We start from the raw sequence: 52581 nt of genomic DNA, 5'->3' as shown, positions 1-52581 counted from the left end.
CCTAGGGGACCCCTTAGGTGGCGCGTGAGCCGATGGGCGGCGTTGCGACTCGACGGCACAGAGCGCGTGGGTGGTGTTGCGACTCGACGGCACCGAGCGCGTGGGCGGGGAGGGTCCGGTCAGCGAAGCCGGAGGGGGACGCCCTCGCGCAGGTGATCGCGGACGTCGTCCGAGACGAGGAGGTATCCCATCGCGAAGAGCGCGAGCAGCGACAGCACCGTCCCGACCACCGAGATGAACGTGATGCTGTCCACGACCATCCGGGACAGCGAGCTCAACGCGAGCAGGGCCACTCCCACCCCGATCACCACGCGGGCGGCCCGGTGGGCGCGCCACAGCAGCACCGCACCCACGACGAGCAGGATGCCCACGACGAACGATCCGGCCGCGCTGGCCAGCAGCGGGCCGAAACCCGTCGTGTCGCCGCCACCGCCGGCCGTGGCGGTGACCCCCAGAAAGGTGGCGAAGCCGATCGCGACGCCGATGATGCCGAATCCCGCCGACAGGCCCGCGAGACCCATGACGGCGGGGCGGGGAGTCTGGTCCCGCTCGGCGTCGTGATGCGGGTGATCGTTGCGGTCCGGGCCCGTCACGCGTGCCCCCGCGTCTTCTCGGCGGTCCCCTGCTCGGCGAGTTCCAGGGTGCGTTCGAGCATCGGGCCGACCACGTCCGCCTCGGTGAGGAACCCGTCGTGCCCGGCGGGACTGTCGATGACGACCAGTGGGTCCGCCCCGGGGAGGAGAGCGGCGAGCTCCTCCTGCTGACGCAGCGGATAGAGCCGGTCGGTGGTGACGCCGCCGATGACGCACGGCACCGGGCACGACCGCAGGGCCTCCTCGACGCCGCCGCGGCCGAGGCCCACATCGTGGCGGTTCAGGGCGTCGGTGAGAAGGACGTAGGTGCAGGCGTCGAAGCGGGAGACGAGCTTGCCGGCCTGATGATCGAGGTACGACTGCACCGCGAACCGGCCCGACATGGACAGGTCCTCGCCGCGGGGATCCTCGCCCGGCTGCGGACGGTTGGCGAACCGTTCGTCCAGTTCCACTTCACCCCGGTAGGACAGGTGGGCGATGCGGCGGGCGATGCCCAGCCCGGTCACAGGGGTGCGGCCGGTGCCGTGGTATCCGCCCTGTTGCCAGTGCGGGTCCGAGGTGACGGCCATGATCTGCGCGGTCTGGATGCCGATCTGGTCCGCCGACGCCCGGGCTCCGACCGCCAGGACGCACGCCGCGCGGACGCGGTCCGGGTGGGAGACCATCCACTCGAGGGTGCGGGCGCCGCCCATGGACCCGCCGATCACGGCGGCCCAGCGCTCGATGCCCAGGAGATCGGCCAGAACACGCTCGGATTCGACCATGTCCCGCACCGAGACGGCAGGGAACCGGGCTCCCCAGTAGTGGCCGTCGGGATGCAGCGAACTGGGACCGGTCGAGCCCCGGCAGCCGCCCAGGACGTTGACCGACAGCACGCAGTAGCGGTCGGTGTCCAGTGGCAGACCGGGCCCCACGAGCCCGTTCCACCAGCCCGGGGTGGGATGCAGGGAGTCGACCGGCCCCACGACGTGCGAGTCACCCGTGAGCGCGTGCTCGACCAGCACGACGTTCGACCGGTCCTCCGCGATCCGCCCCCACCGCTGGACGGCGAGCGTCACCCCCGGGAGGACGACACCCGTGACCAGGGTGATGTCGCCGATGGCGACGTGGCCGAGGGTGCCGTCGCCCGGGGGCAACAGCGCGAGCGGATCGGTAGAGCTGACCATGGGATCGGGTCAGGAGATCGCGGCGAAACCGAGCTCGAGGTCGGCGATCAGGTCGTCGACGGACTCGATGCCCACCGAGAGGCGGATGGTCGCCCACGTGACGCCCGCGATCGCGTTGGCCTCGGGGGTGCCCTGCGAGTGGGTGGTCGTGGCGGGGTGGGACACGAGCGACCGCACGTCTCCGATGTTCACCAGGCACGAGTGCAGCTTGAGGGCGTCGATGAACGTCCACGCCCGCTGCTTGACGTCCTCGTCCGACGCGCCGTCGGGGACGGCGATGTCGAACGTCACGATCGCGCCGGCGCCCTTGGGGGAGATCCTCTTCTGCAGCTCGTTGTATGGCGAGGACGCCAGACCCGCGTACTGCACCTTGGCGACGTCCTCGCGGGCCTCCAGCCACTCGGCGATGCGCTGCGCGTTGGACACGTGGCGCTCGATGCGCAGGCTCAGGGTGTCGATGCCCTGCGCGAGGGTCCACGCGTTGAACGGGGACGCGGCCGCACCGGTGTCCCGCAGGAGGGTGACGCGGGCCTTGAGCGCGAGAGCGGGCGCGCCGAGGTCGGCGTAGACGAGGCCGTGGTAGGCCGGGTCGGGGGTCGTGAAGGACGGGAAGACGTCCTCACCGTCGCGCTGCACGCGCCAGTCGAACTTGCCGCCGTCCACCAGGACGCCGCCCAGGGAGGAGCCGTGTCCACCGAGGTACTTGGTCGCCGAGGCCACCACGACGTCGGCTCCCAGCTCGAGGGGACGGATCAGGTAGGGGGTCGCCACGGTGTTGTCGATGACCAGCGGCACCTGGTTGTTATGTGCGACCTCGGCGATCGACGGGATGTCGAGGATGTCGTTGAGCGGGTTGGAGATGGACTCCGCGAAGAACAGCTTGGTGTTGGGGCGGACCGCCGCCTGCCACGAGGCGGGGTCGTCGGGGTTCTCGACGAACGTGGTCTCGATGCCGTACTTGGGCAGGGTGTGCCGCAGCAGGGTGTCCGTGCCGCCGTAGAGGCGCGGCGAGGACACCACGTGTCCACCGGACTGGGCGATGGCCTGGATGGCGGCGGTCTCGGCCGCCTGACCGGAGGCGAACAGCAGACCCGCGACGCCGCCCTCGAGCGAGGCGATGCGGTCCTCGACCGCCGCCACCGTCGGGTTGGTGATACGGGTGTAGATGGGGCCCATCTCCGCGAGGGCGAACCGGTCGGCCGCCTGCTTGGCGTCGGCGAAGACGTACGAGGTGGTCTGGTAGATCGGCAGGTTCCGGGCACCGGTGTCGGAGTCGACGGGCTGTCCGGCGTGGATCTGACGGGTCTCGAACGCCCAGTCGGGGTTGCTGTTGTCGTAGGTCATAGGGGCGGAGCCCCTCCTTTCCTCAGAAGGGTCCGGCCGCTTCTCGAGACAGCGGACCCGCGCTTGCCTGTCACCCGGTCGGGTGGTGGCCAGGTCGTCTCCCGGGGCACCCCACCGCGGTGGAGGGTTGCCGTCCAGCGAGCCGGGGCTTCGCGCTGGAACTCATGACCTGGGGTCAGGCTAGCCTAAGCCTCTCCGCGGCTGCAACGAGGGGCCACCTCGCTCTGCGGACCCTCCGGGTGTCCCGGATCAGTAACATGAGACGCACGTCACGATGTTCACCGACAGCGCCGGTCTCACGAGGTCCGGGCGGGGAAAGAGGGGACCGATGTCGAAGATCAAGGTCGAGGGGACGGTCGTCGAACTCGACGGCGACGAGATGACGCGCATCATCTGGAAGTTCATCAAAGACGAACTGATCCATCCCTACCTGGATGTGAACCTCGAGTACTACGACCTCGGGATCTCCAGTCGTGACGCCACCGACGACCAGATCACCGTCGACGCGGCCAACGCGATCAAGAAGCACGGCGTCGGCGTCAAGTGCGCGACCATCACGCCCGACGAGGCCCGCGTGGAGGAGTTCGGGCTCAAGCGCATGTACCGCTCGCCGAACGGCACGATCCGCAACATCCTCGGCGGGACCATCTTCCGCGCCCCGATCATCATCTCCAACGTCCCCCGTCTCGTGCCGGGCTGGACCAAACCGATCATCGTCGGCCGTCACGCCTTCGGGGACCAGTACCGCGCCACCGACTTCAAGGCCCCGGGGGCGGGCAAGGTCACCATCACCTTCACGCCGGCCGACGGGTCCGAGCCGATCGAGCACGAGGTGGTGGACCTGCCCGAGGAGGGCGGCGTGGTCATGGGTATGTACAACTTCAACAAGTCCATCGAGGACTTCGCGCGCGCCTCGTTCAACTACGGCCTGGACCGCGGCTACCCGGTGTACCTGTCCACCAAGAACACCATCCTCAAGGCCTACGACGGCGCCTTCAAGGACATCTTCCAGGACGTCTTCGACCGCGAGTTCAAGGAGAAGTTCGAGGAGGCGGGCCTGACCTACGCGCACCGGCTCATCGACGACATGGTGGCGTCCTCGCTGAAGTGGGAGGGCGGCTACGTATGGGCGTGTAAGAACTACGACGGCGACGTGCAGTCCGACACCGTGGCACAGGGCTTCGGCTCACTCGGCCTGATGACCTCGGTCCTGCTCACCCCGGACGGGAAGACCTGCGAGGCCGAGGCCGCCCACGGCACCGTGACCCGCCACTTCCGCCGGCATCAACAGGGCGAGCCGACCTCCACCAATCCGATCGCCTCGATCTTCGCGTGGACCCGCGGCCTCGAGCACCGCGGCAAGCTCGACAACACCCCCGAGGTGATCGAGTTCGCCCACCAGCTCGAGGACGTCGTCATCAACACCGTCGAGGGCGGTCAGATGACCAAGGACCTCGCACTGCTCGTCGGGGACGACCAGGAGTACCTCAACACCGAGGACTTCCTCGCCGCGCTGGACGAGAACCTCAAGCGCACCCGCGCCGGCTCCTGATCCAGGCTGAATCGACGCGCGGGTCCACCGCCCGCGGCGGGATGGGCTACGGTCAATCGGACAGTGGTCCACTTCACAGTGTGGCCGTCCCTGCCCCTTGACCCCAGGAGTTTCCGTGGACCAGAGCCCCCTGATCGACGTCGGTCTGCCGATCGCCCTGGCCATCATCATGGTCGGGATCGGTCTGAGTCTGACGCGGGAGGACTTCGCGGTCCAGGCTCGATCGCCGCGGGCCACGATCGTCGGCCTGGTCGGCCAACTCGTCCTGGTGCCGCTGGTGGGCGTCGGGGTCGCCCTCCTCTTCGACCTCACGCCGATGCTCGCGCTCGGGGTGGTCTTGGTGGCGGCGACGCCCGGCGGGGCCACGTCCAACCTCATCACCTACCTGGCCCGCGGGAACGTGGCACTATCGGTGATCCTCACCGCGATCACGTCCGTGGCGGTCATCTTCACCCTGCCGCTGTGGTTCGACCTCGGCGTCCGGTTCATCCCGGGCGCGGCGGACTCGGAGGTCAACGTCCCGCTCGGTCAGACCTTCGGGTTGCTGCTGGGCGTCATCCTCATCCCTGTGACGATTGGCATGGTGCTGCGGGCGAAGGCGCCGTCGCTGGCCGCGCGCATCGAGCGGTTCGTCGGGGTGGTGGGGCTTATCGTGCTGGTGGCGCTGATCGTGGGCATCGTGCTGGGGGAGCGGGACCGGATCGTCGACCTGGTCGCGACCGTGGGCCCGGCGGTGATCGTCCTCAACATCGCGTTCATCGTCCTCGGCGGGCTCCTCGCGTGGGTGTGCCGACTGGGCCGCGCCGAGCAGATCGCCGTCGCGGTGGAGTTCGGCATCAAGAACACGACCCTGACGATGCTCATCGCCTTCACGGTCATCGGTGACGAAGAGGTCGGTCTCGCCGCCGCCGTCTACAGCATCGTCATGTATGTCACCTCGTTCCTCGTGGTCTACGGCGGACGGCGCCTCATGCGTACCGCCCCCTGAGAGGGTTGCGCGGCGGGACCACCTGGTCGGTCGGCGTAGCCTGCTCCGGTGACCACGCGCCCCGACCCCGCCGCCGATCCGGCCGCCGCCCCCACCGTTTCCGCCACCGCGGCGTCCGCGTCCGCCACCGCGGCGCCCGCGCCCACCCGCCGGAGGGTGACGGCGGCGATTCTCGCGCTCGCGCTGGGCGGGTTCGGCATCGGCGTCACCGAGTTCGCCGCGATGGGTCTGCTGCGCTCGATCGCGGACGGGTTCGGCCTCACCGAGCCACAGGCCGGCAACGTCATCACCGCCTACGCGCTCGGCGTGGTGGTGGGTGCGCCGCTGCTCACCGTGTGGACGTCGCGGTGGCGCCGTCGCACCCTGTTGCTGGTGCTCATGGCCCTGTTCACCGTGGGCAACGTGGCGGCGGCCTTCGCGCCGACCGCGGAACTGCTGGTGGTCGCCCGCTTCGTCGCGGGCATCCCGCACGGCGCGTACTTCGGTGTCGCCTCGCTGGTCGCGGCGTCCCTCGCGGGACCGGGCAGGCAGGCGCGCGCGGTCTCCCAGGTGTTGCTGGGCCTGTCGGTCGCGAACGTGATCGGTGTCCCGGCCGCGACCTGGCTCGGGGAGTCGGTCGGGTGGCAGTCGGCCTTCCTCGCCGTCGGGGTGATCGGCGCACTGACCGTGGCGGCCATCCTCGTCGTCGTCCCCGAACCGGCCGGCACGGTGGTCGTGCGCGCCCGCGAGGAGCTGGCCGCCCTGGCGCGGCCACAGATCCTCGCCACCCTCGCGGTGGGCGCGGTGGGTTTCGGCGGCATGTTCGCGATCTACACCTACATCCAGTGGACGATGGTCGACGTCGCCGGCATCGATCGCGCCTGGATGCCCGCTGTGCTGGCGATGTACGGGCTCGGCATGGTCGCGGGCAACGTGGTGGGCGGCATCATCGCCGACCGCGATCTCGACCGGGGCCTCGTCGGCATCGCCGCCGTGATGACGCTCGTGCTGGCGGGGTTCGCGCTCGCCGCGCATCACCCCGTGACCGCGGTGATCGGTCTGTTCCTCGTGGGGACCACGGGCTCGGCGCTCGTGCCCGGGCTGCAGTCGCGGCTCATGCGGCACGCCGGCCGCGGGCAGACGCTGGCCGCCGCGCTCAACCACTCGGCACTCAATGCCGCCAACGCGCTCGGCGCCTGGCTCGGCGGGGTCGTGATCGCGTTCGGGTGGGGTTACACCTCGCCCGCCCTCGCCGGTGCCGCGCTGGCGGCGCTCGGGCTGGCGATCCTCGTCGTGGCCGTGCGGTCGGTGCGCAAGGGAGAAACCGCGGCGCCCTGAAATGTCGTAGCCGTCTGAGAAGGTGCGGGCACGCGGCCGGGACAACCGGCTTTCGTCACCACACCGAGAGGCTGACCATGGGGAATGCAGCGCAAGCCACGCCCGGGCGTCCGGCGTCGAAGGAGATCCTCGGACGCCTGGGAATCTCGGAGCGAGCTGTAGTCGAGGCGGTTCGAGACGGTCTCGCCGAAGGGCTCGCCCTCGATCCCGCGGCGCCGAAGATCGCTCCGGGTTTCTACGCTTGGGCAGGGACGGTCGCGTCGATCCGGCGCCACCTGGCGACCGACGGCTGGAAGCTGGCGGACAAGCAGAATCTGCCCACGATCGTGTCGCCGAACGGGCGTGTGCGCCTCATCGTGGCGAGCGGCGACTCGGGTACCGGTGACCCCGAGGCGATTCCGTCGACGTCCAACCCGAAGGGGCGTGCTGTGGAAGAACACGTCCGATCGAACGATCCCGGGCGGCATCAGCAGATCCAACTGGCTCTGGACATAGACGTGGAGTCGAACCGAGACGGAGCGGGTGCGTGTCAGACGTGGATGCTTCTGTACCGGCACGACATCGGGACGCAGGCGAGCGTTGCTGAGGTGTCGCTCCCGCTGGATATCGAGGGTGGCAAGGTGACCCGGTGGGGCGACCGTGCAATCATCGATACCCCCATGCAGTTCTCGGCCATGGAAGTGAGGGCGACCGATGTCTCCGCGTTCGACGACGTCGACTTCGAGATCCACGCCGCAGGAGAAGGCTGATGGATCCAGGCTGGCCCTCGCCCGGGTACGCGCCGGTCTGACCCGGCGAGAACTGGCGGACGTGGTGGGAGTCGCGGGGTCGACGGTTCGGACATGGGAGGCCACGGGCGTTCCGGTGGGGCGATTGGGCGCCCTTTCGGCAGCGACAGGGGTATCGCGGGCCTTTCTCGAGCTGGACGAGCCGGACGTGCTTGAGCCGGATTTGATTTACTTTCGATCGCGTCGGTCGGCGTCGTCGTCGACGCGAGCTGCGGCAGCGGGGGACGGGCTCGTCGGAATCGAGTTCTACAGCGCGCTCGCGAGGCGCCTGACATTGCCCCGGGTTGATGTGCCGGTGTTGTCCGAGGTGGGCGATCCGGAAGAGGCCGCACGAGTGCTGCGGTCGGCATGGACGTTGGGTCCGGGACCCCTGCCGAATCTGGTGCAGCTCGCGGAGGCGCACGGGGTGCGAGTGATGGGCCTGCAGGGACGGTCCGCCGACGTCGATGCCTTCAGCCTGTGGCGTGACGGCCGTCCATACGTCTTCCTCTCCCGCCTGAAAACCCCGGAGCGATCGCGATTCGACCTCGCCCACGAACTCGGCCATCTCGTTCTCCACGCACATGAGCCATATCCCACGGCCGAGTGCGAAAAAGAGGCCGATGCGTTCGCGTCCGAGCTTCTCCTCCCGACGCTCACGCTGCAGAGCGAGGGACTGCCAGAGGTGGGACTGGACCCGCTCATCGCCGGGAAGCTCAGATGGGGTGTGTCCGCGATGGCGTACGTCTCGGGCCTTCGGCGGGCCGGGGTGGTGGGGGATTCCTCGATCACCAAGATGTTCCGCGATCTCTCGGCGAGGGGCTTCCGACGTGCGGAACCGGGCTCGTCGATGCCGTGGCCCCGATCCAAGGTGTTCGACGCCGCCAGGGAGATCCTGGGGCGGTCGATCGTGGAGGATCTCGCAGCCGAGACCGGACTCTCGCCTGACGACATAAACACCCTCACCTTCGGCCAACTCCTTGCCGTGGCTCGACCTGGTGCTCCCTCCACTCCGGGCACGGAGCCGGATGAGGGCGATCGTCACGCGAGTGGGCTCCGGTTGGTCGTCGGGGGCGCTTAGCCCCGGTTTCCAGTGGGACGACGTCCGACACTGCCGCTGCACCGGTGCCCCGGGTTGGGTCCGGCGGTCGGAGGCGGCCTGATCCCGGCCCGGCCGTGTTGGAGGGGGTGGCTACGATGGCGGCCGTGAGTCTCACGGTCAGCACTGTCAACGTCAACGGGATCCGCGCCGCCGTGAAGCAGCGGTCGGAGACCAACCTCGGGTTCCTGCCGTGGTTGGAGAGCAGCGGGGCGGACGTCGTCGCCCTCCAGGAGGTGCGCGCGGACGAGGAGCAGACCCGCAAGGCGCTCGCGCCCGCGCTCGACGCGGGGTGGCATCTCATCGGATCGGCGTCTTCGATGAAGGGCCGCGCCGGGGTGGCGTTGCTGTCCCGCCAGGAGCCGTCGGACGTGTGCGTCGGTTACGGCGATCCGGAGTTCGCCGAGTCCGGCCGCTACATCGAGGCCGTCTACCCCGGCGCGGTCGACGGCGAGACCGTCACCGTGGCCAGCCTGTACCTGCCGTCGGGCTCGGCCAACACGCCCAAGCAGGATGAGAAGGACCGGTTCCTGAAGACGTTCCGGGGGTACCTCGCCGAGCGCGCCGCCGAGCTGAAGAGTCGCGACGGTCACGAGATGATCATCTGCGGGGATTGGAACATCGCCCACCGTGAAGAGGACCTGAAGAACCACAAGGGCAACCACAAGAGCTCCGGTTTCCTGCCGCACGAGCGGGAGTGGATGACCGACGTGTTCGCCGACGGCAGCGGGTGGACCGACATCGTGCGGCACCGCCGCCCCGACGAGGTGGGCCCGTACTCGTGGTGGAGCCAGCGTGGCAAGGCCTTCGACAACGACGCGGGCTGGCGCATCGACTACCAGGTGGTCTCCGACGGCCTCGTCGACCGCGCCGTCAAGGACTGGGTCGATCGCGCCGAGGCCTATGACATGCGGTGGTCCGACCACGCGCCGGTGACCGTCGTCTACGAGTGACGGCGCCGGGGCGACGAGGGTGACGACGACGAGGGCGTCCGCGCCGGGGCGGCCCGCGGTCGCGGATGCCGCGTGGCGGGTGGGCCCGTAGCCTCGGTCCCATGCCGAAGTACGCGACCGCTGAGCACCCTGATCGTGCGGGCCTCGAGGAGTTCCTGCGCTCGCGGCACCGCGCGATCTTCATCACCCGCAAGTCGTCGGGGGGCCTGCAGTCCTCACCGGTCACGTGCGGCGTGGACGCCGAGGGGCGGCTCACCGTGGCGACCTATCCGCAGCGGGCGAAGGTGCTCAACATCCGCCGGGACCCGGCGGTGAGCGTGTGCGTGCTCTCCGACGAGTTCAACGGCCCGTACGTCCACCTCGACGGCCGCGGGGAGATCATCGACCTGCCCGAGGCGGTCGAGCCGCTGGTCGACTACTTCCGCAGCGTCGCCGGCGAGCACGACGACTGGGAAGAGTATCGCGCCGCGATGGTGCGCCAGGGCAAGTGCCTCATCCGCGTGACGATCGACGACTGGGGCCCGATCGCGACCGGCGGTTTCCCGCCGGAAATGGCATCACGCTCGGTCGACTGACCCGTCCCATCGGCGGGCCGAGGGCGTCAACGGAGAGAACCCGGCAGCGTGGGATGATGATGGCCATGTCTGAGCCGTCCTCCTCCGCAACCCCCACGCCCGCCGCCGGGTCGGCAGAGGCGCAGGCGCCCGCCAAGCGCCAGCGTGTCCTGTCCGGCATCCAGCCCACCGCCGACTCGTACCACCTCGGCAACTACCTGGGCGCCGTGCGGCAGTGGGTCGAGCTGCAGGACGACTACGACGCCTACTACTTCATCCCGGACCTGCACGCGATCACCGTCAAGCAGGACCCCAAGGAGCTGCGCGAGCGGGTCTTCCGCGGCTGCGCGCAGCTGCTCGCGCTGGGCGTGGACCCCGCCCGTTCGGTGCTGTTCGTGCAGTCGCACGTGCCCGAGCATGCCGAGCTGTCGTGGGTGCTGAGCTGCATCACCGGCTACGGCGAGGCCGCGCGGATGACGCAGTTCAAGGACAAGGCCGCCAAGCAGGGCACGGACGGCACCACCGTGGGGCTGTTCACCTACCCGGTGCTCATGGCCGCCGACATCCTGCTCTACCGCCCGCACCTGGTGCCGGTGGGCGAGGACCAGCGCCAGCACCTCGAGCTGACCCGCGACCTGGCGATGCGGTTCAACTCCCGCTACAAGAAGACGTTCGTGGTGCCGGAGGGCAAGATCCTCGAGGGTTCGGCCAAGATCTACGACCTGCAGGACCCCACCGCCAAGATGAGCAAGTCCGGCGAGAACCCCAAGGGCGTCGTCAACCTGCTCGACGATCCCAAGGTTTCCGCCAAGCGCATCCGGAGCGCGGTCACCGACTCCGACGGGAACATCCGCTACGACCGCGAGATGAAGCCCGGCGTGTCCAACCTGCTGGCCATCCAGTCCGCCTTCACCGGGCGCGCGATCGCCGACATCGTCGCCGACTACCAGACCGCCGGAGCAGGCTACGGCGCGCTGAAGACCGACACGGCCGACGCCCTCGAGGCGTTCGTGACGCCGCTGCGTGGCCGGTTCGACGAGTTCATGTCCGACCGCGCCGAGCTCGAGCGGATTCTGGCGGACGGCGCGGAGAAGGCCCGCGCGGTCGCCGGCCCCGTCCTGTCGCAGGTCTATCAGGCCGTCGGATTCACCGCGCCCCGTCGGGGCTGAACCGGGCGTCGGCGCGGCCGCCGACCATACAACACCTGTAGCGCGGTCGACACGCCGACGCCGCCTCAGGCCTCGCGGGTGGCCTGCTGGTAGACCTGCTTCCAGTCACCGCCGAACCGCTGCCACAGCGAGCTGCCCAGCGAGACCTCGCCCCCGGGAGCGGTGGCGCGCCACAGCACGAGAACCGCGTCGTCGCCGAGGCGTCGGGTCTCGACCACCTCGAGTTCGACGTCCTCGACGGACCCGTCCGTGTCGCCGAGCTGGCGGCGGGTCCGGGTGCGGCCCGCGGCGTCCACCTGCCGCCACCGCACGTCGAGCAGTCGCGTGAGAGTGCGGCGGTCCCGGCGGACGGCGTCGGTCAGCAGGGAGCGTTCCAGGTCGACGACGAGGTCCTCGATCCCCGGGCCGGCGGCGGAGGGAGAACTCCCTTCCTCGTCCGCGGGACCGGCCGGGGTGTTCGCGTCCAGGGAGAACAGGTCGGGCTCGGACTCGGCCGCTGACCTCGTCGTCGTCCCGCTCGTCCCCGATCCTCCCGCGGACGGCGATCGCCGGGCGGCGCCCCCCGCGGCGGGCGGGGGAACGGCCGGGTCCTCGCCCGCGCCCACAGCCGTCGCACCCGGGAAGCCCGGCCCGGGCTCAGGCTCCTTGCGCGACGAGTGCGCCTTGGCGGCGCCGTTGGCCAGGGCGTCGGCCTTCTCGTTGAGCTCGTGGCCCGCGTGCCCCTTGACCCACTCGAACGTCACCTCGCGGCCCTGCATCGCCTCGTCGAGGGCCTTCATCACCTCGACGTTGAGCACGGGCTTGCCGTCGGCCTTCTTCCAGCCCTTGCGCTTCCAGCCCTTCATCCATTTGGTGACCGAGTTGATGACGTACTGCGAGTCGCACAGGATGTGCAGCGGCTCATCGGTGTGCGCGGTCTGGCGCAGCAGGTCCAGCACGGCGGTGAGCTCGCCCTGGTTGTTGGTGCCGCGCTTCCAGCCACCGCAGCGCCAGGTCGAGTCGTCGATATACCAGGCCCATCCGGCAGGACCGGGGTTTCCGAGAGCGGAGCCGTCCGCGGCGGCGATGATCGTCACGACATGGGATCCTGCCACCGTGGCCGGCGCCACTTCGCACCGGCCACGGGGGGCCACGGGGGCCGACCGGCCGCCTCTCCCCGGGAAGCGGCCGGTCGCCGGTCAGCCCTGCAGGTCGCCGTCCTCGATGCCGTCGAGGTTGATCAGCGGCTCGTCCGCGGTGCGCTGCCGCTCCTCGCGGCGGGAGATTCGGGCGGCCTCACGCATTTCGATGCCCTCGGTGACGAAGTCGCCGATCTCCTTGGCGATCGACCCGACCGCGTCGGTGACGATGACCGCGATCCGACCCACCAGCGACGCCCCCGCCTGGACGCCCGCCTGGACCTGGTCCTTGTTGCGTTCGAAGTCGCTCACGGACCGCTCCCCTCGTCGATGGTGGCCTTTGACGGTACCCGCGACTCAGGCGGCGGAGGGAGCCTTCCTGCGCTCGATGATCACCGCGGGCGCGTCCTCCGGCTTCGGCGGCAGCGGCAGGGCGAGGCGGAACATCTTGACCCACACCGAGCCGACCTGCTTCCACAGCGGCCCGGTGTTGTATGGCAGCCCGTGCTCCTCACAGATCCGGCGCACCTCGACCGCGATCTCCGGGTACCGGTGCGCGGGCAGGTCCGGGAACAGGTGGTGCTCGATCTGGTGGGAGAGGTTGCCGGTGGCGAGGTGCATCAGCGGGCTGCCGGAGATGTTGGCCGAGCCCAGCATCTGGCGCACATACCACTCGCCGCGCGTCTCCTCGGCCGTCTCCTCCTGTGTGAAGACCTGCGCGCCGGACGGGAAGTGGCCGCAGAAGATCACCGAGAACGCCCACACGTTTCGCACGAGGTTGGCGGTGAGATTGCCGGCGAACGTCAGCGGGAACAGGGGGCCGGTCAGCGCCGGGTGGACGATGTAGTCCTTCGCTACCTGGCCGCGCACCTTGCGCCACCAGCCGGCGACGAGGCCCTTGACGTCGGACCACTTGCGCTTGCCCTTGAGCACGTTGTCGTACTCCAGGTCGTGGAGCATCACGCCCCACTCGAAGAGCATCATCAGCGCGAACGCGTACACCGGGTTGCCCAGACGCAGCGGGGTCCACTTCTGCTCGTACTCCATACGCAGCAGGCCGTAGCCGATGTCCCGGTCCAGGTCGAGGATGTTGGTGTACGTGTGGTGCATGTAGTTGTGCGAGTGTCGCCACTGGTCGGAGGGGCACACGTTGTCCCACTCGAAGCTGGACGAGTGGAGCATGTCGTCGCGCATCCAGTCGTATTGGCCGTGCATGACGTTGTGGCCGATCTCCATGTTGTCGAGGATCTTGGACGCGCTCAGCGCCGCGACACCGGCCAGCCACGCGGGCGGCAGAAAGCCGAGGAACATCAGGCCGCGGCCTGTCAGTTCGAGACGACGTTGGGTGCGGACGACGCGCAGGATGTAGTCACGGTCGGCGGTGCCGAGGTCGGCGACGACCCGGTCGCGGATCGCGTCGAGCTCGCGGCCGATGATCTCCACCGACTCGGCGGACAGGACGATCGGTTCGGGCGCGAGAGCGGACTTCTTCGCGGACATCTTCGCGGCCTTCTTCGGCGCCGCGGGCTTTCTGGGACGCAGGGTGGGGAGTTGCAGGAGAGCCATGATGCGGTTCCTTTCCGGGTCGGGATCCGGTTGGTGGTGTCTACAGTTCGATCTCGACGTCGCCGACGGGCGCGTTGACGCAGATCTGGACGTGGCAGCCGGGCGTGGCGTCGACCTCGCCGGTCCGCAGGTCGCGCGTGGCGCCGGAGCGACGCACGGCCGTGCAGGTGTGACAGATGCCCATGCGGCACCCGTGCTGCGGTCTCAACCCCGCGGCCTCCGCGCCCTCGAGCAGCGTGGTGCCCTCGTTGCGGGCGGTGATTCCGCTGCGCAGGTGGGTCACCGTGCCGCCGTCGCCGTCCGGGACCGGCCCGTTCGAAGCGGTGAAGCGCTCGCGGAGAACGCCGGAGAAGCGCTCCGCGCCGAGCGTCTCCGCGAGCCCGCCGGCCAGGGGATCGGGGCCGCAGAGGAACACCGTCGCGTCGCGGTGCCACGGGGCGATCGCCTCGAGGTGCCCGGCGCTGAGGTGGCCGGCCAGGCCGTCGGGCGTGGACCCTCCGGCGGTGGGCACCACGCGGACGTCGATGCCCGCGCGCGACAGCTGGCGGAGCCGGTCGCGGAAGGGCACGTCCTGCACACGCCGGGCATAGTGCAGCCAGGCCACGCGGCCGGCGCCGGAGCAGTGCTGCTCTGCGGCCAGGGTCGAGGCGATCGCCAGCATCGGCGTGATGCCGCTACCGCCGCTGACCAGGAGCACGTCGGCCGGGCGGACCTCGGGCAACGCCATCTCCCCGGCCGGGTTGCCGAGCAGCAGTCGCGTCCCGGCCGCCGCGTCGGCCCACAGGTACTCGGAGACCGTGCCGCCGGGATGGCGACGGACGGCGATGGTCGCGAGCCCGTCGGCGCGGGACGCCGGGTCGACGGGGGAGTAGTGGCGGCGGTGGACGACGCCGTCGATCACCACGCCGATCTCGAGCGCGCCGCCGGGGGCGGGCCTCGGGACGCCGGTGGGCAGTCGCAGGGTGAGCACGGTGACGTCGGGGACGGGCCGGTCGACGGCCACGACCGTCGCGCCGGTGGGGTCGTCCGACCAGGCCACGCCCAGCGAGCGGACGTAGTGCTCGACCGGATGCGGCGTCAGCAGGGTGCGGGTGAGGCGTCGGGAGAAGAGTCGGCGAAGGGGCGGGGCGGTCATGGGGACCTCCGTGGAAAGTGTGGGTCGGTGTGGTCGTGCACCGTCGGCCGCGCTCGCCCCTGTGTGGTCCTCGCGCCTCACACCCCCGGGGGCGTGGTCGCGTCCCGGGGGGCGCGTCCGCCCGGTTCGACCACCGGACGAGTGTGAGTGTACAGGTGTTCTCTGAAATGAAAAGACCCCCGCGGCGGTGGCCTGTGCGACGATCTGGCGACGTGGCCGGTCTGAGCGGTCCCAGCAGATAGTCGATAGGATCGGACCCGTGACGACCCCCAGGACGCGAGCGGAGCAGAAGCGGCACACGCGTGCACTCATCGTGGAGGCGGGCCGGAACGCGGTGGCGTCCCGCGGATTCACCGGGCTCGTCGTCCGCGAGCTCGCCCGCGAGGTGGGCATCGTGCCCACCGCGTTCTACCGGCACTTCGAATCGGTCGACGACCTGGCTTCCGAGCTCGCGGCCGGCGCGGCGGACGTGCTCGGCGCGTTCGTCGACGAGCTGGTCTCCACCCCGACCGAGGACCCGGCGACCGACTGGCCGGGCCGCGCCGCCGACGCCGCGACCCGGGATCCGCAGACCTGGGGGATGTTCGCCCGCGGGCTGGCAGACACCGCTCACCCCGATCATCGCGTCCTCACGACGGCCGTCGATTCCGCGCGTCGTCGGCTGGGGATAACCCTGGGCCGACTCGAGACGCTCTCCGGAGCGGACGGCACCGCCGTGGACATCGCGGCCGACCTCGTCGTCGTCGTCCTACTCCGTCTCCTCGTGGAGGTCTCCGTCGGCTACGCGGCGCGGACGGCGCGCGACGAGTGCGCGGCGCGGTTGCGGGTCATTCTCACCGGCGCCGCCGTCTCCTGATCGCGGCCGGTGTCCCCTACGCCATCCGGCCCGCGTCCCCGGCCGCGCCACCCGCTCAACGTCGCGAGCGGAGCGCCAGCACCGCGCCTGCCAGTACCACGAGTCCGGCTGCACCGAGCCCCAGCCACGGCCCGTAGCGCCCCAGCAGCGAGCCGCCGACGTCCGCCGTGTCCGCCGCGCCCGGGCGCCCCGCCCTGCCGACCGGCCCGGAGGCGAGATGAGCCGTCGCGTCGTCGGACGGGTTCTGTTCGCCGGCCCCGAGCGACCCCACCGAGCCGCCGGTGGCGAACGCGGTATCGAGCAGGGACGCCGCCTGCTGCCACGGGGCCGCGGGCACGCGGGTGCCGTCGAGCAGCACCACTGCCAGCCGCCTCCCGTCGCGCTCGGCCGCGCCGATGTACGTGTGGCGGGCGTCGTCCGTGAAGCCGGTCTTGCCGCCGATCGCGCCCGGGTAGTTGTAGAGGAGCAGGTTGTCGTTGCCCACCACGAACCCGGGATTGACGGTGACCCCGTCCGGGCGGATGACCGGGCCGGTGTTCGGCGGCGCCTCGGCGGGGTCGGGCGGGCCCGCGCCCTCGCCGGCGGGATACCCGGGGAATCCGGTGGACTGCGTGGCGACGATCTCGGCGAACGTCGGCCGGGTCATCGCGTCGCGGAAGATCAGAGTCATGTCGTAGGCGCTGGACATCATGCCGGGCCCGTCGAGCCCGTTGACCGTGGCCGCATAGGTGCTGCGCGCCCCGATCCCGGCGGCGTGGGCGTTCATCGCCTCGAGCGTCGCCTCGATCCCGCCCATCTGGTGCGCGAGCACCACGGCCGCGTCGTTGCCCGACGACATGAGCAGTCCGGTGAGCAACCGTTTGACGGAGTACGCACCGCCCGGGCCGACGCCCACGAGGCTGCCCTCGGCCCCCTCGAGGTCGGCGTCGGTGACGTGGACGATCCGATCCGGGTCGAGAGTGTCGAGCGCGACGGTCGCGAGCAGCGTCTTGATGAGACTGGCGGGGCGATAGCGACCGTGAGGGTCGCGGGCGGCCACGATCTCGCCGCTGTCGAGGTCGGAGATCATCCACGCGCTCGCCGTCACGTCGCGGGGCGTCTCGAAACCGTCAGGGGCTACGACGTCGCAGCCGGCCAGCGCGTCGCCGCCCGGCGGGATCTCGGGGACGGGGGGAGGGGTGGGCGCGGTCTGGCCGGGCAGCGGGACCTCGGACTCGTCGACCGGTGCGGGCGGGGTCGTGCGGTGGGGACAGCCGGTGATGTCGCGTGGGGTGTCGAAGTACGACGACGAGGTGGTCGACGGCAACACGGCCGCCGGCGGCGCCTCCGTGAGCGGGAGGTCCGGCGCGGGTTCGACGGCCGTAGCGGGGTCCGCGGCGGCGAGGGGTGTCAGCGCGACGAGGGCCGCGATCGCGAGGCCGGCGGCGCGGTGTGCGGGCCGTCGTCGGGTGCTGGTCACGGGTCCAGATTCTATGACCGGCCGGGGCGTTCGTGGGCCGGACCCGCCGTGAGACGGGCCGCCGAGGCGAACGCATTCCCCGCAGCCGCTCCCGGCGATGGCGTCTCGCTCCCGGCGTCGCTTGCAGCCGCTCCCTGCGATGGCGTCTCGCCCCTCCCGATGGCGTCTCGCTCGCCAGCTTTCGACAGCCGCGCGCGGACATGTCGTCTCGCGCGCTCATCGGTACGCGCCAGACGCCATGGCGAGAGGCGGCCATGGGAGGCATGGGTAGGGTGCGCAGTGACGCGCGCAGCGCAGGCCCGGGCGGGCCGGAAATGCGGGCGGGGCCGCACCCTCCGGAAGTGGAGGATGCGGCCCCGGCCGCGGCGGAGTCTGGGGCGCCCCGCGTGGGGATGATCAGCGGGCGAACAGCAGTGCGCGCTTGACCTCCTGGATCGCCTGCGTGACCTGGATGCCACGGGGGCACGCGTCGGTGCAGTTGAAGGTGGTGCGGCAGCGCCACACGCCCTCGGCGTCGTTGAGGATCTCGAGACGCTCGGCGGCGCCCTCGTCACGGGAGTCGAAGATGAACCGGTGAGCGTTGACGATGGCCGCCGGCCCGAAGTACGACCCGTCGGCCCAGAACACGGGGCAGGAGGTCGTACAGCAGGCGCAGAGGATGCACTTGGTGGTGTCGTCGAAGCGGGCGCGGTCGGTCTGCGACTGGATGCGCTCGGCGGTCGGCTGGTTGCCGGACGTGATGAGGTACGGCATGACGTCGCGGTACGACTTGAAGAACGGCTCCATGTCGACGTAGAGATCCTTCTCCACCGGCAGACCGCGCAGCGGCGCCACAGTGATGGTGATGGACTTGCCGTCCTTGGGGAGCATGTCCTTCATGAGGACCTTGCACGCCAGGCGGTTCACGCCGTTGATGAGCATGGCGTCCGACCCGCAGATGCCGTGCGCACAGGACCGGCGGAACGCCAGGGACCCGTCGATGTAGTTCTTGACGTACATCAGCAGGTTGAGCAGACGGTCCGACGGTAGGGCCGGGACCTCGTACTCCTTCCAACCCGCCGAATCCGGATCCTCCGGGTTGAACCGGGCGATCTTCAGCGTGACCATGGTCGAGCCGGGCGGGACGGGACGGTTGTCGGAGTTCGGGTCCCTGCCGTCGGTGGCCTTGGTGGTGTCGACTGCGGTGGTCATCAGTACTTACGCTCCATCGGCTCGTAGCGGGTCTGCACAACCGGCTTCCAGTCCAGCCGGATGTCGGAGAGCAGGTCGAGACCGCCCTCCTTGAACGCCATGGTGTGCTTCATGTATGTCTCGTCGTCGCGGTCAGGGTAGTCCTCGCGGGAGTGACCGCCGCGGGACTCCTTGCGGTTGAGGGCACAGACGACCGTGACCTCCGCCAGCTCCAGCAGGAAGCCCAGCTCGACGGCTTCCAAGAGCTCGGTGTTGAAACGCTTGCCCTTGTCCGAGACGGTGACCTCGGCGTAGCGCTTCTTCAGCTCGCGCAGCTCATCGCGGGCCTCGGTGAGCGACTGCTCGGTGCGGAACACCGACGCCTTGTCGTCCATCATGGCCTGCATCTGGCTGCGGATGTCGGCGGCGTTCTCCGTGCCGTGCGGGGCGAGCATGCGCTCCATCCAGTCGCGGACCATCTTCTCCGGCTCCTCGGGGAGCTCGACGAACTCGTGGTTCGCAGCGTACTCCGCCGCGGCGATGCCGGCGCGGCGGCCGAAGACGTTGATATCCAGCAGCGAGTTGGTGCCCAGGCGGTTGGAGCCGTGGACGGACACGCAGGCGCACTCTCCGGCGGCGTACAGGCCGGGGACGACGTCGGAGTTGTTGCGCAGCACCTCGCCCCGGACGTTGGTCGGGATGCCGCCCATGACGTAGTGGCAGGTGGGGAACACGGGCACGAGCTCGGTCACGGGGTCCACACCGAGGTACGTGCGGGAGAACTCGGTGATGTCGGGCAGCTTCTCCTCGAGCACGTCGGCGCCGAGGTGGGTCACGTCGATGTAGACGTAGTCCTTCTCGGGGCCGGCGCCGCGACCCTCGCGCACCTCAAGGACCATCGAGCGGGCGACGATGTCACGCGGGGCGAGGTCCTTGATGGTGGGGGCGTAGCGCTCCATGAAACGCTCGCCGTCGGCGTTACGCAGGATGCCGCCCTCGCCACGGACGGCTTCGGAGATGAGGATGCCCAGGCCGGCCAGGCCGGTCGGGTGGAACTGGTGGAACTCCATGTCCTCCAGCGGCAGGCCCTTGCGGAAGACCACGGCCATGCCGTCACCGGTGAGGGTGTGGGCGTTGGAGGTGGTCTTGTACATACGGCCCGAGCCGCCGGTCGCGAAGACGGTGGCCTTGGAATGGAAGACGTGCAGGTCGCCGGAGGCGAGCTCGTAGGCGACGCAGCCGGTGGCGACGGGGCCGTCGGCGGTCTCCGTGAGGCAGAGGTCCAGCACGTAGAACTCGTTGAAGAACTCGACCTTGTGCTTTACGCAGTTCTGGTAGAGCGTCTGCAGGATCATGTGACCCGTGCGGTCGGCCGCGTAGCAGGCCCGGCGGACGGGCGCCTTGCCGTGGTCACGGGTGTGTCCGCCGAAGCGGCGCTGGTCGATCTTGCCCTCGGGCGTGCGGTTGAACGGCAGGCCCATGTTCTCCAGGTCGATGACGGCGGTGATGGCCTCCTTGGCCATGATCTCCGCGGCGTCCTGGTCGACGAGGTAGTCGCCGCCCTTGACCGTGTCGAACGTGTGCCACTCCCAGTTGTCCTCCTCGACGTTGGCGAGGGCCGCGCACATGCCGCCCTGGGCGGCGCCGGTGTGGGAGCGGGTGGGGTAGAGCTTGGTGAGGACCGCGGTACGGGTACGCGGGCCCGCCTCGATGGCCGCGCGCATGCCTGCGCCGCCCGCGCCGACGATCACTACGTCGTACTGGTGCTGGTGGACCTGACGATCGGTCATGGGTTTCTCAGTGCTCGCTTTCGGAAGGGTGAAGTCCGCCGGCCGGATACTGCCGTCGATCAGATGTCGTAGGCGAGGCCGAAGATGGCGTAGGTGCCCAGGACCAGGGTCAGAACGGTGGCGGCGAGGAGGATCGAGTTGAGCCAGAACCGGGTCGAGTCCTTGCGCGAGTAGTCGGCGATGATGGTGCGGACACCGTTGGCGCCGTGCAGCATCGCCAGCCAGAGCATGAGGATGTCCCAGGTCGCCCAGAACGGGCTCTGCCAGCGATCGGCCACGTAGGCCCAGTCGATGCGGTGGACGCCCTCGTCGATCATGAGGCCGACCGTCAGGTGGCCGAGGGTGAGGATGACCAGCGCGACGCCGGAGAAGCGCATGAAGATCCACGCGGTGCGCTCGAAGTTGAAGCGCGAGCGGAGGCGCGGGGACCGGGGCTGCGCCAGCGAGGCGGGGCGGTCGTAGGAGGTCTGGAGAACAGGTGCGTCTGCCATGGTGATCGTTCTCCTTAGAGGTGCTCGAAGAGGAGGAAGAGGAGGCGCGCGGTCGCGGCGGCGAAGACCACGACCCAGATCGCGAGGATCGTCCACAGCATCTGGCGCTGGTACTTGGCGCCCTTGGACCAGAAGTCCACCAGGACGATGCGCAGGCCGTTGAGCGCGTGGAACAGCACGAGCGCCACGAGGCCGATCTCCATCAGCCCGACGATCGGCGTCTTGTACGTGTCGATGACCGCGTTATAGCTCTCCGGGCTCACCGTGACGAGCGACGTGTCGAGCACGTGCACGAAGAGGAAGAAGAAGATCGCGACGCCGGAGATCCGGTGGGCGACCCACGACCACATCCCCGGGTCACCCTTGTAGAGATTGAGCTTCTTTCTGGGGGCCGGACGCGCCGGCGCCTGCGCAGTACTCATGGGCTTGTCGTGCCTCCGAATCGTCTGGGCCTGATGCCATCGGCGCGCGTTCCGGCCCGAGAGCACAGCGGGCGCCTACTAGGACTTTAGACCTGAGATCTGCCTGACGAAAACCAGGGTGGGTACCGTGGTCGGGGCGGGTAATGCCTGTTAGGCGACCCTAAATGAAGTTACCGAGGGGTAGATCGACGTGACGCATGACGAATCCGCAGCACAACGCAGCACTCTTGTCGACACTCTCACGGAAGTGGCACTGGGGGCCGCGCGAAACGCCTACACGCCCTACTCCGGCCTGGGGGTCGGTGCCGCCGCGCTGACCGGGCCTCCGGTCGGCCCTGCCGTCGCGGGAACGGAACCCGGGATCACGCCGCCCCCCGGCCGGGGAGACGGGCGGGATCGGATCGTCGTCGGGTGCAACGTGGAGAACGCCTCCTACGGGTTGACACTGTGTGCCGAGTGTTCGCTCGTGTCGGACCTCCACCGCACCGGAGGCGGGAGGCTGCTCGAGCTCGTCGTCGTCACCCACACCGGCGAGCCGCTCTCGCCGTGCGGGCGCTGCCGGCAGCTCCTCTACGAACACGGCGGCCCCGACCTGGTCGTCCACACCGCACGCGGCGCGGTGCGCCTCGGCGAGCTCCTCCCGGACGCGTTCGGGCCGGGGGACCTGGCGTGAGCGCGCGGGTCGGTCCGGCGCGACGCCATGACGCCGTGCGGATCATCGAGGCGAAGAGGGACGGACGGGAGCTCGACGACGACGAGATCGACTGGATCGTCGAGGGGTTCACCAGCGGGGCCGTCGCGCCCGAGCAGATGTCCGCGCTCGCGATGGCGATCTATTTCCGCGGGATGACCGACCACGAGATCTCCCGGTGGACCTCTGCCATGGTGCGCTCGGGCACCCGACTGGACCTGTCCACCGTGACCCGCGGCGACGCCGTGGTGCCGACCGTCGACAAGCACTCGACCGGCGGGGTGGGCGACGCGATCACCCTCGTGCTCACGCCGCTGCTCGCGACCTGGGACGTCGCCGTGCCGCAGCTGTCCGGTCGCGGACTCGGCCACACGGGCGGCACGCTCGACAGACTCGAGTCGATCCCCGGGTGGCGCGCGGACCTCGACGCCGACGAACTGCGGGCCGTCCTGACGCGGACGGGGGCCGTGATCTGCGCTGCCGGGGCGGACCTCGCCCCCGCCGACCGGGCCCTCTACGCGCTCCGAGACGTCACCGGCACCGTCGCGTCCATCCCGATGATCGCGGCGTCCATCATGAGCAAGAAGATCGCCGAGGGCACCGGAGCGCTGGTGTTGGACGTGAAGTTCGGCTCCGGCGCGTTCCTGCCCGCCCCCACCGACGCCCGCGAGCTGGCGCGGGTGATGGTCGGGATCGGCGCCGCCGCCGGTGTGCGGACCAGCGCCCTGGTGACCGCCAACCACACGCCGCTCGGTCGCGCCGTGGGCAACGCGCTCGAGGTGGCTGAGGCGCGGGAGATCCTCGCCGGCGGGGGGCCCGCCGACATGGTCGACCTCACCTGCGCGCTGGCGCTGGAGGCGCTCGCCGCGGTGGGGATCCCGGACGCCGACCCGCGTGCCCGGCTGGCGGACGGGCGGGCCATGGACGCCTACCGGGCGATGATCTCCGCGCAGGGCGGGGACCCGGACGCGGTCCCACCGCGGGCGGCGCACGTCGCACAGGTGCGGGCCCCGGCGTCGGGTCCGATCAGGTGGGACGCTCTCGGGGTCGGTCGCGCATCGTGGTTGTCCGGGGCGGGGCGCACCGGCCCCGGCGAGACGGTCGACCACGCCGCCGGCGTCCTGCTGGACCGCGTCGAGGGCGAGGTGGTCAGCGCCGGGGACGTGGTGGCCTCCGTCCACGCGGGCGACGCGGCACGGTTGCCCGCCGCCGTCGACGAGCTCCGGGCCGCCCTGGGGACGGGCCCTGGGCGCGGTCCCGCGGGGGAGGTCGCCGACCGCCTGCGCGGGTGGTGACCCGTCAGGCCATGTCGGGGGTGGTGACGAGCTTCTCGACGTCGTCGACGAGGTCGCGCCACTCGGTTGCCTCGTCGTCGAACGGTGCGGTCGGCTCGAGCAGCCTGGCGTCGTCGGGGTTGAGCACGTAGTGCAGGAACCGACGCAGCGCCGAGCCGCGGCCGGTGACCGACGCCTCGAGCTCGGCGTCGCCGACATAGTTGGCGAGGTCGGTGATGAGTTCCACGGCCAGGCCGAGCTGGTCGGAGTCGACCATGTCGGGGCCGACCTCGATGTCGCGGTCGAGCCCCGCCAGGACGTAGGCGTTGTCGTCGGTGACGTGGACGTCGAGGCTGCCGTCGACCGCGGCGAGCTTGACGCGCTCGTACGTGGCCACCCTGCTGAGCGTCGCGTCGTCGTTGTCCGCCAGGAAGCGGGCCAGGCCGCGGGGGCTGGTGAAGACGTAGGCCTGGTCGCCGTCCCCGAGGAACACGGGGCGGTCCCCGAGGTAGCAACGCAGGCTGAGGTACTCCTGATCGGAGAACACGATCTTGACGGGGTCGATACCGACGCTCTCCCACAGGGAGCCCTCGGGGTAGCCGGTGGGTGCGGGCTCGGGCTCCGGCTCCGGCTCGGGGAGTGCAGCCTCGGCGGTCGCGAGGTCGCGGCGGGCACGCTCGACCTCGCCGCGGTCGAGGTCGGGGGTGGCCATGACGTCCTGGATGGCGTCGAGGACGTCGTCCCAGCCCTTGGCGACGGTCTTGCGGATGGACTTCCACAGCTTGAGCCCGTCGCGGCCGTAGAACTCGTCCATGCCGTGCGTGACGGACGCCAGGACGGGATTGCCGTTGAAGAACTTGGTCACGGTGTCGAGTTCGCACACCTCGCCGATCGAGCGGGCGATCGCGAAGGACTGGTCGATCTCGTCGACCGAGGACTCGGTGGGGTTCTCGCCGAGCAGTTCGAGGACGCCGACCAGGTCGTAGCAGTTCTCGTCGGCGGCGCGGAAGTCGAGGACGTCGGACTGTGCGAACTGCTCCCACGAGGGGTGGTCCTGCAGGTCGTGCTCGGCGCCGCTGCGCACCAGCGCCAGGAGTTCGGCCGTCGAGTCGAACGCGTAGAGATCGTCACCGAGGCCCAGGAACGCCTCCCAGTCGTCGTTGTCCTCGCGCCAGCTGGGTGCCCAGAGGGTCGTGACGTCTCCCTCCGGGAGACCGAGCTCGATCGGGACGATGTCCTTGGCCATGCTGGTCAGCATATCCACGCCCGCTCAGCCGGTGCCACGGCCCGCCCGGGTGGCGTCCGGGTGCCGGCGGGCGGCGTCCTCGGCGGCGCCCCTACGACCGATCACCGCGAGCGCCACCGAGCCCGACACCAGCTCGGCGCGTCGCGCGTTGGCCTGTTCGACGGCGTCCGCGGTGGCCTCGAGGATCGACGCGGCGACCGTCTCCGAGCCGTGGCGGCGCAGGCCGGATGCCAAGACGAGATCGATCACGGTCCCGCCGGAGTCCGCGGTGGCGGTGGCGAGCTGGTCGCGGCTGCTGGACACCACGCGCAGCGTCTCCAGCTGGTCGTGGGCGGACTCCCATTCGGCCGCGATCCCGCGCAGACGGTCGAGGAAGGCCTCCACGTCCAGTCCGCCGCCGCTCACGAGACGGTCTCCCGCAGCTCGTCGTCGTCCCACTGCCACTCGTCACGACCGTGTCCGTCACCCTCCTCGGCGGCGAGGCGTTCGAGGAGTTCGCGGGCGTCGCCCGCCGCGGCGGTGAGCGTGCGCAGGACCGCCCGCGCCACCTCCGTAGACGGGCGGTCCAGCAGGTCAGCAGGCAGGGCCAGACCCACCGGCACGCCGTCGGTACCGACCTCGGCGACCACGCCGGTCATGGGGTCGGTGCGACGGCAGGTGTCGCGGGTCATCCGCCTGTCGGGCGGTAGAAACCGTAGAAGGACATGCCTATATTGTCGGTGCGCAGGCCCGATACCGCTACAGGGTCCCCGGCCTCCACGATCTGCCCGTTGCCGATGTACATGGCGACGTGACCGTCCCACACCAGCAGGTCACCAGGCATGAGGTCCTGCGCCGACACCTGGACGCCGACGCCCTGTTCCTGGGCCAGCCGGGGGATCTCCACTCCGGCGTCCCGGTACGCCCACTGCGTGAGCCCGCTGCAGTCGAGCCCCTGCCCCGGGGTCGTGCCGCCCCACACGTAGGGCACGCCCTGCTGGCTGAGCGCGTTACGCACCGCCCCGGCGGCCTGTTCGTTGGGGGCGGTGACGACCGAGCCGTCGGGCAGCGTGACCTCGGTACCGCCGCCGATCAGACCGGAACCGGCGTCCCCGAAGCCCACTGAACCGGGCGCCGCGGTCGCCGCCCCCTCGGACGATCCGCCGTACCCGTCCGGCGACGCCGTCGCACCCACAGAGCCGCCACCCGCGGAGTAGGCTCCGCCTGCGCCGCCGTGAGCCCCGCCCGCCGCGCTGTCGGCGGCGGTGATCGCGCCCGGTCCCGACCCCGAGTAGGCGACCGTGGTTGCGTTGATCGCGCCGCCGGTGCTGCTGTCCGCGGCGAGCGCGCCCGGCATGCGCGGCGCCGGCGGAATGCCCGCGGCGATCGCCCGCATTTCCGCGGTGGGGATTCTGAGTTCGTTCTGCACGCGCTCGGCTACCTGTATCCCGCGCGCGAGGTGCTCTGCGGCCAGGCCGAGCAGCGCACCCTGCCCGGCCGGGGTCACCAGCGCCGGACCGAGGGCGGCGGCGCGGGCGAGGAACTGCTGGACGATGCCGATCACCTCGACGGTGCCGCGGACCACGATCTCCGCCGCGACCGCGGTGACGCGCGCGATCTCCGCCGCGGACTCCCCGAGCGCGCCCATGGTCCGTCCGACCTCCGCGATCGAGTGGGCCGCACCGAGGGAGGCGAGCGAGTTCCACGATTCGGACAACAGCCGCTCGAGGGGCGGCCCCATCTGCTGGGCCACCTCGAGGCCCTCGCTGACCGGCCGCATGATGTCGCGGGCCTCGCCGGGGACGAACTCCTCGGCGGACAGCAGGTCGAGGATCTGCTTTATGGGGCCCGCGTAGGCCAACGCGTCGGCGATCACCGGATCACACCCACCTCTCGGTCATGTCGAGCCCCGCTGGGCCCGCACCCGCCGCTCCCGGGCCCCCGGTGCCCGCCGCACCGATCATGGCCGCGCCCGCGGCGTCGGACTCCTCGAACAGACGGCCGGTCTGCAACACCAGGTCACCGGCGGCGTCCGTGACGCGCGTGAGATCGGCCAGCACCTCGCGGTGCCGTGCGGTGGCGGCCAGCAACGCGGACATGAAGTCGGCCCCGACCGGCCCCACCACCGGTGCGACCGCGTCGATCGGCACCGCGTCGACCGCCTCGAGCGCGCCCCCCAGCGTGTCGGCCAGGGTGGTCAGCCCCGTGCCCAGTTCCCGTAAACCGTCGACATCGACATCAATCGCCCCGTCCGCCATGGCCTCGTCCCCTCAACGCCGTCTTCTCGTCCGTCACAGGGTTCGACGCGCAGGGGAGGCGATCCGGTTCCACCCGATCCGCGATTCGTCCGGTGTGGAATCCTGACGGGCATGGACATCATCGTCGTGGACCACCCGCTGGTCGGGGACCGGCTCCGAACCCTACGTGATTCCGCCACCGACACCGCCGGGTTCCGGGCCGCGATGGACGCGCTCGGGACCATGCTCTGTTACGAGGCCTTCCGCTCGATCCCGACGAAGCAGGTTCCGGTCACCACCCCCATCGTGGAGACGACGGGCGTGGCCGTGGACGGTGTCCCGCTGATCGTGCCGGTCCTTCGCGCGGGCCTGGGGCTGCTGGACCCGGCCACGCGGCTGCTGCCCGGTGCCCAGGTCGGGTTCATAGGCCTGGCCCGCGACGAGGAGAGTCACGAGCCGGTGTCGTACCTGTGCTCGCTGCCCGAGGAGCTCTCCGGGCGCCACGTGGTGGTGCTCGACCCGATGCTCGCCACCGGCGGGTCCCTGGTCTCGACGCTGGAGACGCTCACGGCACGCGGCGCGACCGGCCTGACGGTGGTGTGCGTCCTGTGCGCGCCGGAGGGGATCGAGGCCGTGCGGGAGTCGGGCCTGGCGGCGACGCTGGTCACCGCGACGATCGACGAGCGCCTCGACGAGAACGCCTTCATCGTCCCCGGCCTGGGCGACGCGGGCGACCGCCTCTTCGGCCCCCGATGACGCGCGGTCCCGTCTGACGTCCGCCGGTCAGCCCACGTCGCGGCGGGCCACGGCCACGGCGACGGCGTCGGCCACCGCCTCTCCCAGCATCGCCAGCCGACGCTCGGCGTCGTCCCGGTCCGCCGGCGACGGCGCGGCCGGGGTCCACGCCTCCACGTAGGTCTTGAGCAGGGGCTCCGTACCTGAGGGGCGCACCACCGCGCGCGCACCGTCGACATCCACGCGCAGGCCCGCCGTGCCGTCGAGCGCGCGCACCCTGCCGACGGTGGCGAGCAGCGCGCCCACCCGGTCCAGCACGGCCACCGGGTCCGTCCCCGAGGCCAGCGGCAGCGGGACGTTGTGCCGCGTGTGCGCCCCGAACTCCCCGGCGAGCGCATCAAGCCGCGCGGCGACAGACGGGCCACCGGAGCCGACCATCGCGCACCACGCCGCGGCCGCCGCGATCCCGTCCTTGTCGGCCACGACGTCCGGCAGCACGCAGTGCCCGATGGCCTCCTCGTAGGCGTAGCGGAGCGGCTCGCCGGCGCGTACGAGCCACTTGAACCCGGTCAGCGTCTCGACGTACCGCCCGCCGCGCGCAGGAACCAGCAGGGACGGTAGTCGCGAGGACACGATCGTCGACGCCACGACCGGCACCCTCGTATCGGCATCCGCGGGCGCTTCCGATCCGCCGTCCGTTCCCGGCACGTCGCCCGCCCCCGGGCTGGCGTCCGTCCCCGGGCCCCCGCCCGCGCCGGGGAGTGGCGCGCGCAGCAGATGATCGGCCAGGACCGCCCCGGTCTCGTCGCCGTCGAGCATCCGCCAACGCCCGTCCGGGCCGACCAGGCCGACAGCGCAGCGATCGGCGTCAGGGTCGAGCGCGATCGCCACGTCGGCGTCGATCCGCGCCGCGAGCTCCATCAGCCGCGCCGTCGTGTCGGGCATCTCGGGGTTCGGCGAGGCGACGGTGGGAAAGTCCGGGTCGGGGACGGCCTGCTCGCGCACCAACGTCACATCGTCCACACCGATGCCGGCCAGGACGCGGACGCAGAGATCGCCGCCGACCCCGTGGACGGGGGTCAGGGCCACGCGGGGCGGCCGACCCGGCCGGGGCAGTGCCGCGACGACGGAGGCCACGTAGTCGTCGACCAGCATGGGGTCCACCCGCACCGACCCACGGGCGGGGTCGGTGCGCGCCGACGCGGGTACCGCCGTGGGGACCGTGACCCCCCCGCGCGCCGCGGCGCGCAGGTGCCGCTCGATGTGGGCGTCGGTGGGCGGGATGATCTGCGCGCCCCCGCGCCCGTAGACCTTGACGCCGTTGTCTCCGGCCAGGTTGTGGGACGCGGTCACCATGAGCCCGCCGGCGGCGCCGCGCGCGCGGACCGCCGCGGCGATCACCGGGGTGGCCACGGGGCCTCCGGGGACGACGACGACGAGGTCGTGCGCCGCCAACACCGCAGCCGCGACGTCGACGAATCGGGCGGACCCGTGCCGGGCGTCTCCGCCCACGATGACCGTCGAACCGGAGGGTTCATGTTCGCGTAGGTGCCGGGCGACGGCGGTGGCGACCAGGGCGACGGTCCGGTCGTTCATCTCGTCGGGCCCGGGCCCGAGGGGAGCGCGGACGCCGGCGGTGCCGAAGGTCAGGGTCACGGGCTGCTCCGTCGGTTCCTCGCGGTGGGCGTGGGCGATCAGGTCCGGGAGACGACCGGGACGAGCGCCCGCAGCGCCCCGGTGAGGCGGGCGGATCCGGCGGCGCCGGCGGCCAGGACCTCGGCGTGGTCGAGGGGCTGGCCGGTGACGCCGGCGGCGAGGTTGGTCACCAGCGACACGGCGACCACGTCCAACCCCAACGCGCGGGCGGTGATGGTCTCGGGCACCGTCGACATGCCCACGAGGTCCGCGCCGAGGGCCCGCAGCATCGTGATCTCGGCCGGGGTCTCGTACTGCGGTCCGGGCATCGCGGCGTAGACGCCCTCGGCGGCCGCGATGGCGTCGGTGGCCGCGGCGCGCAGCCGCGGGGAGTAGGCGTCCACCATGTCGACGAACAGCGGCCCGGTCAGCGGCGAGCGCCCGGTGAGGTTGAGGTGGTCGCGGATGAGAACGAGGTCCCCGACGGCCATGTCGTCCCGCAGGCCACCGGCGGCGTTGGTGAGCACCAGCGTGCGGGCGCCGACCGCGGCCGCGACGTGGGCGGGGTGGACGACGGGCGCGGTGTCCGCGCCCTCGTAGAGGTGGGTGCGGCCGGCCACTGACAGCAGCGGCACGCCGTCGACGAGGCAACTGGTCACGGCGCCGCGGTGACCGGCGGCCGTGGGGGTGACGAACCCGGGCAGGTCGGCGGCCGCGACGGTCACGGCCGTGCCCGGGTCGGCGAGCCCGGCGACGACCTCGGACCACCCCGAGCCCAACACGAGCGCGACGTCGTGGCGGTCGCGACCGCTCAGGCGCGCGATCTGTGCGGACGCGTCGCGGGCGTCGTCGGTGGGGGAGAGCAGGGGCGCCATCGTCTGCTCAGGCGCCCGGGCCGACGTTGCGTGATTCCCGCGTGCGCAGTTCGTGCACGTACTGGTCGGGGGCGCCCGCGCACTCGGCGGCGTCGGCGAGCAGACCGAGGTACCTCGCCGACGGCAACCCGCCCTCGAAGGCGTCCATGACGTACAACCACGCGAGCACGGTGTCGTCTGTGCCGGTGCCGGTGGGGGTGGTGGTGTCCACGGCGAACTCGGACTCCTGGGCATCGACCGGGGGACCGTCGGGCACCGTCGGCCGGCGGGTGACGCGGACCCGGATCTTGCGCGCGGGCATCTCGTCGGTGCCCTCCCAGCGGTCGAGTGCCCGGACGTCCTCCTCGGGGACGTCGTAGAGCACCACGAAGACCCTCGACCCCTGGTCCGGTACGACCGTGGCGACGGCGCCCTGCCAGGTGGGATCGTCCCCGGCGAAGGTGAGGCGCCAGCCGTCCACCCACCCGGTCCCGGCGAAGGGGGAGTGCGGCGCGCGGGTGTTCATCTGATCGGGATGCATGTTCGTCCCGTACGCGGCGTAAAGAGGCACGGTCACAACCCTAGTCCCTGGGGGCGGCACCGGGCCCGACGTCCTCGGCCCCGATCGGATCGTTCGACTACCGTGTACGGCGGACGTGACGCGGTCCGCCACAGCGGGGCGCGGCGCTCGGCCCTTACCCCAGCGAGCCGTGGAGGACATGTGACGCAACGCATCATCATCATCGGCGGCGGACCCGCCGGCTACGAGGCGGCGCTGGTCGCCGCCCAGTACGGTGCGGACGTCACGATCGTCGACGCGGACGGCATCGGCGGCAACTGTGTGCTCAGCGACTGCGTGCCGTCCAAGACGTTCATCGCCACCACGGGCGTCCGCACGGACATGCGTCGCGCAGAGGAGATGGGCGTCCAGGCTCACTTCGACCCCACCGCATACAAGCTGGGGCAGGTCAACGGGAGGGTCAAGTCCCTGGCCCGCGCGCAGTCCGCCGACATCCGGGCGCAGCTGCAGCGAGAGGGCGTGCGGCTGATCTCCGGCTGGGCGCGTCTGCACGACCCGCAGCCGGGCATGGCCTCGCACCGGGTGGCAGTGACCTTCGAGAACGGGCAGGAGAAGATCTTCGACGCCGACGTGGTCCTCATGGCCACCGGGTCCAGCCCGCGCGTGCTCCGGGGCGCCGAGCCCGACGGTGAGCGGATCCTCAACTGGCGTCAGCTCTATGACCTCACCGAGCTGCCCACCCACCTGGTCGTGATCGGCTCGGGCGTCACCGGTGCCGAGTTCGTCTCGGCGTTCACCGAGATGGGCGTCAAGGTCACCATGGTCTCCAGTCGAGACCGGGTGCTGCCGCACGAGGACGCCGACGCCGCCCTGGTGCTGGAGGAGGCACTGAGCGAGCGTGGCGTGTCGCTGGTCAAGCACGCGCGCGCCGACGCGGTCGAGCACTTCGAGGACGGCATCATCGTCCGCCTCGGTGACGGGCGCACGGTCAAGGGCTCGCACGCCCTCATCTGTGTCGGGTCGGTGCCCAACACGCAGGGCCTCGGTTTGGAGAACGCGGGCGTCGAGTTGCAGTCCAGTGGCCATATCAAGGTCGACCGCGTCTCCCGCACCACCGCCCCGGGCATCTACGCCGGTGGCGACTGCACGGACCTGTTCCCGCTGGCTTCGGTGGCAGCCATGCAGGGCCGCATCGCGATGTACCACGCGCTCGGCGAGGGCGTGAACCCCATCAAGCTGCGGACCGTGGCCTCCGCGGTGTTCACGCGGCCCGAGATCGCCACGGTCGGCATCTCGCACGCGCAGATCGAGAGCGGCGAGGTCCCCGCCCGCGTCGAGGTCATGCCGCTGGCCGGCAACCCGCGGGCCAAGATGCGCAGCCTGCGGCGCGGCTTCGTCAAGCTCTTCTGTCGCCCGGCCTCCGGCGTGGTGATCGGCGGCGTGGTCGTGGCCCCCACGGCGTCCGAGCTGATCCTGCCGATCTCGGTGGCGGTCCGGAATCAGCTGACGGTGGGCGACCTCGCGGGGTCGTTCTCGGTCTACCCGTCGATGACGGGCACGATCACCGAGGCGGCGCGCCAGCTCATGCGCCACGACGACCTGGACTGATCGCGTCCGCCGGGCTCAGCCCTCGGCGTCCGCCCAGCAGAGCGTGCGCTCGACCGCGTCGTTCCACCGCGCGAGCAGCCGTTCGCGCTCCTGCCCGGGCATCTGCGGCGACCAGCGGCAGTCCTCCCGCCACAACTCGCGTAGGCGGTCGGGCGAATCCCACTGACCCACCGCCAACCCGGCCGCGAACGCGGCCCCGAGCGCGGTGGTCTCGGTGACCTGGGGCCGGATCACGTCCACGCCGAGGATGTCGGCCTGGAACTGCATGAGGTAGTCGTTGACCACCATCCCGCCGTCGACGCGCAGCGAATCCGCGGACTCACCGGCGTCGGCCACCATCGCGTCGGTCATCTCGCGGGTCTGGAACGCGGTCGCCTCCAGGGCCGCTCGGGCCAGGTGCGCGCGCGTGTGGAAGCGGGTGAGCCCCACCATCGCGCCACGGGCGTCCGGCCGCCAGCGCGGGGCCAGCAGCCCCGAGAACGCGGGCACCAGATAACAGTCCCCGTTGTCCTCGAGCGACTTGGCCAAACCCTCCGTCTCGCCCGCGGTGGAGATCACCCCGAGGTTGTCACGCAGCCACTGCACCAACGACCCGGCCACGGCCACCGAGCCCTCCAGCGCGTAGACCGGGTCGTCGTCCCCGAGCTGGTAGGCCACGGTGGTGAGCAGGCCGTTGTCGCTGAACTGAGGCGTCGTTCCCGTGTTGAGCAAGAGGAACGCGCCCGTTCCGTAGGTGTTCTTGGCCTCGCCGGGCTCGAAGCAGGTCTGGCCGAACATCGCGGCCTGCTGATCGCCGAGGATCCCCGCTATGGGCGTACCGCCGAACATTCTGCGCCGGGCCACGTGACCCAGCACCCCGGAGGAGGGGACGATCTCCGGGAGCATCGCGCGGGGCACACCGATCTCGCGACAGAGTTCCTCGCTCCACTGCAGGGTCCGCAGGTCCATGAGCAGAGTGCGCGACGCGTTGGTGACATCCGTGACGTGGAGGGCCTCCTCGCCGTCGTCACCCCCACGCCTCCCACCGGTCAGGTTCCACACCAGCCACGAGTCGATGGTCCCCGCCAGCAGTTCCCCGGCCTCCGCGCGCTCGGTGCCGCGCTCTCCCCGGGAATCGAGGTGATCGAGGATCCACCGGATCTTGGGCCCGGCGAAGTAGGTCGACAGGGGCAGCCCGGTGACATCTCGGAAGCGGTCGTCTCCGTCGGGGTGTCCGTCGGCGAGGCGCGCACAGAGCCCCGACGTGCGCGTGTCCTGCCAGACGATCGCGTTGTAGACGGGCTCGCCGGTGACCCGGTCCCACACCACGGTCGTCTCGCGCTGGTTGGTGATGCCGATCGCGGTGACCGCCGCCGGCTCGAGGTCCACCCGGCCCGCCACCTGGCCCATCGCGGTGCGAACGTTCGCCCAGATCTCCATCGGATCGTGCTCCACCCACCCCGCGCGCGGGAGGACCTGGCGGTGCTCCACCTGGACCGTCGCCGCGGGGACCGGCATGCCCTGGTTGTCGAAGAGTATCGCCCGCGTCGACGTGGTGCCCTGGTCGATCGCCAGAATGTAGGTGTTCCTAGTCACGTGCCCAAGACTACGTCCGGTCGGGCGTAGAGTCGGGTCCGACCGACCGAACCACACGCCCGGCCGCGGAGGGAGCGTCCATGCGCACGACCAGGTCCAGATCCGTCCTCGGACCCGACCGCCGCGCCGAGGACTGGCGCAGGCTGGAGGAGGACACGTTCGACGTCGTGGTCGTCGGCGGCGGCGTGGTCGGCACGGGCAGTGCGCTGGACGCCGCCACCCGCGGGCTCAACGTGGCGCTCGTCGAGGCCCGCGACTTCGCGGCGGGCACCTCCTCCCGCAGCTCCAAGATGTTCCACGGCGGGCTGCGCTACCTCGAGCAACTCGACTTCGGCCTGGTCGCCGAGGCGCTGCACGAGCGGGAGCTCAGCATGACGCGTCTGGCGCCGCACCTCGTCACCCCGCTGAAGTTCCTCTTCCCCCTGACCCGCCGCTTCTGGGAACGCCCGTACATGGCCGCCGGCTTTGTGCTCTACGACGTGATGGGTGGTGCGAAGAGCGTCCCCCCGCAGAAGCACTACAGCCGGGCCGGCGCCCGTCGCGTGGCCCCCGGGCTGCGGGAGGACGCCGTGGTGGGCGGGATCCGCTACTGGGACAGCCTCGTCGACGACGCGAGGCACACCCTCACCCTGGCCCGGACGGCCGCGCACCACGGGGCGGTCGTGGCCAACTCGACCCAGGTGATCGGCTACCTCCGTGAGGGGGACCGGGTCACCGGCGTGCGCGTCCGCGACGCGGAGACCGGGCACGAGACCGACGTGCGGGCCCGTGTCGTGCTCAACGCGGCCGGCGTGTGGACCGACCAGCTGCAGCGGATGCTCGGGGAGGAGGGCGGTTTCACCGTCCGGGCGTCCAAGGGCGTGCACATCGTCGTGGACCGCGACAGGGTCGACTCCGAGGCGGCGCTGATCCTGCGCACCGAGAAGTCCGTGCTGTTCGTCATCCCGTGGGGCGAGTACTGGATCATCGGCACCACCGATACCGACTGGCAGCTCGACCTGGCCCACCCGGCGGCCACCGGAGCGGACATCGAGTACATCCTCGGCCACGTCAACTCCGTGCTCACCACGCCCATTCGCCGCGAGGACGTGCGTGGCGTCTACGCGGGGCTGCGACCGCTGCTGTCGGGCGGCGCGGACTCCACCGCCAAGCTCTCGCGCGAGCACGCGGTGATGACCGTCGCCCCCGGGGCCGTGGTGGTGGCGGGCGGCAAGTACACGACCTACCGCGTGATGGCCGCCGACGCGGTCGACGCGGCGGTGTCCGAGCTGGGCGAGCGGGCCGCGTCGGTACCGCCCTCGACCACCGAGCGGATCCCGCTCCTGGGCGCCGACGGGTATCCGGCGATGGTCAACCGCGCCGACCGGATCGCCGATCACTACGAGATCCGCGAGGACCAGATGCAGCACCTGCTCGGCCGCTACGGCACGCTGGCCGAGGACGTCCTCGACCTGGCGGCGGACCGCCCCGACCTGCTCGATCCTGTCGGCGGGGCCGAGCGCTACCTGCGCGTGGAGATCGTCTACGCCGCCCAGGCCGAGGCGGTCCTGCATCTCGAGGACGTCCTGGTCCGCCGCACGCGGATCTCGATGGAGTACCAGCACGGAGGCGTCGACTGCGCGCGCGAGGTCGCCGACCTCATGGCCGGGTTGCTCGGATGGGACCCGGACCGCGTCGCGCGCGAGGTGGAGCTTTTCGAGCGGCGGATCGTCGCCGAGCGGGCGAGCCAGGTGGTGGAGTCCGACGACGAGGCGGACGAGTTCCTCAGGAGTGTGCCCGAGGTCCGCGAATTCCTGGTGGACGCGGCGTTCGATCCCGCCAGCGCGGAGCCCGTGGTCGAGCACTCGGCCGGCCCGGGGGCCTGAGACCCGCCGACGCCGGGCGGTAGGACCCCACAACCGCGAAATCCGCTACTCCGGCCGGGGATCCGCTACGCCTGCGGGGGTAGCGGATCCGTAAGGGGAGTAGCGGATTCCGGGGGTGGGTCGTCGACGGCGCGGACGGGTCCCGCCCGCGCCGTCAGCGGATCACTTGATCTCGCAGAGAACCGTGCCCTGGGTGACGGGGGCACCGGCGTCCACGGACAGGTCGGTGACGACGCCGTCCTTGTGGGCGGTGACGGGGTTCTCCATCTTCATGGCCTCGAGCACGGCCACGAGCTCGCCGGCCTTGACCTCCTGGCCCTCGGAGACGGCGACCTTGACGACGGTGCCCTGCATGGGCGCCGACACGGCGTCACCGGACGCGGCCGCACCGGCGGCGCCGCCGCGGGTCCGGGACTTGGCCCTGCGGCGGACGGTGCCGCCGGCGTGCGAACCACCGAACGCGAGGTCGCCGGGCAGCGAGACCTCGACGCGACGACCGTCCACCTCGACGACGACCTTCTTGCGCTCGACGGGCTCGTCATCGTCGGCCGGGGCACCGGTGGGCGTCCACGGCTCGATCGGGTTCTCCCACTCCTCCTCGATCCACTTGGTGTAGACGTCGAACTTCTTGCCGTCGCCGACGAACGCGGGGTGGGTGACGATGTGCTGGTGGAACGGCAGGACGGTGGCCATGCCCTCGATCTTGTACTCGGCCAGGGCGCGGGCCGAGCGGGCGAGCGCCTGGTCGCGGTCCTCGCCCCACACGATGAGCTTGGCGAGCATCGAGTCGAACTGGCCGCCGATGGTGTCGCCCTGCTCGACGCCGGAGTCCATGCGCACGCCCGGGCCGGTGGGCTCGTGGTAGGCGGTGATGGTGCCGGGGGCGGGCAGGAAGTTGCGGCCCGCGTCCTCGCCGTTGATACGGAACTCGAACGCCACGCCGCGGGGCTCGGGGTCCTCGGTGAACTCGAGCACCTCGCCCTCGGCGATCTTAAACTGCTGCAGGACCAGGTCGATGCCCGCGGTCTCCTCGGTGACCGGGTGCTCGACCTGCAGGCGGGTGTTGACCTCAAGGAAGGAGATCGTGTCGCCCTGGACCATGTACTCGACAGTGCCGGCACCGTAGTAGCCGGCCTCCTTGCAGATGGCCTTGGCGGAGTCGTGGATGCGCTTGCGCTGCTCGTCGGTGAGGAACGGCGCCGGGGCCTCCTCGACGAGCTTCTGGAAGCGACGCTGCAGGGTGCAGTCGCGGGTACCGGCGACGATGACGTTGCCGTGCTGGTCGGCGAGGACCTGCGCCTCGACGTGGCGGGCCTTGTCGAGGTACTGCTCGACGAAGCACTCGCCACGACCGAAGGCGGCGGTGGCCTCACGGGTGGCCGACTCGAAGAGCTCGGCGACCTCCTCCATCTTGTGGGCGACCTTCATGCCGCGTCCGCCGCCACCGAAGGCGGCCTTGATGGCGATGGGCAGGCCGTACTGCTCGGCGAACTTGACGACCTCGTCAGCGTTCGCGACCGGGTCCTTGGTGCCGGCGGCCATGGGGGCGTTGGCCCGCTCTGCGATGTGGCGGGCGGTGACCTTGTCGCCGAGGTCGCGGATGGCCTGCGGCGGGGGCCCGATCCAGATGAGGCCGGCGTCGATGACGGCCTGCGCGAAGTCGGCGTTCTCGGACAGGAAGCCGTATCCTGGGTGGATCGCGTCGGCGCCGGACTTGGCGGCGGCGTCGAGGATCTTGTCGAAGACCAGGTAGGACTCCGCGGAAGTGGTGCCCCCCAGGGCGAAGGCCTCGTCGGCCAGCTTGACGAACAGGGCGTCGGCATCGGGCTCGGCGTACACCGCCACGCTGGCCAGGCCGGCGTCCTTCGCCGCGCGGATCACACGGACGGCGATCTCGCCGCGGTTGGCGACGAGGACCTTGGTGATGTGAGAGCTGGCATGACTGGGCACTCAGGGCCTCCTGGTGATGGACGTCTTTACTGGCGGTCGGCCGGGAGGCCCACCGAGTTCTTCCGCAGTCTAATGAGAGGCCTCCCTCATGTGTGGTGTTGGGGTCGGCGGTCCGACCGCCGGGGGCGGACCCCGATGGCCCGTGGCCGGGGTGACCTGCAGGTTCCGAACGGGGGTGGCGGGGTCAGCCGCGCAGCTCGGGGCGCCAGACGCGGTGCGCGTTGATCCCCGCGGCCTCCAGCAGGCGGCGCAGCAGCGGCAGGCTGAGGCCGATCACGCTCGACGGGTCGCCCTCGATCCGGTCGATGAACCAGCCGCCGAGCGACTCGATCGTGAACGCGCCCGCGCATTCCAGGGGCTCGCCGGTGCGCAGGTACACGTCGAGGTCGGCGTCGGACGGGGCGCCGAAGTGCACCGTGGTGTCGGAGGTGTCCGAGTCGGAGAAGGTCACGGCGTAAGGGGCGTCGTCGGCGAGGTCGGCGACGATGAGCGCATGCCCGGTGAGCAGGACGCCGTGGCGACCGCGCATCTTGTGCCACCGCTCGAGCGCGCGCTCGTAGGTGTGCGGTTTGCCCTCGAGGCGACCGTCGACCAGCAGCATGGAGTCGCACCCCACGACGATCAGGGTGTCCGCCCCCGCCGACCGCGCCTCCTCTGCGAGCTGCGCGCCCTCGCGGTGCAGGACATCCTCCGCCTTCGCGCGGGCCAGCTCCTCGACGACCCGCACGTGCGGTGTCCCCGTGGGCAGTGCAGCCTGGAGCGCGTCCTCGTCGACCTCCGGGTGCCGGACGAGCGGGTCGACACCGGCCTGCTCGAGGATGTGGAGACGGGACGGGGAGGCGGAGGCGAGGACGAACGCGATCATGGGCTAGAGCGTAGCCACGTGCTCACGAGCGCGGCAGCAGCATGGTGACGGTCAGCGTGGTGGGCTCGAGGGCGCGGACCCTGTGTCAGAGCTTGGCGGTGAGGTGCACGATCTCGCCGGGGCGCAGGTCGAGGGTGCGGTCCGGCAACCCGAACTCGACGCGGCCGCGCAGCAGCTGCACGAGGATCGGGTGGAAGGCGGCGTGATCCGCTAGTTCCTGACCCTCGGCGAACTCGAACGCCACGACCTTGGTCGTCTCGTCCTGGTGGATGACGGTGGCGCCGGGACGGTCCGCCGACGGTTCGGCGCGTCCGATGATCCCCGTGTGATGGGTGGCGGTGCCCTCGTCGGTGCCCGCGCGCCTGCCGTGCTCGCGGTCCTCGGACATGCGACCCCCTCCTCGCGCACCGGCACGCCCACCGGCCGGGCGGCGCCTTCTGCCAGCCTACCGGCGTGGTCGCCGACGACGGCCGCCCCCGCCGCTGCACTCCCGCGCGCGCGTCGGTGCGGGCGGGAGTGCAGGAGCGGGGGCGGCGGTACGGAGCGACGGCGGGCCCGGCGCGTGGTGCGCCGGGCCGACCGGTCAGTACTGGCGGCGGTTGAGGAACGAGTTGGGGTTGTAGCCGAACGGCGGCCGGAGCCGGTCCTCGAAGGCGCCCCAGTCGTTCTTGATCCCGGTGTCGTGCCCGCCGTGGGCGGCGTTGCCCTGGGCGGTTGCGAAGACCGCCGCCAGGATGCCCACCTCGGTGGCCGTTGGGTTACCCCCTTCGACCTCGAAGAACGGCTTCTCGGGCTTGTCGGCCCCGTCCTGTTGCTTCTCGGCGGTCACAGCGGGATGTTCCCGTGCTTCTTGGCGGGCACCTCGACTACCTTGCGGTCGAGCAGACGCAGGGCCTGGGCGACCTGCAGGCGGGTGTGCGACGGCGGGATCACCGCGTCGACGTAGCCGCGCTCGGCGGCGACGTACGGGTTGACGAGGGTGTCCTCGTACTCGGCCTGCAGCTTCAGGCGCAGGGCGTCGACGTCCTCGCCGTTGGCCGCGGCCTGCTTGAGCTCGTTGCGGTAGACGAACCCGACCGCGCCCGAGGCGCCCATGACGGCGATCTCGGCGGTCGGCCACGCCAGGTTGATGTCCGCGCCCATGTGCTTGGACCCCATCACGTCGTACGCTCCGCCGTAGGCCTTGCGGGTGATGACGGTGACCTTGCCGACGGTGGCCTCACCGTAGGCGTAGAGGAGCTTGGCGCCGCGGCGGATGATGCCGTCGAACTCCTGACCGGTGCCGGGCAGGAAGCCCGGGACGTCGACCAGGGTGAGGATCGGGATGTTGAACGCGTCGCAGGTGCGGACGAAGCGCGCGGCCTTCTCGGAGGCCTTGATGTCCAGGCAGCCGGCGAACTGGGTCGGCTGGTTGGCCACTACGCCGACGCTGCGGCCCTCGATGCGGCCGTAGCCGACGATGATGTTCATCGCGTACTGGCCCTGGACCTCCAGGAACTCGCCGTCGTCGACGATGTGCGAGATGACCTCGTGCATGTCGTACGGGCTGTTCGAGGAGTCCGGGATGATCGTGTCGAGCTCGTGGTCCTCGAGCGTGAGGTTGTCCTCGATCGCGCCCTCGGCCACGGGGTAGGGGAGCCGCGGGGCCTCGGCCCGGTTGTTGCTCGGCAGGTAGGACAGCAGGTCCTTGACGAAGTCGAGGGCGTCCTGCTCGTCGCTGGCCGTGTAGTGGGAGACGCCGGACTTGGTCATGTGGGTGGTGGCGCCGCCGAGCTCCTCCTGCGACACCTCCTCGCCGGTGACGGTCTTGATGACGTCGGGGCCGGTGACGAACATCTGCGAGGTCTTGTCGACCATCACGGTGAAGTCGGTCAGGGCGGGGGAGTACACGTGGCCGCCGGCGGACGGGCCCATGATGAGGGACACCTGCGGGATGACGCCGGAGGACAGGACGTTGCGGTGGAAGATCTCGCCGTACAGGCCGAGCGAGACGACGCCCTCCTGGATGCGGGCGCCGGCACCGTGGTTGATGCCGATCATCGGGCGGCCGGTCTTCAGGGCCAGGTCCATGACCTTGACGATCTTCTCGCCGTAGACCTCACCGAGCGACCCGCCGAAGACGGTGGCGTCCTGGGAGAACACGCAGACGCTGCGGCCGTCGATCGTGCCGTAGCCGGTGATGACGCCGTCACCGAGCGGGCGACGCTCGGCGAGGCCGAAGGTGGTGGCGCGGTGGCGGGCCAGGGCGTCGATCTCCACGAACGAACCCGGATCGAGGAGGTTCTCGATCCGTTCGCGGGCCGTCATCAGGCCCTTCTCGTGGGTCTTGTCCACCGCGGCCTGCCCCATGGGGGCCCGGGCCTCGTCGAGGCGCCGACGCAGCTCGGACAGCTTCCCGGCGGTCGTGTGGATGTCGGGGGTCGCGGCGTCCGTCTGGACGTCGGCGCTCACGTCCGGTTCTGAGGCAGTCGTCATGTTGCAAGACTCTAACTAGTCGCCGCGCCCCGTGGCGACGTGACCCGGCCGACGTCCCCCGCCAGACGGCCCGCGCCCCGTGTCGGAGCGGGCACATACCCTGGGTGTCGTGCACGCAGACACCGGTTCCGAGACCCCGCCCGCGCTGGACGGCGACGCGCTCCGTCGCGTCCTGGTGGAGGGACCGGACGCCCCCTACTCCTCGCTGGAGGTGGTCGAGGACATCGGCTCGACCAACGCGGAACTCCTCGCCCGCGCGGCCGCGGGCGCGGCGGACCGCAGTGTGCTGCTGGCCGAGCATCAGGCGTCGGGGCGTGGCCGGCTCGGCCGCGTGTGGACCGCCCCGCCCCGCACGCAGGTCGCCGTCAGCGTCCTACTGCGACCGGGTGCGGTCTCGCCGACGCTCTTCGGGTGGCTGCCGCTGGTCACCGGCCTGGCGATCCGCGACGGGCTCCGCGAGGCCGGCGGTGTGGACGCCACCTTGAAGTGGCCCAACGACGTCCTGGTCGACGGCCGGAAGATCGCCGGGATCCTCGCCGAGGTGACCACGGTCCCCGCCGGGGGCGACTACTCGGTGCGCCTGCCCGCCATCGTGGTGGGCGTCGGGATCAACGTGTCCCTCACGCAGGCGCAACTGCCCGTACCGCACGCCACCTCGCTCGCGTTGGCCGGCGGATCGGTCGACCGCGACCGCCTCGCGCGATCCGTGCTGGAGGCGCTGGCCCTTCGCCACGGCCAGTGGCGCGAGTGTGAACGCGGGAGCGGATCGACCATCTCGGACACGCTCATGACGACCTACTCCGAGGCCTGCTCCACCATCGGCGCCGACGTGAGGGTCGAGCTGCCCGGGGACATCGTGCGGACCGGGCGAGCCGACCGGGTCGACCGAGACGGCCGCCTCGTCGTCGTCGACACCGACGGCGAGTTCCCCGTGGCCGCGGGCGACGTCACCCACGTCCGCGGCGTCGGCGGTCGGTGGGGCGGCTGAGCCGTGGGTTTCGTCCGATCGGTCCTCGCGCCGGGGGAGACGCTCATCGTCCACACCCACCCGCACTGGCGCGCGCTCGTCAGACCCGCGCTCGTCACCCTCGTCGGCGCCGGGCTCGCCGGTATCGCCGGCGGCTTCATCGAGGTCCAGGTCGTCCACGCCGGGGACCGGACCGCTACCTGGGCGATGGTCGCGGTGCTGTTCTCGCTCGTCGTCCTCCGGTTCGCCCTCTGGCCGCTGATCCGCTGGGCGCGCACGGACCTCGTCGTCACCGACGAGCGCGTGCTCTATCGCCCGGCCGGCTCCAACCGGCGGTGCGTGGACGTGCCGCTGCGCCGCATCAGCGCCGTCCGCTTCCGCCACACCCTCGCCGACCGCGCCCTGGGCACGGGCTGCCTCATCCTCGAACTGGGGCACCTCCCGCCCATCGAGATCGACCACGTGCCCGACGTGGCCCGCGTCCACGCCGCCGTCTACGACGAGCTGCTCCGGCTGCCCCCGCCATCGCCGCCCGCCCCGCTGGCCGCCGCCCCGCGCTCGCGCTGGGGCCTGCCGGGGCGGCGCTGACACCCGGGCGGCGTGAGACGATGGGCGGCGTGAACGACGACTCGCGCATCCGCCGCAATCCACTCGCAGCGCCCGTCGTGGCGATGATCGGCGGCGGGCAGCTCGCCCGCATGACCCACCAGTCGGCCGTCGCCCTGGGCCAGACCCTCCGGGTCCTCGCCGCCGACCCGCTCGACCCCGCGGCCCAGGTCACGCCCGACGTCGTGATCGGCGCCCACGACGACCCCGACGCCGTCCGTGCCGCCGCCGAGGGCGCCGACGTGATGACGTTCGACCACGAGCACGTGCCCCCGCAGATCCTGCTCGACCTCGAGGCCTCGGGCGTCGCCGTCCGCCCGCGTGCCTCCGCGCTCATCCACGCCCAGGACAAACTCGTCATGCGGCGTGCCCTCGCCGAGATCGGTGCGCCGATCCCGCCGTTCACCGGCGTGGACACGGTCGAGGACGTCCGGCGCTTCCACGATGAGCAGGACGGGCGGATCGTCCTCAAGTCCGCCCGCGGCGGCTACGACGGGCGCGGCGTCTGGATGCCGGACTCGCTCGAGGAGGCCGAGCGGATCGCCTCCGAGCAGCTCGCCGCCGGGGTGCCCATGATGGCCGAGGCCCGGGTGCCGTGGACCCGGGAGCTGTCCGCCATGGTCGCGCGGTCCCCGTTCGGGCAGGGCGCCGTGTGGCCGGTCGTCGAGACCGTACAGCGCGACGGGATCTGCGCCGTGGCGATCGCTCCCGCCCCCGGACTCCCCGACGACCTGCGCTCGGCCGTCCAGGCGACCGCCCTCAAGCTCGCCGAGCACCTGGACGTCACCGGCGTCATGGCCGTCGAGCTGTTCGAGGTCGTCGGCTCGGACGGTCGCCCCGGCGTGCTGGTCAACGAGCTGGCGATGCGGCCCCACAACTCCGGGCACTGGACCATGGACGGGGCCACCACCAGCCAGTTCGAGCAGCACCTGCGTGCCGTGCTCGACTACCCGCTCGGCTCGACCGTGTCCACCGCCCCGCTCACCGTGATGGCCAACGTCCTCGGCGCGCCCGAGACGCCCGAGATGAGCATGGACGAGCGTGTCCACCACCTCGCAGCGCGGTTCCCGCACGCCAAGGTGCACCTCTACGGCAAGTCCGAGCGACACGGCCGCAAGATCGGGCACGTCAACGTGCTCGCCGACCCGGGTCTCGACCCGGACGACGCGGACCAGGTGGCCGCCGTGCGCGCGGTGGCCGAGCTGTCCGCCCACTGGCTCTCCCACGCCCGGTGGGCCGACGGCTGGGACCCTCACACGGGCGCGCCCGTCGGCGACTTCGAACGCTGAGCTCACCGCCGCGTCCGCGCGGCCGATGCTGTGCGGACACCGCGTCCATCGGACAACCCCCCGGGCGGCGGCGCCCCGGCCGCCCCCGCTGACACACCTCCACGAAAGGCGACGAGATGACCGCGCGACAGGACGGGCCGCAGGTCGGCCTCATCATGGGCAGTGACTCCGACTGGCCCACCATGGAGGCGGCGGCCGAGGCGCTCGCCGAGTTCGGGATCCCGTTCGAGGTGGGCGTCGTCTCCGCGCACCGCACCCCGCAGAAGATGCTCGACTACGCCCGGTCGGCCGCCGGTCGCGGCATCCGCGTCGTGATCGCCGGCGCGGGCGGCGCCGCGCACCTGCCGGGGATGGTCGCCTCCGCCACCGCGCTGCCCGTGATCGGAGTGCCGGTTCCGCTCAAGCATCTCGACGGGATGGACTCGTTGCTGTCGATCGTGCAGATGCCGGCGGGGGTCCCGGTGGCGACCGTGTCGATCGGGGGAGCCCGGAACGCCGGGTTGCTGGCGGTCCGGATCCTCGCCGCCTCCGACCCCGCCCTGCGTGAGCGGATGGAGGGTTTCCAGGCGGAGCTCGAGGCGATGGTCGAGCGCAAGGACGACGCGCTCCGGCAGCGTCTGCTCGGCTGACGGGCGGGAGGCATCCCGCAGGTGCGTTCCGCGATGCGGAAAGTGGGGTCGCCGATGGGGGAGGAATCCAGTTAGTCGCTGGTAACCTGAGTGGCCGGGTGCACCCCGGATCCACTCGCGAGCCGCCGCCGTCGCGCGACCGGCCCACACCGATGTCCGGACACCGGCGCCCGCCGCGTGACCAGCACTGACGATTCCCCTTTGGAGGCCCGCACATGTCCGGTAACCCTGACTTCGATCTGTACCGTCCGGCGGAGGAGCACGAGGAGCTCCGCGCCGCGATCCGCGCGCTGTCGGAGAAGGAGATCGAGCCCCACGCCGCGGATGTCGACGAGAACGAGCGGTTCCCGCAGGAGGCCCTCGACGCGCTCAACGCGTCGGGCTTCAACGCGGTCCACATCCCCGAGGAGTACGAGGGTCAGGGCGCGGATTCGGTCGCGGCCTGCATCGTGATCGAGGAGGTCGCCCGCGTCGACGCCTCGTCCTCGCTGATCCCGGCGGTCAACAAGCTCGGCACCATGGGCCTGATCCTGGCCGGTGGCGAGGAGCTCAAGCAGAAGGTGCTGCCCGAGATCGCCGCGGGGAAGATGGCCTCCTACGCCCTGTCCGAGCGCGAGGCCGGCTCGGACGCCGCGTCGATGCGCACGCGCGCCAAGGCCGACGGTGACGACTGGATCCTCAACGGCTCCAAGGCGTGGATCACCAACGGCGGCAAGTCCACCTGGTACACGGTCATGGCCGTGACCGACCCAGATAAGGGTGCCGGCGGGATCTCCGCGTTCATGGTCCACGCCGACGACGAGGGTTTCGGCGTGTCCAAGACCGAGAAGAAGCTCGGGATCAAGGGCTCGCCCACCGCGGAGCTGTACTTCGAGAACGTCCGCATCCCGGGCGACCGGATCATCGGCGAGCCGGGCACCGGGTTCAAGACCGCGCTGCAGACGCTGGACCACACCCGTCCGACGATCGGTGCGCAGGCCGTGGGCATCGCGCAGGGCGCGCTCGACGCGGCGATCGCCTACACCAAGGAGCGCCGCCAGTTCGGCAAGGCGATCTCGGATTTCCAGAACACGCAGTTCATGCTGGCCGACATGGCCATGAAGGTGCAGGCCGCGCGTCTGATGGTCTACACCGCCGCCGCCAACGCCGAGCGCGGCTCCGCCCCCGGTGGCGAGAAGCTCGGCTTCATGGCCGCCGCCTCCAAGACCTTCGCCTCGGACGTGGCGATGGAGGTCACCACCAACGCGGTGCAGCTGTTCGGCGGCGCCGGCTACACGCGTGACTTCCCCGTCGAGCGGATGATGCGCGACGCCAAGATCACCCAGATCTACGAGGGCACCAACCAGATCAACCGCATGGTCATGGCCCGCCAGCTCCTGGCCTGACCGGTCGGCTGAACCCCGCCTCGATCTGCCCCTCCGATCGCGATCGACCCCCGGAACCCCGGGGGCGGATCGCAATCGGAGGGGCAGATCGCGTTGCGGCCCGGATCGCGCCTGGTAGGCGGCGGGTGGAGTCGGGGCGGGAGGAGAACGCCCCGCCCCGCCGGCGCCGGAACGCTCCGCCGGCGCTCGGTGTCCGGTGCTCTAGGCGGTGAGCGTGGTGCGCTCGGTGTCCGCGATCCCCGCCACGGCGGGGTCGTCGGCGTCGGCGCCCGTGACGAGCACGGCCGTGCCGCCGGAGGCGAACACCCGCGCGAGGGTGGCCACGACGTCGTCGCGTTCGCGGCCGGCGACCAGCGCGCGACCGGAGAGGGCGCGGTCGGCCAGTTGGTCGAGCGGCAGGCCGTCGAGGGCGAGGTCACCGCCGCCGGAGGGGACGAACGCGTCGGGGTGGATGCGGCACGCCTCGGCGAGGTCGGTGACGCCCGGCGGCACCTCGACGCCCGCGGCGGCCAGGGGGCGGCCCATCGGGTCGGTGGTCATGAGGAGGGTCTCGACGTCGGTGGGGTGGCGGTCGAGGCGGTCGGGGACGGTGACGACGACGACGGCGTCGTCCGCGGACCCTGTGCGGACCTCGGCGCCCGCCCACCAGGTGCCCAGCAGGACACCGGCGGTGAGCCAGTGGGCGGGCAGGTCGCACACGATCACGTCACCGGGCGTCACCCCGAGTTCGTCGCGGAGCAGGCCCGCGATCTTCGCCGCCCAGTTGGCGGTCGAGGTGACCGACAGCTCGACGCGGGACGGGGCGGCCTGGTCGTAGTGGGTGACCATCGGCGCCCCGGGGTCGAGCGCGAGCAGCGGCTGGAGCACGGTGTCTGCGGCGGTGTTCACTCGGGTGGCCTCCTGGCGTCGTGGGGTGGTTCCCCCGGTGCGGCGGGCGGCGCGTCCGCCTCCGGGGTCAGTTCACGCAGGGTACGTCGGAGCCGCCGGCGTCGAAGGTCGGACGCTGCGCGATCGACGGCGGGAGCGGCGCGTACGTGGTGGTGGCGGGGGAGTAGGACTCGGTCGTGGCGGCCTCACCGGTGGGGCCGCTGTAGTCGTCCGCGAGGACCACACGCACGGTGCCGGGCGGGACCGCGGGGTCGACCTGGACCGGCAGGCCACCGAGCGCGTCGGAGACGGCGAACGCGGCGGCGTCGTCGGCAGAGCCCGCCGCCACGTGAGAGGTGTAGGCGGCGGCCGGGTCGGTGAGCAGATCACCGGTGGTGTAGCCCAGCTCGGTGAGCGCACCGGAGACGCGGGCGGCCAGCCCGTCGATCGCGGTGGTGTTGACCACCGACACGGCGACCGTCGAGGGGTCGACGCCGGGCTCGCCGGGGGCGGGCTCGCCGTCGCCGCCCTCGGCGGCGTCCGCGTCATCCTCGGTGCTGGCGAAGCCCGCGACGAACTCCGACACCTGGACGGGGTCGGCGGTGACGATGGACTCGCCCCACTCGGTGTACGAGTCGATGCTGGTGACCGGGATGGTCTCGAAGCGGACGCTGCCGCCGCTGATGTCCTTGAGCTTCATGGCGAAGTCCACGAAGTCCCAGTTCTCGTCGATCACGAACGAGCGTTTGGCGGCGTCGACCAGCGCACCGAGCTTGCCCGGATCGGTGAGGGTGCCGGCCGAGAGGATCTTCTTGACCAGCTGGGACATGAACACCTGCTGGCGGACGATGCGGTCGAGGTCGCCGGCGGGCAGGTCGTGGCGCTGGCGGACGAAGCTCAGGGCGTCCGAGCCGGAGACCGTCTGGACACCCGCGTCGAAGTTCGCGCCCGATAGCGGCTCGTCGACGGGCTCGTTGAGGCAGACGGGGACACCGCCGACCGCGTCGGTGAGCAGTACGAAACCCAGCAGCCCGATCTCCGCGTAGTGGTCGGCCTGGACGCCGGTGAGGTCCGCGACGGCGCCGATGAGCCCGTTCCGGCCAGCGTTGACGGCCGCGCGCTGGTCCTCCTCGGTGATGACGCCCTCGGGGTCCGAGGCCACGACCCGCTCGAGGTGGGCCTCCTTGTTGGCCGCGTACACACCGTTGATCTTGCTGCCGCCGACGGTGCTGGTCTCCACGTACACGTCACGCGGGATGGAGATCGCGGTGGCGGAGCTGCCGTCCTCCGGGATGCGGATGAGCAGGATCGTGTCGGTGTTCTCGCCGTCCTCCTCACCGGTGCGGATGGTGGCGAGCTCCTCCTGGCTGAGGGGGTTGCCCTGGGCGTCGGTCCGGTTGTCGGTGCCGACCAGAAGGATGTCCACCGCGCCGTCGAGGCCGCCGTCGCCCACGTCCAGGCCGCCGGCGGAGGACAGGTCCGAGCTGAGCCCGCTGACGAGCGTCCAGCCGACGCCGGTGACCAGAAGGCAGACCGCGGAGACGAGAGCGGCGAGGACGCGGCCTATACGCGAGGCCATCGGGTGGGCCGGGGTGGCGTGCCGCCTACCCCGCGCCCGGCTGTGGGCGCGACGGGGAGTCACTGGCAGCTCGGCGCTCATCCACCGTCCTTGTCCTCGATTAGGGGCCGCTCGAGGCCGCCGACGATCATCCCACGGTACCGCGCCGCGCGCCGGGCGTCGGAATCGACGGGCCGCGTCGTAGGGTGTTGCGCGTGACGACCCGACTACCCGTCGTGACGGTGACGTACTCGCCGGGCGACCACCTCCACAGCTTCGTCGAGACGCTCCCGGCGGCCACGTCCCGGCCGGTGGCGCTGGTGATGGCGGACAACGGGTCGACAGACGGGGCGCCCGAGGCCGTCGCCGCCCGGTACGACTTCGCCGAGTTCTTCCCGACCGGCGGCAACCTCGGCTACGGCACCGCGATCAACCGGGCCGTGGCCGAGATCGCCGCGCGTCCGGACGAGTTCGACCAGGAGTTCGTCCTGGTGGTCAACCCGGACGTGACGTTCGAACCCGGCTCGGTGGATGCCCTCCTCGAGGCGGCGCGGCGGTGGCCGCGCGCGGCCGCGTTCGGCCCGCGCATCTCCGAGACGGACGGGTCGGTGTACCCGTCGGCCCGCTCGGTGCCGCGGCTCGGGGCCGGTATCGGTCACGCCCTGCTCGGGCAGGTGTGGCGGGGGAACCCGTGGACCGCCCACTACCTCGACGGCGCGGACATGGAGACCGAGCGGACCGCGGGCTGGCTGTCCGGTTCGTGCCTGCTGCTGCGCCGTGAGGCCTTCGACGCGCTCGGCGGGTTCGACGAGCGCTACTTCATGTACCTGGAGGACGTGGACCTGGGCGACCGACTCGGGCGCGCCGGGTGGCAGAACGTCTACGTCCCGGACGCCGTCATCCACCACGACCGGGGCCACGCGGCGAAGGCGGTGCCCGAGTTCACCCTCCGGGCCCACCACCGCAGCGCCTATCTGTTCCAGGCGGACAGGCACCCACGGACCTGGCAGGCCCCGATACGCTGGGCGCTCAGAGCGGGCCTGGAACTGCGGTGCCGTCTCGCGATCCGGTCCGCGCGGCGTGCCACGCGCCCACCCCGCGGCCGCCACGGCTGAGCCCGCGGGGGCCCGGTCCGACCCACGACCGACATCCACCCACCGCCCCGGCGGCTCGCGAGCGCGACCGCGGGGCCCGACGACCCCAGGAGCTTCATCGTGACCTCGACGACCACCGGGAGCGCCGCGACCGGCGACGACCTGATCGCCGACACCGAGGCGGTGGTGCTGGTCGGCGGAAAGGGCACGCGGCTGCGGCCCCTGACGATCTCCGCGCCCAAGCCCATGCTCCCGACCGCGGGGCTGCCGTTCCTCACGCACCTGCTCTCGCGCATCCGCGCGGCCGGCATCCGGCGGGTCGTGCTGGGCACGTCGTTCAAGGCCGAGGTGTTCGAGGAGCACTTCGGCGATGGCTCGGATCTGGACCTCGACATCTCGTACGTGGTGGAGACCGAGCCGCTGGGCACGGGTGGCGGAATCCGCAACGTGCTGCCCGAGCTCACCGCGTCGACCGTCATGGTGTTCAACGGCGACGTGCTCGGCGGGACTGACCTGCGGGAGATCCTGGCCCTGCACCGGGCCAAGGACGCCGACCTCACCATGCACCTGGTGCGCGTGTCCGACCCGCGCGCGTTCGGGTGCGTCACGACCGACGACGACGGCCGCGTGCAGGAGTTCCTGGAGAAGACGCAGGATCCGCCGACCGACCAGATCAACGCGGGCTGCTACGTCTTCCGTCGCGAGCTCATCGAGCAGATCCCGGAGGGGCAGCCCGTCTCGGTCGAGCGGGAGACCTTCCCGCAGCTGCTCGGCGAGGGCAGGCGGGTATACGGGTTCGTCGACTCGGCGTACTGGCGCGACATGGGCACCCCGGAGGACTTCGTGCGCGGCTCGTCGGACCTCGTCCGCGGGATCGCCCCCTCGCCGGCGCTCGACGGCCACGCGGGGGAGGCCCTCGTCCACGAGGGCGCCGGGGTCGGCGCGGGCGCCGTGCTCGTCGGCGGCACGGTCGTGGGACGGGGCGCGGAGATCGGCGCGGGCGCCAGGCTGGACGGCGCCGTCGTCTTCGACGGCGCCCGGATCGAGGCGGGCGCGACGGTCGAGCGGTCGATCGTCGGCTTCGGCGCGAGGATCGGCCACCGGGCGCTCGTCCGTGACGGCGTGATCGGCGACGGCGCCGTGATCGGCGCGCGCTGCGAGCTCCTGCGCGGCGCCCGCGTGTGGCCGGGCGTCGAGATCCCCGACGGCGGGATCCGCTACTCCACGGACATGTAGGCGTCCCCGGCCGGGCGCGGCTCCCGCGGCGGAACCGGCTCGGCCGGGTAGCCCACCGCGACCGCGCCCAACGGCCGCCACGTGGACGGCAGGCCCAGTTCGCGGCGCGTGGTGTCGGCGGCGAAGATCGTCGAGCCCACCCAGCACGAGCCCAGACCACGCGCGGCCAGCGCCACGAGCAGCGACTGCACCGCCGCGCCGCCGGCCACGGTGAACATGGTCTCCTCGCAGGCGGCCCGCCGGGCGTCCGGGTAGTCGTGCGCGCCGGCGTCGTCGTCGACGAACGGCAGGATCAGTTCCGGGCAGGTGCGCAGCAGATCGCCCCGCCCGAGTCGGCGGGCCAGCACCTCGCCGGTGTGCCCGTCGGCGCGCAGGTCGCGCTCCCAGTCCGCGCGCAGGGCGCCGAGCAGCCGCGTCCGAGCCCGGCCCGAGACCCGCACGAACCGGATCGGCGTGCTGTGGTGCGGTGCGGGCGCGGTGAGCGCGTCCGCCACGGCGTCTGCCAGCACCTCGGCGTCGACGGGCTCGTCGGAGAACCGGCGGACCGAGCGGCGGGCGGGAACGGCCTCACGTCGCCCCTGCGCCACGGCCTCGGCGGTCCCCAACCGGAAGAGATCGGACTCCCCGCCCCGGACCAGGTCACGGGCCCGCCGGGGGACGTCCACCTCGTCGTCGTCCCCCTCGTCGTCCAGCAGGAGGTGTCCCACCCCGCGCACCACGGCGACGGGCCGGGCCCCGAGCTTGCCCTTGACGAGGTCGGCGGCGGAGGCGATCTCGTCGGCCACCGCGACGTCGGTGACGAGCAGCTCGTTGCCCTGGCGGTCCACGGCGCCGTCGTACCCCACCGACACCCGCAGTCCGGCGGCGCCGATGGCCATGTCGATCTGGCCGGTGCGCCAGGCCCGCCCCATCGTGTCGGTGACGACGACGGCGACGCGCGCGCCGGTGAGGCGTCGGAGTTCGCGGGCGAGCGCGGCGGCGGAGGCGTCAGGATCCTCGGGGAGCAGCGCGAGCTCGCGGGCCTCGACGTTGGAGCCGTCGACCCCGGCGGCGGCCTGGACGATCCCCAGCCGGTTCTCCGTGATGAGAGTGCGGTTGACGCGCGCGACCACGCGGACCGACTCGGCGTCCACGAGCCGCCGGCGCAGGGCGTCGCGCTCGTCCGGGTCGGTGGGGGCGGGAACGATCCGCCCCTCGGTCTTGGACAGCACCTTGGAGGTCAGCACCACCACGTCGCCGTCGGTCAGGCCGTGCGGGTCGGCGGTGAGCGCGTCGGCGAGGATGCGCGCCAGGTCGTCGCCCGGACGGAACTCGGGCAGGCCGTCCGGCGCCCACATCGTCACGTCGGAGGGCGCGGCGTGCTCGACGCTCCAGCGGCGGATCTCGGGGACGGCGCCGTCGGTCATCGGTCGCCCCGCGCGGGGACCTCGAGCCCGGCCAGCTCGATCGCGGCGGCGAGCATGTCCGCCGTGGCGTCGGGATCGGTCATGAGCAGCGGCGCCTCGCGCACGGCCACGCCGTCGACCGCGCCGGAGCCGTCGGCGGGCGCGTCGCCCGGGGCCACGAGCCAGCCGTCGAGCAGGCCGGTGCCGGAGCGGGCGCCGTAGTGGCGCGCGACCGCGGTGGCGGAGGTCTCGACGCCGATCGCGGTGAGGCACGCGTCGGCCATGCCGCGCAGCACCGCGCCGCCGATCACCGGGCTGACGCCCACGACGGGGGCCGGGGTGGAGCGCAGCGCGGCGCGCATCCCGGGCACCGCGAGGATCGCGCCGACGGAGACCACGGGGTTGGAGGGGGCGACGACGACGAGGTCGGCCGTCTCGACGGCCTCCAGCACCTCGGGTGTCGGGGAGGCGGACTCCGCGCCGATCTGGACGAAGCCGGAGGCGGTCAACTGCGCCCTGTGGCGGACCCACCACTCCTGGAAGTGGA

51 protein-coding genes and 1 riboswitch (1 of these 52 cut by a window edge) are annotated in these 52581 nt (G+C 71.5%); of the genes, 21 read left to right on the top strand and 30 right to left on the bottom strand.

The window, feature by feature from the left end; all coding sequences use genetic code 11:
- Positions 1–119: 119 nt before the first annotated feature.
- The 3 genes from DCI01S_RS04230 to DCI01S_RS04220 are packed head-to-tail and all read right to left on the bottom strand — an operon-like array spanning position 120 to position 3103.
- Complete coding sequence (locus DCI01S_RS04230; protein ID WP_061228088.1) at positions 120–593, bottom strand: hypothetical protein; 474 nt, start codon at positions 591–593, stop codon at positions 120–122.
- A complete protein-coding gene (gene metX, locus DCI01S_RS04225) occupies positions 590–1759 on the bottom strand; it encodes a homoserine O-acetyltransferase MetX (protein ID WP_061228087.1) in 1170 nt (389 codons plus the stop codon). Before metX ends, DCI01S_RS04230 begins: the two co-directional genes overlap by 4 nt.
- A gap of 9 nt (positions 1760–1768) precedes the next feature.
- Positions 1769–3103, bottom strand: a complete 1335-nt coding sequence (locus tag DCI01S_RS04220; RefSeq protein WP_007628178.1) for an O-acetylhomoserine aminocarboxypropyltransferase/cysteine synthase family protein — start codon at positions 3101–3103, stop codon at positions 1769–1771.
- A gap of 54 nt (positions 3104–3157) precedes the next feature.
- Positions 3158–3273: riboswitch (SAM riboswitch) on the bottom strand.
- Positions 3274–3431: 158 nt separating this feature from the next.
- On the opposite strand from DCI01S_RS04220, the gene DCI01S_RS04215 reads away from it, so the two are divergent.
- The 8 genes from DCI01S_RS04215 (at position 3432) to trpS (ending at position 11502) form a co-directional block, all read left to right on the top strand.
- Positions 3432–4655, top strand: coding sequence for an NADP-dependent isocitrate dehydrogenase (locus DCI01S_RS04215; protein WP_061228086.1), 1224 nt, complete (start codon positions 3432–3434; stop codon positions 4653–4655).
- Positions 4656–4770: 115 nt separating this feature from the next.
- The gene (locus DCI01S_RS04210) at positions 4771–5643 is read left to right on the top strand and encodes a bile acid:sodium symporter family protein (protein WP_061228085.1); all 873 of its coding nucleotides are present in this window, start codon (positions 4771–4773) and stop codon (positions 5641–5643) included.
- A 48-nt stretch (positions 5644–5691) separates the two neighbouring features.
- Entirely contained in the window at positions 5692–6960 is a 1269-nt protein-coding gene (locus tag DCI01S_RS04205) for an MFS transporter (protein ID WP_061228084.1), read from the top strand.
- Between the two features lie 77 nt (positions 6961–7037).
- Complete coding sequence (locus DCI01S_RS04200; protein WP_007628557.1) at positions 7038–7709, top strand: hypothetical protein; 672 nt, start codon at positions 7038–7040, stop codon at positions 7707–7709.
- Between the two features lie 187 nt (positions 7710–7896).
- Positions 7897–8808, top strand: coding sequence for an ImmA/IrrE family metallo-endopeptidase (locus DCI01S_RS04195; RefSeq protein WP_007628550.1), 912 nt, complete (start codon positions 7897–7899; stop codon positions 8806–8808).
- Positions 8809–8924: 116 nt separating this feature from the next.
- Positions 8925–9779 (top strand): exodeoxyribonuclease III, encoded by an 855-nt coding sequence (locus DCI01S_RS04190; RefSeq protein WP_167349535.1) that lies wholly within the window; start codon positions 8925–8927, stop codon positions 9777–9779.
- Between the two features lie 101 nt (positions 9780–9880).
- Positions 9881–10354, top strand: a complete 474-nt coding sequence (locus DCI01S_RS04185; RefSeq protein ID WP_061228082.1) for a PPOX class F420-dependent oxidoreductase — start codon at positions 9881–9883, stop codon at positions 10352–10354.
- A 65-nt stretch (positions 10355–10419) separates the two neighbouring features.
- On the top strand, positions 10420–11502 hold the full coding sequence (gene trpS / locus DCI01S_RS04180) for a tryptophan--tRNA ligase (protein WP_061228105.1): 1083 nt from the start codon (positions 10420–10422) through the stop codon (positions 11500–11502).
- Positions 11503–11567: 65 nt separating this feature from the next.
- On the opposite strand, the gene DCI01S_RS04175 is transcribed toward trpS, so the two are convergent.
- The 4 genes from DCI01S_RS04175 to DCI01S_RS04160 form a co-directional block, all read right to left on the bottom strand.
- Entirely contained in the window at positions 11568–12578 is a 1011-nt protein-coding gene (locus DCI01S_RS04175) for an RNase H family protein (protein WP_061228081.1), read from the bottom strand.
- A gap of 102 nt (positions 12579–12680) precedes the next feature.
- Positions 12681–12932 carry a hypothetical protein gene (locus DCI01S_RS04170; RefSeq protein WP_061228080.1) on the bottom strand — a complete coding sequence of 84 codons (252 nt, stop codon included), beginning with the start codon at positions 12930–12932 and terminating at the stop codon, positions 12681–12683.
- Between the two features lie 45 nt (positions 12933–12977).
- Positions 12978–14120: a fatty acid desaturase family protein gene (locus tag DCI01S_RS04165; protein ID WP_061228104.1), complete on the bottom strand. Its 1143-nt coding sequence runs from the start codon at positions 14118–14120 to the stop codon at positions 12978–12980.
- A gap of 106 nt (positions 14121–14226) precedes the next feature.
- Complete coding sequence (locus DCI01S_RS04160) at positions 14227–15321, bottom strand: flavin reductase family protein (protein WP_061228079.1); 1095 nt, start codon at positions 15319–15321, stop codon at positions 14227–14229.
- 259 nt (positions 15322–15580) lie between these two features.
- Between DCI01S_RS04160 and DCI01S_RS04155 the strand changes: the two genes are divergently transcribed.
- Positions 15581–16177, top strand: a complete 597-nt coding sequence (locus DCI01S_RS04155) for a TetR/AcrR family transcriptional regulator (RefSeq protein WP_061228078.1) — start codon at positions 15581–15583, stop codon at positions 16175–16177.
- A 55-nt stretch (positions 16178–16232) separates the two neighbouring features.
- Here the strand turns inward: DCI01S_RS04155 and DCI01S_RS18020 are convergent, their stop codons facing one another.
- From DCI01S_RS18020 to sdhC, 5 genes are all read right to left on the bottom strand, one after another.
- On the bottom strand, positions 16233–17636 hold the full coding sequence (locus tag DCI01S_RS18020) for a D-alanyl-D-alanine carboxypeptidase family protein (protein ID WP_061228077.1): 1404 nt from the start codon (positions 17634–17636) through the stop codon (positions 16233–16235).
- 396 nt (positions 17637–18032) lie between these two features.
- Positions 18033–18827, bottom strand: a complete 795-nt coding sequence (locus DCI01S_RS04145) for a succinate dehydrogenase iron-sulfur subunit (RefSeq protein ID WP_061228076.1) — start codon at positions 18825–18827, stop codon at positions 18033–18035.
- Positions 18827–20596 carry a succinate dehydrogenase flavoprotein subunit gene (sdhA, locus tag DCI01S_RS04140; protein WP_061228075.1) on the bottom strand — a complete coding sequence of 590 codons (1770 nt, stop codon included), beginning with the start codon at positions 20594–20596 and terminating at the stop codon, positions 18827–18829. Before sdhA ends, DCI01S_RS04145 begins: the two co-directional genes overlap by 1 nt.
- A gap of 59 nt (positions 20597–20655) precedes the next feature.
- Entirely contained in the window at positions 20656–21087 is a 432-nt protein-coding gene (locus DCI01S_RS04135; RefSeq protein ID WP_061228074.1) for a succinate dehydrogenase hydrophobic membrane anchor subunit, read from the bottom strand.
- A 14-nt stretch (positions 21088–21101) separates the two neighbouring features.
- Positions 21102–21509 (bottom strand): succinate dehydrogenase, cytochrome b556 subunit, encoded by a 408-nt coding sequence (gene sdhC / locus DCI01S_RS04130; RefSeq protein WP_061228073.1) that lies wholly within the window; start codon positions 21507–21509, stop codon positions 21102–21104.
- 190 nt (positions 21510–21699) lie between these two features.
- On the opposite strand from sdhC, the gene DCI01S_RS04125 reads away from it, so the two are divergent.
- On the top strand, positions 21700–22182 hold the full coding sequence (locus tag DCI01S_RS04125) for a cytidine deaminase (protein ID WP_061228072.1): 483 nt from the start codon (positions 21700–21702) through the stop codon (positions 22180–22182).
- Positions 22179–23495: a thymidine phosphorylase gene (locus DCI01S_RS04120; RefSeq protein WP_061228071.1), complete on the top strand. Its 1317-nt coding sequence runs from the start codon at positions 22179–22181 to the stop codon at positions 23493–23495. Before DCI01S_RS04125 ends, DCI01S_RS04120 begins: the two co-directional genes overlap by 4 nt.
- 4 nt (positions 23496–23499) lie before the next feature.
- Here the strand turns inward: DCI01S_RS04120 and DCI01S_RS04115 are convergent, their stop codons facing one another.
- The 5 genes from DCI01S_RS04115 to DCI01S_RS04095 are packed head-to-tail and all read right to left on the bottom strand — an operon-like array spanning position 23500 to position 26957.
- Complete coding sequence (locus DCI01S_RS04115; RefSeq protein WP_198150709.1) at positions 23500–24720, bottom strand: SatS C-terminal domain-containing protein; 1221 nt, start codon at positions 24718–24720, stop codon at positions 23500–23502.
- A gap of 24 nt (positions 24721–24744) precedes the next feature.
- Positions 24745–25125 (bottom strand): YbaB/EbfC family nucleoid-associated protein, encoded by a 381-nt coding sequence (locus DCI01S_RS04110; RefSeq protein WP_061228069.1) that lies wholly within the window; start codon positions 25123–25125, stop codon positions 24745–24747.
- Positions 25122–25391, bottom strand: coding sequence for a hypothetical protein (locus tag DCI01S_RS04105; RefSeq protein ID WP_061228068.1), 270 nt, complete (start codon positions 25389–25391; stop codon positions 25122–25124). The genes DCI01S_RS04110 and DCI01S_RS04105 overlap by 4 nt, the downstream gene beginning before the upstream one ends.
- Positions 25388–26575, bottom strand: coding sequence for a C40 family peptidase (locus DCI01S_RS04100; protein ID WP_061228067.1), 1188 nt, complete (start codon positions 26573–26575; stop codon positions 25388–25390). Before DCI01S_RS04100 ends, DCI01S_RS04105 begins: the two co-directional genes overlap by 4 nt.
- Before the next feature lie 4 nt (positions 26576–26579).
- Positions 26580–26957, bottom strand: coding sequence for a type VII secretion target (locus DCI01S_RS04095; protein WP_061228066.1), 378 nt, complete (start codon positions 26955–26957; stop codon positions 26580–26582).
- Between the two features lie 111 nt (positions 26958–27068).
- On the opposite strand from DCI01S_RS04095, the gene upp reads away from it, so the two are divergent.
- A complete protein-coding gene (upp, locus tag DCI01S_RS04090; protein ID WP_061228065.1) occupies positions 27069–27692 on the top strand; it encodes a uracil phosphoribosyltransferase in 624 nt (207 codons plus the stop codon).
- Between the two features lie 27 nt (positions 27693–27719).
- Here upp and DCI01S_RS04085 read toward each other — a convergent pair whose 3' ends face one another.
- Genes DCI01S_RS04085 through DCI01S_RS04075 form a run of 3 tightly spaced genes read right to left on the bottom strand, consistent with a single transcriptional unit; the run spans position 27720 to position 30731 of the window.
- On the bottom strand, positions 27720–29327 hold the full coding sequence (locus DCI01S_RS04085) for a phosphohexomutase domain-containing protein (RefSeq protein ID WP_061228064.1): 1608 nt from the start codon (positions 29325–29327) through the stop codon (positions 27720–27722).
- A gap of 38 nt (positions 29328–29365) precedes the next feature.
- Positions 29366–30181, bottom strand: coding sequence for a purine-nucleoside phosphorylase (locus DCI01S_RS04080; protein ID WP_061228063.1), 816 nt, complete (start codon positions 30179–30181; stop codon positions 29366–29368).
- A 7-nt stretch (positions 30182–30188) separates the two neighbouring features.
- Complete coding sequence (locus DCI01S_RS04075) at positions 30189–30731, bottom strand: gamma-glutamylcyclotransferase family protein (RefSeq protein ID WP_061228103.1); 543 nt, start codon at positions 30729–30731, stop codon at positions 30189–30191.
- Between the two features lie 150 nt (positions 30732–30881).
- Here DCI01S_RS04075 and DCI01S_RS04070 point away from each other — a divergent pair, with 150 nt between their 5' ends.
- On the top strand, positions 30882–32288 hold the full coding sequence (locus DCI01S_RS04070; RefSeq protein ID WP_061228062.1) for an NAD(P)H-quinone dehydrogenase: 1407 nt from the start codon (positions 30882–30884) through the stop codon (positions 32286–32288).
- A gap of 15 nt (positions 32289–32303) precedes the next feature.
- Here DCI01S_RS04070 and glpK read toward each other — a convergent pair whose 3' ends face one another.
- Entirely contained in the window at positions 32304–33863 is a 1560-nt protein-coding gene (glpK, locus tag DCI01S_RS04065) for a glycerol kinase GlpK (protein WP_061228061.1), read from the bottom strand.
- 80 nt (positions 33864–33943) lie between these two features.
- Between glpK and DCI01S_RS04060 the strand changes: the two genes are divergently transcribed.
- The gene (locus tag DCI01S_RS04060) at positions 33944–35728 is read left to right on the top strand and encodes a glycerol-3-phosphate dehydrogenase/oxidase (RefSeq protein ID WP_061228060.1); all 1785 of its coding nucleotides are present in this window, start codon (positions 33944–33946) and stop codon (positions 35726–35728) included.
- A gap of 162 nt (positions 35729–35890) precedes the next feature.
- Here the strand turns inward: DCI01S_RS04060 and DCI01S_RS04055 are convergent, their stop codons facing one another.
- The 5 genes from DCI01S_RS04055 to DCI01S_RS04035 form a co-directional block, all read right to left on the bottom strand.
- Positions 35891–37678: an acetyl/propionyl/methylcrotonyl-CoA carboxylase subunit alpha gene (locus tag DCI01S_RS04055; protein WP_061228059.1), complete on the bottom strand. Its 1788-nt coding sequence runs from the start codon at positions 37676–37678 to the stop codon at positions 35891–35893.
- Positions 37679–37862: 184 nt separating this feature from the next.
- On the bottom strand, positions 37863–38543 hold the full coding sequence (locus DCI01S_RS04050) for a Maf family protein (RefSeq protein ID WP_061228058.1): 681 nt from the start codon (positions 38541–38543) through the stop codon (positions 37863–37865).
- 85 nt (positions 38544–38628) lie between these two features.
- Positions 38629–38931, bottom strand: coding sequence for a cupin domain-containing protein (locus DCI01S_RS04045; RefSeq protein ID WP_244881640.1), 303 nt, complete (start codon positions 38929–38931; stop codon positions 38629–38631).
- Positions 38932–39126: 195 nt separating this feature from the next.
- A complete protein-coding gene (locus DCI01S_RS04040; RefSeq protein WP_061228057.1) occupies positions 39127–39372 on the bottom strand; it encodes an acyl-CoA carboxylase subunit epsilon in 246 nt (81 codons plus the stop codon).
- Positions 39369–41018, bottom strand: coding sequence for an acyl-CoA carboxylase subunit beta (locus tag DCI01S_RS04035; RefSeq protein ID WP_043567136.1), 1650 nt, complete (start codon positions 41016–41018; stop codon positions 39369–39371). Before DCI01S_RS04035 ends, DCI01S_RS04040 begins: the two co-directional genes overlap by 4 nt.
- Before the next feature lie 109 nt (positions 41019–41127).
- On the opposite strand from DCI01S_RS04035, the gene DCI01S_RS04030 reads away from it, so the two are divergent.
- The 5 genes from DCI01S_RS04030 to DCI01S_RS04010 all read left to right on the top strand — a co-directional run bounded on the left by DCI01S_RS04030 (position 41128) and on the right by DCI01S_RS04010 (position 45894).
- Positions 41128–42006, top strand: a complete 879-nt coding sequence (locus tag DCI01S_RS04030) for a biotin--[acetyl-CoA-carboxylase] ligase (RefSeq protein ID WP_061228056.1) — start codon at positions 41128–41130, stop codon at positions 42004–42006.
- 3 nt (positions 42007–42009) lie between these two features.
- The gene (locus DCI01S_RS04025) at positions 42010–42573 is read left to right on the top strand and encodes a PH domain-containing protein (RefSeq protein ID WP_061228055.1); all 564 of its coding nucleotides are present in this window, start codon (positions 42010–42012) and stop codon (positions 42571–42573) included.
- A 20-nt stretch (positions 42574–42593) separates the two neighbouring features.
- Entirely contained in the window at positions 42594–43880 is a 1287-nt protein-coding gene (locus tag DCI01S_RS04020) for a 5-(carboxyamino)imidazole ribonucleotide synthase (protein WP_061228054.1), read from the top strand.
- A gap of 116 nt (positions 43881–43996) precedes the next feature.
- Positions 43997–44509 (top strand): 5-(carboxyamino)imidazole ribonucleotide mutase, encoded by a 513-nt coding sequence (gene purE / locus DCI01S_RS04015; RefSeq protein WP_007628915.1) that lies wholly within the window; start codon positions 43997–43999, stop codon positions 44507–44509.
- Between the two features lie 215 nt (positions 44510–44724).
- Positions 44725–45894: an acyl-CoA dehydrogenase family protein gene (locus DCI01S_RS04010; RefSeq protein ID WP_007628917.1), complete on the top strand. Its 1170-nt coding sequence runs from the start codon at positions 44725–44727 to the stop codon at positions 45892–45894.
- A 201-nt stretch (positions 45895–46095) separates the two neighbouring features.
- On the opposite strand, the gene DCI01S_RS04005 is transcribed toward DCI01S_RS04010, so the two are convergent.
- Both DCI01S_RS04005 and DCI01S_RS04000 read right to left on the bottom strand, forming a co-directional pair.
- On the bottom strand, positions 46096–46782 hold the full coding sequence (locus tag DCI01S_RS04005) for a TIGR03089 family protein (protein ID WP_061228053.1): 687 nt from the start codon (positions 46780–46782) through the stop codon (positions 46096–46098).
- A gap of 67 nt (positions 46783–46849) precedes the next feature.
- On the bottom strand, positions 46850–48340 hold the full coding sequence (locus tag DCI01S_RS04000; RefSeq protein ID WP_174521518.1) for an LCP family protein: 1491 nt from the start codon (positions 48338–48340) through the stop codon (positions 46850–46852).
- Between the two features lie 194 nt (positions 48341–48534).
- Between DCI01S_RS04000 and DCI01S_RS03995 the strand changes: the two genes are divergently transcribed.
- Complete coding sequence (locus DCI01S_RS03995) at positions 48535–49434, top strand: glycosyltransferase family 2 protein (RefSeq protein ID WP_061228051.1); 900 nt, start codon at positions 48535–48537, stop codon at positions 49432–49434.
- A gap of 99 nt (positions 49435–49533) precedes the next feature.
- The gene (gene manB / locus DCI01S_RS03990) at positions 49534–50649 is read left to right on the top strand and encodes a mannose-1-phosphate guanylyltransferase ManB (protein WP_371412117.1); all 1116 of its coding nucleotides are present in this window, start codon (positions 49534–49536) and stop codon (positions 50647–50649) included.
- Here the strand turns inward: manB and DCI01S_RS03985 are convergent.
- Both DCI01S_RS03985 and cofD read right to left on the bottom strand, forming a co-directional pair.
- Positions 50631–52055 carry a coenzyme F420-0:L-glutamate ligase gene (locus DCI01S_RS03985; RefSeq protein WP_061228050.1) on the bottom strand — a complete coding sequence of 475 codons (1425 nt, stop codon included), beginning with the start codon at positions 52053–52055 and terminating at the stop codon, positions 50631–50633. The two genes, manB and DCI01S_RS03985, sit on opposite strands and share 19 nt — an antisense overlap.
- Positions 52052–52581 carry the 3' end of a 2-phospho-L-lactate transferase gene (gene cofD / locus DCI01S_RS03980; protein WP_061228049.1) on the bottom strand. 532 nt of this gene lie beyond the right edge of the window, so 530 of the gene's 1062 nt are visible here — the last part of the coding sequence; the start codon falls outside the window, past its right edge; it ends in the stop codon at positions 52052–52054. The genes DCI01S_RS03985 and cofD overlap by 4 nt, the downstream gene beginning before the upstream one ends.

It is taken from the genome of Dietzia cinnamea NBRC 102147 (assembly GCF_001571065.1).
In the GTDB taxonomy this organism is placed as follows: domain Bacteria; phylum Actinomycetota; class Actinomycetes; order Mycobacteriales; family Mycobacteriaceae; genus Dietzia; species Dietzia cinnamea.
Note: the sequence above shows the minus strand (reverse complement) of the source record. Positions and strands in the feature narration are given on the sequence as shown.

Coding starts and splice junctions, on each gene's coding strand:
- metX (WP_061228087.1), bottom strand. CDS start 1,759: ATGGTCAGCTCTACCGATCCGCTCGCGCTGTTGCCCCCGGGCGACGGC.
- DCI01S_RS04220 (WP_007628178.1), bottom strand. CDS start 3,103: ATGACCTACGACAACAGCAACCCCGACTGGGCGTTCGAGACCCGTCAG.
- DCI01S_RS04215 (WP_061228086.1), top strand. CDS start 3,432: ATGTCGAAGATCAAGGTCGAGGGGACGGTCGTCGAACTCGACGGCGAC.
- DCI01S_RS04200 (WP_007628557.1), top strand. CDS start 7,038: ATGGGGAATGCAGCGCAAGCCACGCCCGGGCGTCCGGCGTCGAAGGAG.
- DCI01S_RS04190 (WP_167349535.1), top strand. CDS start 8,925: ATGGCGGCCGTGAGTCTCACGGTCAGCACTGTCAACGTCAACGGGATC.
- DCI01S_RS04185 (WP_061228082.1), top strand. CDS start 9,881: ATGCCGAAGTACGCGACCGCTGAGCACCCTGATCGTGCGGGCCTCGAG.
- trpS (WP_061228105.1), top strand. CDS start 10,420: ATGTCTGAGCCGTCCTCCTCCGCAACCCCCACGCCCGCCGCCGGGTCG.
- DCI01S_RS04165 (WP_061228104.1), bottom strand. CDS start 14,120: ATGTCCGCGAAGAAGTCCGCTCTCGCGCCCGAACCGATCGTCCTGTCC.
- DCI01S_RS04160 (WP_061228079.1), bottom strand. CDS start 15,321: ATGACCGCCCCGCCCCTTCGCCGACTCTTCTCCCGACGCCTCACCCGC.
- DCI01S_RS04145 (WP_061228076.1), bottom strand. CDS start 18,827: ATGACCACCGCAGTCGACACCACCAAGGCCACCGACGGCAGGGACCCG.
- sdhA (WP_061228075.1), bottom strand. CDS start 20,596: ATGACCGATCGTCAGGTCCACCAGCACCAGTACGACGTAGTGATCGTC.
- DCI01S_RS04135 (WP_061228074.1), bottom strand. CDS start 21,087: ATGGCAGACGCACCTGTTCTCCAGACCTCCTACGACCGCCCCGCCTCG.
- sdhC (WP_061228073.1), bottom strand. CDS start 21,509: ATGAGTACTGCGCAGGCGCCGGCGCGTCCGGCCCCCAGAAAGAAGCTC.
- DCI01S_RS04115 (WP_198150709.1), bottom strand. CDS start 24,720: ATGGCCAAGGACATCGTCCCGATCGAGCTCGGTCTCCCGGAGGGAGAC.
- DCI01S_RS04105 (WP_061228068.1), bottom strand. CDS start 25,391: ATGACCCGCGACACCTGCCGTCGCACCGACCCCATGACCGGCGTGGTC.
- DCI01S_RS04095 (WP_061228066.1), bottom strand. CDS start 26,957: ATGGCGGACGGGGCGATTGATGTCGATGTCGACGGTTTACGGGAACTG.
- upp (WP_061228065.1), top strand. CDS start 27,069: ATGGACATCATCGTCGTGGACCACCCGCTGGTCGGGGACCGGCTCCGA.
- DCI01S_RS04080 (WP_061228063.1), bottom strand. CDS start 30,181: ATGGCGCCCCTGCTCTCCCCCACCGACGACGCCCGCGACGCGTCCGCA.
- DCI01S_RS04060 (WP_061228060.1), top strand. CDS start 33,944: ATGCGCACGACCAGGTCCAGATCCGTCCTCGGACCCGACCGCCGCGCC.
- DCI01S_RS04050 (WP_061228058.1), bottom strand. CDS start 38,543: ATGATCGCGTTCGTCCTCGCCTCCGCCTCCCCGTCCCGTCTCCACATC.
- DCI01S_RS04045 (WP_244881640.1), bottom strand. CDS start 38,931: ATGTCCGAGGACCGCGAGCACGGCAGGCGCGCGGGCACCGACGAGGGC.
- DCI01S_RS04035 (WP_043567136.1), bottom strand. CDS start 41,018: ATGACGACTGCCTCAGAACCGGACGTGAGCGCCGACGTCCAGACGGAC.
- DCI01S_RS04020 (WP_061228054.1), top strand. CDS start 42,594: ATGGGCGGCGTGAACGACGACTCGCGCATCCGCCGCAATCCACTCGCA.
- purE (WP_007628915.1), top strand. CDS start 43,997: ATGACCGCGCGACAGGACGGGCCGCAGGTCGGCCTCATCATGGGCAGT.
- DCI01S_RS04010 (WP_007628917.1), top strand. CDS start 44,725: ATGTCCGGTAACCCTGACTTCGATCTGTACCGTCCGGCGGAGGAGCAC.
- DCI01S_RS04000 (WP_174521518.1), bottom strand. CDS start 48,340: ATGGCCTCGCGTATAGGCCGCGTCCTCGCCGCTCTCGTCTCCGCGGTC.
- DCI01S_RS03985 (WP_061228050.1), bottom strand. CDS start 52,055: ATGACCGACGGCGCCGTCCCCGAGATCCGCCGCTGGAGCGTCGAGCAC.